Annotated in this window: 42 protein-coding genes (1 of these 42 cut by a window edge); 21 read left to right on the plus strand and 21 right to left on the minus strand. The window is 58.2% G+C overall.

Going from position 1 to position 50,632, the window contains the following annotated elements; all coding sequences use genetic code 11:
* Window positions 1-357, plus strand: the 3' end of a protein-coding gene (locus tag FHP24_RS17720) for an MATE family efflux transporter (protein ID WP_139677539.1). 1,041 nt of this gene lie to the left of the window's left edge; 357 of the gene's 1,398 nt are visible here — the last part of the coding sequence; the start codon falls outside the window, past its left edge; it ends in the stop codon at window positions 355-357.
* A 37-nt stretch (window positions 358-394) separates the two neighbouring features.
* Here the strand turns inward: FHP24_RS17720 and carA are convergent, their stop codons facing one another.
* Window positions 395-1,612, minus strand: a complete 1,218-nt coding sequence (carA, locus tag FHP24_RS17725) for a glutamine-hydrolyzing carbamoyl-phosphate synthase small subunit (protein WP_139677540.1) — start codon at window positions 1,610-1,612, stop codon at window positions 395-397.
* 301 nt (window positions 1,613-1,913) lie between these two features.
* On the opposite strand from carA, the gene FHP24_RS17730 reads away from it, so the two are divergent.
* From FHP24_RS17730 to FHP24_RS17745, 4 genes are all read left to right on the plus strand, one after another.
* Window positions 1,914-2,366, plus strand: coding sequence for a GatB/YqeY domain-containing protein (locus FHP24_RS17730; protein ID WP_139677541.1), 453 nt, complete (start codon window positions 1,914-1,916; stop codon window positions 2,364-2,366).
* Window positions 2,367-2,497: 131 nt separating this feature from the next.
* Entirely contained in the window at window positions 2,498-4,519 is a 2,022-nt protein-coding gene (gene dnaG, locus FHP24_RS17735) for a DNA primase (protein ID WP_139677614.1), read from the plus strand.
* 492 nt (window positions 4,520-5,011) lie between these two features.
* On the plus strand, window positions 5,012-7,072 hold the full coding sequence (gene rpoD, locus FHP24_RS17740; RefSeq protein ID WP_139677542.1) for an RNA polymerase sigma factor RpoD: 2,061 nt from the start codon (window positions 5,012-5,014) through the stop codon (window positions 7,070-7,072).
* A 123-nt stretch (window positions 7,073-7,195) separates the two neighbouring features.
* A complete protein-coding gene (locus tag FHP24_RS17745) occupies window positions 7,196-8,431 on the plus strand; it encodes a DUF930 domain-containing protein (RefSeq protein WP_139677543.1) in 1,236 nt (411 codons plus the stop codon).
* A gap of 19 nt (window positions 8,432-8,450) precedes the next feature.
* Here the strand turns inward: FHP24_RS17745 and FHP24_RS17750 are convergent, their stop codons facing one another.
* The 6 genes from FHP24_RS17750 to FHP24_RS17775 all read right to left on the minus strand — a co-directional run bounded on the left by FHP24_RS17750 (window position 8,451) and on the right by FHP24_RS17775 (window position 14,423).
* Window positions 8,451-9,179, minus strand: a complete 729-nt coding sequence (locus FHP24_RS17750; protein ID WP_139677544.1) for a GntR family transcriptional regulator — start codon at window positions 9,177-9,179, stop codon at window positions 8,451-8,453.
* Window positions 9,180-9,241: 62 nt separating this feature from the next.
* Window positions 9,242-10,057 (minus strand): ABC transporter permease, encoded by an 816-nt coding sequence (locus FHP24_RS17755; protein WP_139677545.1) that lies wholly within the window; start codon window positions 10,055-10,057, stop codon window positions 9,242-9,244.
* A 2-nt stretch (window positions 10,058-10,059) separates the two neighbouring features.
* Window positions 10,060-10,938: an ABC transporter permease gene (locus FHP24_RS17760; RefSeq protein WP_139677546.1), complete on the minus strand. Its 879-nt coding sequence runs from the start codon at window positions 10,936-10,938 to the stop codon at window positions 10,060-10,062.
* On the minus strand, window positions 10,935-12,092 hold the full coding sequence (locus FHP24_RS17765) for an ABC transporter ATP-binding protein (RefSeq protein ID WP_139677547.1): 1,158 nt from the start codon (window positions 12,090-12,092) through the stop codon (window positions 10,935-10,937). The genes FHP24_RS17760 and FHP24_RS17765 overlap by 4 nt, the downstream gene beginning before the upstream one ends.
* Entirely contained in the window at window positions 12,092-13,189 is a 1,098-nt protein-coding gene (locus FHP24_RS17770; protein ID WP_139677548.1) for an extracellular solute-binding protein, read from the minus strand. The genes FHP24_RS17765 and FHP24_RS17770 overlap by 1 nt, the downstream gene beginning before the upstream one ends.
* A gap of 40 nt (window positions 13,190-13,229) precedes the next feature.
* Window positions 13,230-14,423, minus strand: coding sequence for a M24 family metallopeptidase (locus tag FHP24_RS17775; protein ID WP_139677549.1), 1,194 nt, complete (start codon window positions 14,421-14,423; stop codon window positions 13,230-13,232).
* A gap of 585 nt (window positions 14,424-15,008) precedes the next feature.
* Here FHP24_RS17775 and paoA point away from each other — a divergent pair.
* Genes paoA through FHP24_RS17795 form a run of 4 tightly spaced genes read left to right on the plus strand, consistent with a single transcriptional unit; the run spans window position 15,009 to window position 19,782 of the window.
* Window positions 15,009-15,659 carry an aldehyde dehydrogenase iron-sulfur subunit PaoA gene (gene paoA / locus FHP24_RS17780; RefSeq protein ID WP_180356045.1) on the plus strand — a complete coding sequence of 217 codons (651 nt, stop codon included), beginning with the start codon at window positions 15,009-15,011 and terminating at the stop codon, window positions 15,657-15,659.
* Complete coding sequence (locus FHP24_RS17785) at window positions 15,656-16,606, plus strand: FAD binding domain-containing protein (RefSeq protein ID WP_139677551.1); 951 nt, start codon at window positions 15,656-15,658, stop codon at window positions 16,604-16,606. The genes paoA and FHP24_RS17785 overlap by 4 nt, the downstream gene beginning before the upstream one ends.
* A gap of 3 nt (window positions 16,607-16,609) precedes the next feature.
* A complete protein-coding gene (gene paoC / locus FHP24_RS17790) occupies window positions 16,610-18,808 on the plus strand; it encodes an aldehyde oxidoreductase molybdenum-binding subunit PaoC (RefSeq protein WP_139677552.1) in 2,199 nt (732 codons plus the stop codon).
* Window positions 18,809-18,858: 50 nt separating this feature from the next.
* A complete protein-coding gene (locus FHP24_RS17795; protein ID WP_139677553.1) occupies window positions 18,859-19,782 on the plus strand; it encodes an XdhC family protein in 924 nt (307 codons plus the stop codon).
* Between the two features lie 452 nt (window positions 19,783-20,234).
* Here FHP24_RS17795 and FHP24_RS17800 read toward each other — a convergent pair whose 3' ends face one another.
* The 7 genes from FHP24_RS17800 to FHP24_RS17830 all read right to left on the minus strand — a co-directional run bounded on the left by FHP24_RS17800 (window position 20,235) and on the right by FHP24_RS17830 (window position 31,894).
* Window positions 20,235-21,782, minus strand: a complete 1,548-nt coding sequence (locus FHP24_RS17800; protein WP_139677554.1) for a response regulator — start codon at window positions 21,780-21,782, stop codon at window positions 20,235-20,237.
* A 1-nt stretch (window position 21,783) separates the two neighbouring features.
* Window positions 21,784-22,353 (minus strand): chemotaxis protein CheB, encoded by a 570-nt coding sequence (locus FHP24_RS17805; RefSeq protein WP_139677555.1) that lies wholly within the window; start codon window positions 22,351-22,353, stop codon window positions 21,784-21,786.
* Entirely contained in the window at window positions 22,350-23,183 is an 834-nt protein-coding gene (locus FHP24_RS17810; RefSeq protein WP_246091799.1) for a CheR family methyltransferase, read from the minus strand. Before FHP24_RS17810 ends, FHP24_RS17805 begins: the two co-directional genes overlap by 4 nt.
* On the minus strand, window positions 23,180-26,614 hold the full coding sequence (locus FHP24_RS17815) for a response regulator (RefSeq protein ID WP_139677557.1): 3,435 nt from the start codon (window positions 26,612-26,614) through the stop codon (window positions 23,180-23,182). The genes FHP24_RS17810 and FHP24_RS17815 overlap by 4 nt, the downstream gene beginning before the upstream one ends.
* Window positions 26,615-27,027: 413 nt before the next feature.
* Window positions 27,028-28,251: a trehalase-like domain-containing protein gene (locus FHP24_RS29340; protein WP_394344633.1), complete on the minus strand. Its 1,224-nt coding sequence runs from the start codon at window positions 28,249-28,251 to the stop codon at window positions 27,028-27,030.
* Window positions 28,252-28,463: 212 nt separating this feature from the next.
* Entirely contained in the window at window positions 28,464-30,740 is a 2,277-nt protein-coding gene (locus tag FHP24_RS17825) for an FdhF/YdeP family oxidoreductase (RefSeq protein WP_139677558.1), read from the minus strand.
* A gap of 77 nt (window positions 30,741-30,817) precedes the next feature.
* Complete coding sequence (locus tag FHP24_RS17830) at window positions 30,818-31,894, minus strand: catalase family protein (RefSeq protein WP_139677559.1); 1,077 nt, start codon at window positions 31,892-31,894, stop codon at window positions 30,818-30,820.
* Window positions 31,895-32,190: 296 nt separating this feature from the next.
* Here FHP24_RS17830 and FHP24_RS17835 point away from each other — a divergent pair, with 296 nt between their 5' ends.
* Window positions 32,191-32,331, plus strand: coding sequence for a CsbD family protein (locus FHP24_RS17835; protein ID WP_139677560.1), 141 nt, complete (start codon window positions 32,191-32,193; stop codon window positions 32,329-32,331).
* Between the two features lie 201 nt (window positions 32,332-32,532).
* Here FHP24_RS17835 and FHP24_RS17840 read toward each other — a convergent pair whose 3' ends face one another.
* From FHP24_RS17840 to FHP24_RS17850, 3 genes are all read right to left on the minus strand, one after another.
* On the minus strand, window positions 32,533-33,027 hold the full coding sequence (locus tag FHP24_RS17840; protein ID WP_139677561.1) for a YciE/YciF ferroxidase family protein: 495 nt from the start codon (window positions 33,025-33,027) through the stop codon (window positions 32,533-32,535).
* A gap of 91 nt (window positions 33,028-33,118) precedes the next feature.
* A complete protein-coding gene (locus FHP24_RS17845; protein WP_139677615.1) occupies window positions 33,119-33,721 on the minus strand; it encodes a hypothetical protein in 603 nt (200 codons plus the stop codon).
* Window positions 33,722-33,749: 28 nt separating this feature from the next.
* On the minus strand, window positions 33,750-34,070 hold the full coding sequence (locus FHP24_RS17850) for a PepSY domain-containing protein (RefSeq protein WP_139677562.1): 321 nt from the start codon (window positions 34,068-34,070) through the stop codon (window positions 33,750-33,752).
* Between the two features lie 220 nt (window positions 34,071-34,290).
* Here FHP24_RS17850 and FHP24_RS17855 point away from each other — a divergent pair, with 220 nt between their 5' ends.
* Window positions 34,291-35,973, plus strand: coding sequence for an FAD/NAD(P)-binding protein (locus FHP24_RS17855; protein WP_139677563.1), 1,683 nt, complete (start codon window positions 34,291-34,293; stop codon window positions 35,971-35,973).
* Here FHP24_RS17855 and FHP24_RS17860 read toward each other — a convergent pair.
* Window positions 35,958-36,707 (minus strand): MOSC domain-containing protein, encoded by a 750-nt coding sequence (locus tag FHP24_RS17860; protein WP_180356040.1) that lies wholly within the window; start codon window positions 36,705-36,707, stop codon window positions 35,958-35,960. The two genes, FHP24_RS17855 and FHP24_RS17860, sit on opposite strands and share 16 nt — an antisense overlap.
* Window positions 36,708-36,882: 175 nt before the next feature.
* Here FHP24_RS17860 and FHP24_RS17865 point away from each other — a divergent pair, with 175 nt between their 5' ends.
* Both FHP24_RS17865 and FHP24_RS17870 read left to right on the plus strand, forming a co-directional pair.
* Complete coding sequence (locus FHP24_RS17865; protein ID WP_139677565.1) at window positions 36,883-37,281, plus strand: NUDIX hydrolase; 399 nt, start codon at window positions 36,883-36,885, stop codon at window positions 37,279-37,281.
* Between the two features lie 153 nt (window positions 37,282-37,434).
* The gene (locus FHP24_RS17870; RefSeq protein ID WP_139677566.1) at window positions 37,435-37,839 is read left to right on the plus strand and encodes a host attachment family protein; all 405 of its coding nucleotides are present in this window, start codon (window positions 37,435-37,437) and stop codon (window positions 37,837-37,839) included.
* A gap of 121 nt (window positions 37,840-37,960) precedes the next feature.
* On the opposite strand, the gene FHP24_RS17875 is transcribed toward FHP24_RS17870, so the two are convergent.
* Complete coding sequence (locus FHP24_RS17875; RefSeq protein ID WP_139677567.1) at window positions 37,961-38,272, minus strand: hypothetical protein; 312 nt, start codon at window positions 38,270-38,272, stop codon at window positions 37,961-37,963.
* A 64-nt stretch (window positions 38,273-38,336) separates the two neighbouring features.
* Window positions 38,337-38,741: a hypothetical protein gene (locus tag FHP24_RS17880; protein WP_139677568.1), complete on the minus strand. Its 405-nt coding sequence runs from the start codon at window positions 38,739-38,741 to the stop codon at window positions 38,337-38,339.
* A 642-nt stretch (window positions 38,742-39,383) separates the two neighbouring features.
* Here FHP24_RS17880 and FHP24_RS17885 point away from each other — a divergent pair.
* The 3 genes from FHP24_RS17885 (at window position 39,384) to FHP24_RS17895 (ending at window position 42,461) form a co-directional block, all read left to right on the plus strand.
* Window positions 39,384-40,265, plus strand: coding sequence for a TIGR02587 family membrane protein (locus FHP24_RS17885; RefSeq protein WP_139677569.1), 882 nt, complete (start codon window positions 39,384-39,386; stop codon window positions 40,263-40,265).
* 10 nt (window positions 40,266-40,275) lie between these two features.
* Window positions 40,276-40,677, plus strand: a complete 402-nt coding sequence (locus FHP24_RS17890; RefSeq protein ID WP_139677570.1) for a TIGR02588 family protein — start codon at window positions 40,276-40,278, stop codon at window positions 40,675-40,677.
* 122 nt (window positions 40,678-40,799) lie between these two features.
* Window positions 40,800-42,461: an alpha-amylase family protein gene (locus FHP24_RS17895; RefSeq protein ID WP_139677571.1), complete on the plus strand. Its 1,662-nt coding sequence runs from the start codon at window positions 40,800-40,802 to the stop codon at window positions 42,459-42,461.
* 27 nt (window positions 42,462-42,488) lie between these two features.
* Here the strand turns inward: FHP24_RS17895 and FHP24_RS17900 are convergent, their stop codons facing one another.
* Window positions 42,489-44,192, minus strand: coding sequence for an alpha-glucosidase (locus tag FHP24_RS17900; RefSeq protein WP_139677572.1), 1,704 nt, complete (start codon window positions 44,190-44,192; stop codon window positions 42,489-42,491).
* A gap of 997 nt (window positions 44,193-45,189) precedes the next feature.
* On the opposite strand from FHP24_RS17900, the gene coxB reads away from it, so the two are divergent.
* From coxB to FHP24_RS17925, 5 genes are all read left to right on the plus strand, one after another.
* Window positions 45,190-46,185, plus strand: coding sequence for a cytochrome c oxidase subunit II (gene coxB, locus FHP24_RS17905; protein ID WP_281287453.1), 996 nt, complete (start codon window positions 45,190-45,192; stop codon window positions 46,183-46,185).
* A complete protein-coding gene (gene ctaD / locus FHP24_RS17910; RefSeq protein WP_139677617.1) occupies window positions 46,185-48,698 on the plus strand; it encodes a cytochrome c oxidase subunit I in 2,514 nt (837 codons plus the stop codon). Before coxB ends, ctaD begins: the two co-directional genes overlap by 1 nt.
* Window positions 48,695-49,078: a hypothetical protein gene (locus tag FHP24_RS17915; protein WP_139677573.1), complete on the plus strand. Its 384-nt coding sequence runs from the start codon at window positions 48,695-48,697 to the stop codon at window positions 49,076-49,078. Before ctaD ends, FHP24_RS17915 begins: the two co-directional genes overlap by 4 nt.
* Window positions 49,075-49,719, plus strand: a complete 645-nt coding sequence (locus tag FHP24_RS17920) for a cytochrome c oxidase assembly protein (RefSeq protein WP_139677574.1) — start codon at window positions 49,075-49,077, stop codon at window positions 49,717-49,719. The genes FHP24_RS17915 and FHP24_RS17920 overlap by 4 nt, the downstream gene beginning before the upstream one ends.
* Window positions 49,716-50,632 (plus strand): c-type cytochrome (locus FHP24_RS17925; RefSeq protein ID WP_139677575.1); only part of this gene is annotated, 917 nt, incomplete at its 3' end. The genes FHP24_RS17920 and FHP24_RS17925, both read left to right, overlap by 4 nt.

Raw genomic sequence — 50,632 nt, forward strand, 5'->3', positions numbered from 1 at the left:
TTCCCGTATTTCTGGGGCAGTCTCTTCCTGGATACCGCGCAACCCGATGCCGCAGCAGTACTTGCGCTTGCCGTGCCGCTGATCGTGATCGCGGGGGCATTCCAGCTGGTCGATGGCCTTCAGGCCGTGGGTGCTGGACTGCTGCGCGGGCTGAAGGATACCAGGGTGCCGATGATCCTGGCGCTGATCGCCTATTGGCCGATCGGTTTTACCTGCGCCTATGTTTTCGCCTTCCCGCTTGGTTTCGGCGGAAAGGGGGTCTGGTTCGGTTTCGTACTGGGGCTTGCCGCTGCCGCTGTCTTCCTCTGCATCCGTTTCTGGATACTGGTGAAGAGCCAAAAAGAAATGGCCCGCTGAAAAGCGGGCCATCGTTAAAAAGCTTAAACTCTGACGATCAGCGTTCGGCGAGAGCCGGTTCGCCCTTCTTTTCGCGCACCAGATTGATGAAGCGGCGGAAAAGATAATGGCTGTCCTGCGGGCCGGGCGATGCTTCCGGATGATGCTGGACGGAGAAGACCGGCTTGCCTGCAAGGCGAAGGCCGCAATTGGTGCCATCGAACAGCGAGATGTGAGTCTCTTCAACGCCTTGCGGCAGCGACTTCGAGTCGACTGCGAAGCCGTGGTTCATCGAAACGATTTCCACCTTGCCGGTCGTGTGATCCTTGACCGGGTGGTTGGCACCATGATGGCCCTGATGCATCTTTTCGGTCTTTGCGCCGAGCGCCAGGCCGAGCATCTGGTGGCCGAGGCAGATGCCGAAGGTCGGGATGTCGGTCTTGACGATCTCCTGGATGACCGGAACGGCATATTCGCCAGTGGCAGCCGGGTCGCCCGGGCCGTTCGAAAGGAAGATGCCGTCCGGCTTGAGGGCCAGAATGTCTTCTGCAGACGTCTGTGCCGGGACGATCGTCACCTTGCAGTCAAGGCCGGTGAAGAGGCGAAGGATGTTGCGTTTGACCCCGTAATCGACGCAGACGACGTGATACTTGGCGTCCTCAGGCGAGAGTTGGCTGGCCTCTTCGTTCCAGACCCAAGGCTTTTCCGTCCACTGCGAAGACTGGCCGGATGTTGCTTCCTTGGCGAGGTCGAGGCCTTCGAGGCCGCTCCAGGCTTTCGCTTCGGCCTTCAGCGCCTCGATATCGAAGACGCCGTTCGGGTCGTGGGCGATGACGGCATTCGGCGCGCCGTGTTGACGGATCCAGGCGGTCAGCGCGCGGGTGTCGACGCCCGACAGACCGACGATGCCGCGGGTTTTCAGCCAATCGTCGAGATGCTTGGCTGCACGGTAGTTGGATGGTTCTGTGATATCGGCCTTGAAGATTACACCGACTGCGCCGCGGCGGGCCGCAGGCGTCAGGTCTTCGATATCTTCGTCATTGGTGCCGACATTGCCGATATGAGGAAAGGTGAATGTGACGATCTGGCCCAGATAGGACGGGTCGGTGAGGATTTCCTCGTAGCCGGTCAGCGCCGTGTTGAAGACGACTTCTGCCGGAACCTTGCCGGTCGCGCCGATGCCGGTGCCTTCGATGACGGTGCCATCGGCTAAAACGAGCAGGGCGGTGGGCTTCTTCGGGGTCCAAGCGGGCGTCTGGGGGGCGGTGCCGGTCATGTCTATCCTTCTGACCCATCGTTCCCGTCTCGGCGAAGACAGGCTGCAGGGGTTCATGTTTTCGCAGAAAAGGGCGCAAGCGTATTCGCCAGCGGCTTTTCAATCCAAATGTCGTGCAGGTGCGGGAAAATAAACAAAGCGCGGGGCGGGGTCAATCTCATCCGTTAAAGAATCACTCTCAATCCGCTTGCTGTCATGGGAAAAGATTGATCGGCCCGGCGAGGTGATCTATCACCGCCGTCAAATGCCTTGATGAGGCGCCTGCGGGGTTTCATTTCCCGCCAAGACGGAGATTTCCAAGATGATGCGCGAAAAGCTCACAGAATCCATGAAGGAAGCGATGAAGGCCAAGGACAGCCGCCGGCTTTCCACCGTCCGTCTCATCCAGAGCGCGGTCAAGGATCGCGATATCGCCAACCGTGGTGTCGGCAAGGAAGCTGCGAGCGAGGACGAGATCCTGCAGATCCTGCAGAAGATGGTGAAGCAGCGCGAAGAGTCTGCCAAGATTTACCAGGATGCCGGCCGCGCAGAGCTTGCCACCCAGGAGCGTGAAGAGATCGACATCCTGAAGACCTTCATGCCGGAGCAGCTTTCCGACGAGAAGGTGGACGAGATCGTTGCCGCGGTAGTGGCCGAAACGGGTGCCGCCGGCATGAAGGACATGGGCAAGGTCATGGCAGCCTTACGCGAGCGTTATGCCGGCCAGATGGATTTCGCCAAGGCTTCCGGCGTCATCAAAGCGAAGCTGAGCTGAGGCCAACATTTGCCTGATTGAACAACGCGGCGCCTGAGGGCGCCGTATTTCGTTCGTATTGGGGCTGTGAATAGCGGGTAGGAAACATCTTGCCCGTGGCGCGGCCGCCGACTTCCACCTATATGAGTACCATGCGCTTTTCCAACACGTTCCTCGACGAGATACGCGACCGCGTGCTGATCTCCACTGTGATCGGCAGACGGGTGACGTGGGATCGTCGCAAGACAAACGTGTCGCGTGGCGATTATTGGGCCTGCTGCCCATTCCATGGTGAAAAGAGCCCCAGCTTCCATTGCGAGGACCGCAAGGGCCGTTACCATTGTTTTGGCTGCGGCGTTTCGGGCGATCATTTCCGTTTTTTGACCGATCTCGAAGGCCTGAATTTTCCCGAAGCCGTGCAGCAGATCGCCGATCTGGCGGGCATCGCCATGCCGCAGCCCGATCCGCAGATGGAAAAGCGCGAGAAGGAGCGCACGTCGCTTCAGGACGTCATGGAGATGGCAACGCAGTATTTTCAGGACCAGCTGCAAAGCGCCAATGGCGCCAAGGCACGGGCCTATCTGCGCGACCGCGGCCTGACCGGACGAACGATCGAAACCTTCCGACTGGGATATGCGCCCGAAAGCCGAAATGCGCTGAAAGAGTATCTGGCCGGCAAGAATGTGCCGCGCGAGCAGATCGAGGCCTGTGGTCTCGTGCGCCACGGGCCGGATATTCCTGTCTCATACGATTATTTTCGCGACCGCATCATGTTCCCGATCCTATCGTCACGCGACAAGGTGATCGCATTTGGCGGCCGTGCCATGGCGCCGGATGCTATGGCGAAATACATGAACTCGCCGGATACCGAACTCTTCCACAAGGGGCAGGTACTTTACAATTTTTCCCGTGCAAGACGGGCTGCACAGGCGGCTGGCGACAAACGCCAGAGCGGCACGCTGATTGCCGTCGAAGGTTATATGGATGTGATCGCGCTCTATCAGGCGGGTGTCGAGAATGCTGTCGCGCCGCTTGGTACAGCGCTGACGGACAACCAGCTCGATCTTCTCTGGAAGGTGACGCCGCAGCCGGTGCTCTGCTTCGATGGCGACGGTGCGGGCATCCGTGCCGCCAATCGCGCAGCCGACCTTGCGCTGCCGGCCATCAAGCCCGGTCGGTCGGTGAGTTTCGCGCTTCTGCCGGATGGCAAGGATCCGGACGATCTGGTGAAGAACGAGGGCCGCGCACCGTTCGATCGCGTCCTGTCCGAGGCACGGCCGCTGGTCGACATGGTCTGGCAGCGGGAGACGGCTGGCTCGGTATTCGATACGCCGGAACGAAGGGCCGAGCTTGATGCGCGGCTGAAGCAGATCGTCTCGGTGATTGCCGACGAAAGCGTGCGCTATCATTACCAGCAGGATATCCGCAATCGCCTGGGAGCATTCTTCAATCAGGCGAGCGGGGGAGGCGGAGATCGTCGCCAGAACTTCCAGCGCAACAACAACAATGCAGGAGCTGGACGCAAGGGTGGCCGCGGCGGACCACAGCAGGGTGGATCGACAGTGGCAGGCGCCATGGTCGAAAGCGGTACGGCAGGAAGTGCCAGGCTGAACCAGATGCTGAAGCTTTCGTCGCAGTCGCGGCCGGCGTTGCGCGAAACGGTTCTGGCGCTCACAATCGCAAATCACCCGCAATTGCTGCTCGACGAGTATGACGAGATTTCGTCGGTCGATTTCGAGAACAAGGAGCTGCAGCGGTTCTGGTCTTCACTGCTTTCGATTGTTGGCGGGCTTGGGGTGAAGTTATCCGTCGAGGCGGTTCGCGATGGTCTCGTTGCGGACGGCTTTGCCGATCTTCTTTCGTCCATGACCCAGCAGGTTCGAAATGCCCGGCTCTGGACCGCGACTGAAGAGGCCGATCCGCAGGATGCCTTGCAGGCCTATCGGCAGACGCGCGCGCTGCATTCGCGCAACAAGGAGCTTCGCTGGCAGAAGATGGAATTGCAGCGCGAGATCGCAGAGCTTGAGGGCGGTGAAGACGAGCGCGGCGAAATTCTCCTCAGGGCGCTTCTGGAGATCCAGAACGAAATTACCCGGCTCGAGGCGCAGGAGGCGATTATCGATGGTTTTGGCGTCCTCTCGGGGCGGGTGAAAGGTGCCGCAGTCAGCCATTGACGAGAACTGCGCAGGTTCTTTCCTGTTGCCGCATGTGAAAAATCAGGAAAACCGTTCACGTTTTGCGGTATAGCCCAGTTTTTCGATCCTGATCCGTTTCGCGCGCTTGCGTTTTGGTTAACTCTTGTCTTATGGGAAAGCCTGCCTACATATTCGACGAAACTGGTGAACATGCCTGCCAAGGGCAGGTGTAACGCGTCTTTTTCCAATTTTCCGGTGTAAACATCGGGGAAAAGCTTGACGGATCGTTAATTTGTGGGAATCACCATTTCAAGACAAGTTAGGCGGATTGGTTCAGGTGTGTCGGCGGGAACGGCAATCCAGGTCGTATGTTCTGTTCAGGACAGTCGTCTGTGGTAATTCGGAATTAAAGGTCATTCCGTTACGAGTGGGCAAGTGATTCGCGGTTAGGGTATGAAGCCTTAAACCGCCGGCCATAAGCGCGGCCCATCTGGTGCGGCGCAATGGCGTTCAGGGAAAGTGACGAAATACATGGCAACAAAAGTCAAAGAAAACGAAGAAGCCGAGAACGAACGCGAAGCCTCGCACGACGGTCCGCTTCTCGATCTTTCTGATGACGCGGTCAAGAAGATGATCAAGGCCGCGAAAAAACGCGGCTATGTGACCATGGACGAGCTGAATTCGGTTCTGCCTTCCGAAGAAGTGACCTCGGAGCAGATCGAAGACACGATGGCGATGCTGTCCGACATGGGCATCAACGTGGTCGAGGACGAGGAAGCCGAAGAAGGCTCCAGCCGCGACGACGATGACAGCGCCGAGAGCGACGAAAACGAAAGCGAAAGCGGCGAACTGACGACGTCTGCCGGCACAGCCGTCGCGACCGCCAAGAAGAAAGAGCCGACCGACCGTACGGACGACCCGGTGCGCATGTATCTGCGCGAAATGGGGTCGGTCGAACTTCTGTCGCGCGAAGGCGAAATCGCGATCGCGAAGCGCATCGAGGCCGGCCGCGAGACGATGATCGGTGGCCTCTGCGAGAGCCCGCTGACATTCCAGGCTTTGATTATCTGGCGCGACGAGCTCAACGAGGGCACGACGCTGCTGCGCGAGATCATCGATCTCGAAACCACCTATTCCGGTCCAGAAGCCAAGGCTGCGCCGCAGTTCCAGAGCCCGGAAAAGATTGAGGCCGACCGCAAGGCTGCCGAAGAAAAGGAAAAGAGCCGCAAGGCTCGCATGACCGCTGCCAATGACGACGACATCACGTCGGTCGGCGGCGAGATTCCGCTCGAGGAGGAAGAAGAGGACGACGACGAGTCGAGCCTTTCTCTCGCCGCGATGGAAGCCGAACTGCGTCCGCAGGTCATGGAAACCCTCGACCTGATCGCCGATACCTACAAGAAGCTGCGTAAGCTGCAGGACCAGCAGGTGGAAGCTCGCCTTTCCTGTTCCGGCACGCTGTCTTCCGGACAGGAAAAGCGTTACAAGGAACTGAAGGACGAGCTGGTCACGGCGGTGAAGTCGTTGTCGCTCAACCAGAACCGCGTCGATTCCCTGGTCGAGCAGCTCTACGACATTTCCAAACGTCTGATGCAGAACGAAGGTCGCCTGTTGCGCCTCGCCGAATCCTATGGTGTGAAGCGTGACAGCTTCCTCGAACAGTATCAGGGTGCCGAGCTCGACCCGAACTGGATGGAATCGGTCAGCAACCTCGCAGCCAAGGGCTGGAGGGAATTTGCCAAGGCGGAAAACCGCACGATCACGGATATCCGTCAGGAAATCCAGAATCTTGCGACCGAAACCGGCATTTCCGTCGCCGAATTCCGTCGTATCGTATCGATGGTGCAGAAGGGCGAGCGCGAAGCACGTATCGCCAAGAAGGAAATGGTCGAGGCAAACCTTCGTCTCGTCATCTCCATCGCCAAGAAGTACACGAACCGCGGCCTGCAGTTCCTCGACCTCATTCAGGAAGGCAATATCGGCCTGATGAAGGCGGTCGACAAGTTCGAGTATCGTCGAGGTTACAAGTTCTCGACCTATGCGACATGGTGGATCCGGCAGGCGATCACCCGTTCGATCGCCGACCAGGCCCGCACGATCCGTATTCCGGTGCATATGATCGAGACGATCAACAAGATCGTCCGCACATCGCGCCAGATGCTGCACGAGATCGGCCGCGAACCGACGCCGGAAGAACTGGCCGAAAAGCTCGCCATGCCGCTCGAAAAGGTCCGTAAGGTCCTGAAGATCGCCAAGGAGCCGATTTCGCTCGAAACCCCGGTGGGTGACGAAGAGGATTCGCATCTCGGTGACTTCATCGAGGACAAGAACGCGCTTCTGCCGATCGACGCCGCCATCCAGGCGAACCTGCGCGAAACGACGACACGTGTTCTGGCATCGCTGACCCCGCGCGAAGAGCGCGTGCTGCGTATGCGTTTCGGCATCGGCATGAACACGGACCACACGCTCGAAGAAGTCGGCCAGCAGTTCTCGGTGACGCGCGAACGTATTCGCCAGATTGAGGCCAAGGCGCTGCGCAAGTTGAAACATCCGAGCAGGAGCCGCAAGCTGCGCTCGTTCCTCGACAGCTAAGGTCGGGCAAGCCCTTCAATTTCGCGAGATCAGGCCCGGCAGGCGAAAGTCTGCCGGGTTTTTGTTGTTTGCCATGCGGGCAGGGACTTCATCCCGCCGTTCTTTCATCCTACATCGGATACCATGCAGGAAGCATCACCGAAGCCGCGTCACAAGCTCTATGGAGGCATAGCTGTCTCCGTTGCTCTGCATGTCATCATTGCGGTGGCGCTTTTTGTTCGCCTGCCTGCTGCCCAGCCGGTGCCGCCGGAGGAGGAAAGCGTTTCCGTCGAGATCGTACCGCCGCCGGAAGAACAAAAGCCCGAAGAAAAAGCTTCGGAACAGGAGCAGGCTCTAAACCTCACCATGCCGGAAACCAAGCCGGAAGAGCAGGAGCCGCCGCCCGAACCGCCTCCGCAGCCTGCCGAAGAGGCGGCAGCGGCACAACCTCCGCCGCCACTGCCTCCTGCGCCCGAGGAAAAGCCGGCGGAGGAGATTCCTCCGGCTGCCGAGCAGCCTCCTCCACCGGAGGAGCAGGCCGCCGAACAGCAGGTGCCGCCGCCACCCGAGACACAGCAGCAACCACCGGACCAGCCTGCAGAAAACAGCCAGGAACAGGCGGCCAACGGCCAGCCCTTACCCGTGCTTCGTCCGGTCTTCGAGTTCGGCGAGGAGAGCAAGGGCTCGGGTGTTTCGACTGATGGCGATGCGTCCGAGGAAGGGCAGCCAAGGGACGCCGATGAGACAAACCCTTCCGAAGCTGCCCAAGCGTCCGAAGCGACAAGCGCGGATGCCACGGACGAAGCCCTGCCGAGCGAGGAGGCCAATACACAGCCTGCCGCACCGGCGCTGCCTCAGGATGTCGCTCCCCCCCTACTGGAGACAGCCAATGCCGATCCCCTCGCCACCAGCGAGAACGGCACGATCGACGGTATCCAGGCCGACATCGCGGCGGAGCCGAACGCTGATCCTGTGAAGGACAAAAAGCCGGACGAGCAGAAACAGGCTGGGGGAAAGCCTTTGAAGGAGGCCAAGCGACTGTTTTCCCAAGCCGACACATCCGATGCCGTCGCCACGACCGCGATGGGTAGCATGTCGCGCGGTGCTCGTGCCGGCGATCTCTGCACGACGGAATTGAGGGAACAGCTGCGACACGGATCGCCGGCTTACCAGCCAGAAATCCTGCCGTCCTATTCATTGTCGGAAGGAAACGTTCTCGACATCCGCAGCGCCGGTTTCCGTGCGAATGCGCAGTGGTATGAGGTGCGGTTCCGCTGCGAGATCGACCAGAATGCGACGAAAGTGGTGTCCTTCGGGCTTGATGTCGGGGATGCGGTGCCGCGCAGCCAATGGAAAGCTCGGCGTTTTCCGGAATTCTGACGGTAGACGCCTGTCTGTTCTATTCAGCGCCAGCCGCATCCAGCATCTGGACCAGTTCGCGGATCACATCCAGCGCTTCGTTGAGGACGACGAGCATTTCGTCTGACTCCATCGTTTCGAGATTTTCGATCGCTTCGGAAAGCTTTGCCACGATATCCGTGCTGATAGTCGATGCTGTTGTGCCTGCCGCCATGCGGAACTCCCATACGTTTGTCTTGCCTGCGGCGACGGTGTCATGGCCGGTGGGGAAGTCAATGTTTTCGGCTGCCGACCTCAACGATCGAATTAGCGAGGCCATCTGTTTATTGCCAGCCGCCAGCATTATCGTCGCGTGCAGCTTTTCGTCGACAGCGCGAACGCTCTCCCGTTCGGTGGGCATGCCCGACATCTTACCTTCAAGGATGGCAGCGACAGCTCTCTCGATATCTGCAAGTTTATGGTCTTCGATTTGTCCCGCAGCCAGGCGCACCGCCTCCGGCTCCAACAGGTCTCTGACCGCCAGATTTTCGACGAAGTCGACGATGTCCATGCTGCGGACGCGCAGACCCCGGCCTTCGTTCCTGATGAGAAGGCCTTCCCCCTCCAGCATGAGCAGCGCATCACGCAGCGGCGTGCGCGACATGTTCAAGTGTTCGGAAAGCTTGCGCTCCTGTATCACCGTGTCCGAGGCAAGCCGCCGGGAGACGATCGGCTCAAGCACCTGGTCGTAGGCCTGGACCGCCAATCGCTTGCCAGGTGTGCTCAGCATTGCAAATCTTCTTCTGGCCTGACGGCGGCAACCGCCGGCCGCTTTGCGCGCCGGCCCTTTCCTTAGCTCTGGGAAGTCGCCGGTACCATTCGTTTCATGGCCCAGTTGTAGAGACCGCCGATGATCATGCCCGCACAAACGATGGCCATGAGCAGCACGCTGACGACGGCGACAGCCGGTGTCAGTTCGTAGGTGACGGCTTGATAGATCCGCACCGGCAGGGTCTGGAGGCTGGGCGTTGTCAGAAAGATCGCGATCAGCACTTCGTCGAAGGCAATCAGGAAGCTTAGGCCAAATGCGGAGAGGATACCATGTAGCGCCATTGGCAAGACCACCGTCAAAAACACCTGCCGATCCCGGGCGCCCAGACTGACGGCAGCCCGCAGCAAGGTTTCGTCGATGCCACGCAAGCTTGCCGCAATCACCAGTGCGGCGACAGGCAATCCCAACAGTGATTGGCCAATCGAGATCGCCACCCAACCACCGTCGAGCCCAAGCGATGTCGACAGCAGATAGGTCGCCAGCGCGACGACAACCGCAGGCACCATCATCGGAGAAAGAATGAGGATCTGGAGAAGTGGCTGCAGCCTGGATTTGGAGCGGACCATAGCGGCCGCGCCGAGGTATCCCATGGACGTTGAAATGATGCTTGCGGCGGTGGCGGTAAGCATGCTCCAGCCAAATGCGCTGCGCCACTCTGGCGACCCGAGCACCTCGTCGTACCACCGCAGCGACCATTGTTGTGGGATCGCGGCAATTGTCGTGGAGGATCCTAGCGACATCGGGATGAGGACGAGGAGCGGAAAGATCAGCAGAAAGAGGACGACGACGAGATAGGCAGACTGCGCGGCTCGTCCCAAGTCTTTACGTTCACTCATGGTCAACCTGCCCTCATCAGTCGTGCAATCCCAAGCCAGCGCGCAGCAACCGCATAAGCGACACCGACGATGACGAGCATGATGATGGACAGTCCGGCGGCCTGGCTCAGGTTGAACATGATCACAACCTGCTGCTCGACGAGCTGGGCGATCATCACCTGTGCCGGCCCACCCATCAGGGCTGGCGTGACGAAGTAACCGAACGCCAGGATCGTGGTGATCACCAGTCCCGCAGCCACACCCGGGGCTGTCAGCGGCAGATAGACGGTGAAGAAGATCGTCACCCTGCCTGCACCGAGACTTCTGGCCGCATCGATAAGCCTTGCATCGACACGCTTCATGCTGCCGACCAGTGACAGGAGCATGTAGGGCAATAGAACGTAGGTCATGCCGATGATAACGCCCGTTTGGTTGAACAACAGCTTCCACGGAGCTCCAGGTACGCCGATTGAAACGAGAAACTGATTGAGCATGCCGTTGCGCCCGAGCAGCACGATAAACACGAAGGTTCTGACCAGGCTGCTGGTCAGAAACGGGAAGAGGATGATGATGTTTCCGAGTGTCGCCTTCCATCCTTCCAGACGCGCAAGGCAGGCGGCCGCCGGATAGGCGATGACCAGACACGTGAAGGCGACAGTTACCGAGGTCACCGCTGTCTGCAGAAGGATCGACTGAATGCCCGCATTTGTCAGAAGTTTATAAAGAGGCTGCAGCGATAGGCTGCCCTCCGCATCGATCACGCTCAGGACGAGGATCTCGACAAGGGGATAGAGGAAGAACACCGACAGAAAAGCCAGCAGAATGGCAAGCCCGACGAATTGTCGCCCTTGGCTCATGAAGCCTGATGCGGCCGGCTGGCCGGTCCTGGACGCCACGCTCACGATGCCGTCTCCGTGGTGATCAGATGGAGGTCACGTGGATCCCAAGAGACATTGACCTGCCTTCCTGGAGAAAGGGCCGTCGTTCCGGCGCCAGCGACCTGCTGGACATCGAGGGCGCATCCGAGATCAGGGACATGGACGCGGTAACGCATGCTCTGTCCCATGAAGACCGCCTCTTCGAGTACCGCACCCATTGTCGTCAGATCTTGAGCGGGGCTGTGCGGTGTCGTCAGCTCGGTTGCTGCGGAGATCCGCGCATGCTCGGGCCGCAGAAGCGCCATGCACCTGCCGTGGCACGGTGATCCCGAAGGCCAGGCTGCCGGGATCACCTTGCCCGAAGCCGCCACCGTCATGCAGCCAGCGCTCTCGTCAAATTGGCCGGCGATGAGATTGGAATCGCCGAGAAAGCGCGCGGCAAAAATCGAGGTTGGTCGCCGGTAGATTTCTTCCGGAGAGGCATATTGCTCGATCCGGCCATCCTGCATCAGCGCAACGCGGTCGGACAGAAGCATCGCCTCGTTCTGGTCATGGGTAACGTAGATGACTGTCGCACCGATCTCTCGTTGCAGCTGCCTGATCTCCCATTTAAGCTCCTGTTTAAGCCGCACATCGAGGGCTCCCATCGGCTCGTCCATCAGAAGCACCGACGGTTCAAAGACAAGCGCGCGGGCGAGCGCGACGCGCTGTTGCTGTCCGCCTGATAGCCGGGCAGGTTTGCGGTCGGCCAGCCCCTCGAGCCGGACGAGGCGCAGGGCGCGATCGACACGATCCTTGATATGAGCTTTCGACATGCCCCGGACGCGAAGCGGGTAGGCGATGTTGCCAGCGACCGTCATGTGCGGAAAGAGGGCATAGTTCTGGAAGACGATGCCCATGTCCCGATCCCGTCCGGGTGGAAGATTGGTTACATCCCTGTCGCCAACGGTGATCTTCCCGCTATCTGGAATGATAAAGCCGGCAACTGCCATCAGTGTCGATGTCTTGCCCGAACCGGATGGTCCTAGCAGGGTGACAAACTCACCCGCCTTAATGTCCATCGTGACGCCGGCAAGCACAGGTGTCCCGCCCAGCGTCTTGTGAATGCCGCTCAGCTGCACCGCAGCCGAGCGGGTTGAGCGACCGAGCGGTTCGCCCGTCGAAGGCTGAAACGCCATCAGTTTGCCGCCCACTCGTTCCAAGCGTTTGTAACGGCCGCGGTGTTCTCGCCCCACCATGCCGTATTCTGCACGAAACCCTTGTCTGACCATTTCGGGTTGGTCGGAAGCTTCATGGCGACGTCGTCGGAAATCGAGGCAAAGGCGTTTTTGTTGACAGGCCCATAAGGGATCAGAGTAGCGAAGCGCGCCTGCGCTTCCGACGACAGCGCATAGTCGATGAACTTGTGTGCGTTCTCGAGATTGGCAGCTCCCTTCAAAATGGAGTAGCCGCTTGGAACCTTCATATGCTCGTTCCAGTCGAAGGCGTAATCGCCGCCTTCGTCGATCATCGGCTGGATGCGGCCATTGGCGATTGGCTCGAGATCGACTTCCCCGGTCGAGAGCAGGCTCGCCGAAATCGCGTCGGTGCCGTAAAACGTGTGGACGTCCGCTCGGATCTTACCATACGAAGCAAGTGCTCTTTTGATATCCACCGGATACAGATCGCTTTTCCCAACGCCGTCTGCAAGAAGCGCGAATTCCAGGTCTGGCATGTTGAGTTGCAGACCGCACAAGGCTCTCACGGCCGGGAATTTCTTGATATCCCAGAATTCTGCCCAGCTCGTCGGTCCGCCATTCGGAAAAACAGATTTGCGATATCCAAGTACGCGTGCATAGACCATCCGGCGGACGATCTTTTCCTGGGCGGCATCCTTGCCGATATCGTCGATCTTAAACAGTTTGAACCGGTCGTACTCAACTGTAGCTAAGGCATCGGCGGCAGCCAGGGTCTGCAGAAGACCTTCCGAAGTATCGACAAGGTCGACCAGCGGACGCCCGGCTTTCGCGGAGGCAATGAGCGGCGCCATATCGGCCGGCGTCTTTTCGACTCGAATACCGGTCGCCTCGGTGAATGGAGCGAAGATCGCTTTCTCCATCGCCTCACCGTAGGTGCCGCCGGAAGTTGTCCTGACGACGATCTTCTGGTCGGCTGCCGAAGCCGCGCGCGTATGCGTCAGGATCGCGGCAGTCGGAAACGCGATAGCACTCGCCTTGAGAAGGCTACGACGGGTTGGATTGAGGAGAGTGGTGGAGCTTAGAATCTTGCTGGCCATGCTGCTGTTCCCTTTTATTGTCAGACATGATGAATTGGTTTTACGTAATGGGTTCGTAGATGCCGCCTCGGGTCAGCCGCTTTACGCCGTCATCGAAGATAGCGACGGTGCAGCCGACACCGACCGAGCGGTTGTCGTCGAAATGGCCAACGATAACGACGTGGAAAGCCATGCCGACCTCGAGCGGGTCCTCGATCAGAGAGTTAAGGCCGATTTGCCATTGCGCGCCCCACGAGGGTGGAAAGCCTATGCCGAGCGAGTAGCCCGATCGACGTGCGAGTTTGCACGGCAGGTCATATCGCGAAAGCACGGATTGGGTGGCTTCGTTGATGACCTTCATCGGTCGACCGGGCGCGATTGCCGCAATTGCAGCCGTGTGCGCTTCGGTCATTGCAAGCGCAGCAGATCTCAGCCTCGCAAGCGGCTCACCGATGAAGACTGTTCGCACCGATGGCGCATGGTAGCGCGCCTTGACACCTGTGAGCTCCATCGTGACGTGATCGTCTTCCTGGATGACCTCACCATCCCAGGCTGCGTGCACCAACCCGGTGCGCCGACCGACCATGATATTCGGCCAGCTGCCAGGGTATTCGGAACCAGCTCCGACCATTTCAGCAAAGGCAATTTTCGCAAGGTCGTTTTCCGAAGCTCCAGCAGCGACTGCCGCACAGGTTCGGTCCGACATCGCATCACCGATGACGCCGGCGTCCTGGAGGACTTGGAGCTCTTTCGAGGATTTGATCATTCGAACACGGTCGATCATCGTCGATGCGTCGAGCCAGGTCATCTTGCGGCAGCCATTCATGATGGCGGCAGCACGCTCGGCCGGCATCGTCCAGCTGGCAAGCTCGATCCCGATGGTTTGTGCTTCGCCGATTGAACTTTCGATGAAGGTGCACGCGGCAGCGATTGGATCCTCGTCGTCCTGGTAGAGCGCGTAGGTTTCAATATGGCCTAGCTCAAGCGCAAGTGCTGCATTGGCGGTCTCCATCTGGCGCGTAAAAAGCACCGGCGGAGCGTCCGTTCGGATCAACAGAAACTGGAATGTAAAGACGGCCTTCGTCTGATAGCCGCAGACGTAAAAGTAGTTTTCCGGCGCGGAGACGAGCATCGCGTCGAGGCGGCGTCTTCGCATTTCTTCTCGCACGTTCTCGAGGCGCGCGGAGAATTCCGAGCGTCCGAAGAGGACATTCATGTCGATCAAGTTTTCCCCCCTGAAATTAAGATAGCCCATAGCAAAAGCACGCAGGCTCAGTGGTAGGCCACTGCAACGTTGATGGCGTGATAGTAATATCGGATCTTTGAATTCCGTTGGTATACCAACAGCGAACCATTGGAATGTCAACAGGTTTTCTTGGGTTTATTCAGCGGCTCAGGTGATGTCCGCTGTTATTGCGGTGATGAAGTCAGACGGTAGAGCGTACCAAGGAGTCGCGAACGACCAATTCAGCGTTAACGGCTGCCGAGTCTTGCAGCGAATTGCCTCGGTCTGGCAGCTGGTCGACGGGTCGGATTGGTTCGAGTGCTCATTAAGAGATTGCTGTTGCTCGGCGAACGTATCCAGCGCTGAACGTATGGCCGCAGCTACATACCGCCGACATCACCACCGCTTTTCAGGTTCCAGTTATGACAGCTGCGCCTTCGACTGTGGAACAAGTTGCGCCCCACAGCTTTAATTGCTTGGGCTGCAAGACCTAATCGCATTCATGCGCTGCGCTAATAGGTGCATGCGGATTTGAAGGGGTAATCCCGCTTAGCCGCGGCCCTATTTGAAAAGCGACGTTGAGGTTTTCCGCCTTCACGTGCCGGAGCCATTAGCCTGGAGGTTGAGATGCCATCACCAATCCAATTGGAACTTTCCCGACGAGAACTGCTTGTGTCGTCAGCCGCAACAGTAGCGGTCGCTGGAGCCGCGACGGGTGTCCGTGCGGAAGACACGAGGGGAAAAACCTTGCAAGAAACAACAAACGTCGCCTTTGAGGTCAATGGGGAATCCCAGAGCCTGACATTGGATAACCGAACTACATTGCTCGACGCCTTGCGTGAGCACCTCCATTTGACAGGAACGAAGAAGGGCTGTGATCACGGCCAGTGTGGCGCCTGTACGGTAATCGTAGACGGTCGCCGCATCAATTCCTGTCTGTCACTCGCTGTCATGCATGAGGGCGACAAGATCACAACCATCGAAGGCCTCGGCCGGCCCGGCAATCTGCACCCGATGCAGGCCGCATTCGTCAAGCACGATGGATTTCAGTGCGGCTACTGTACACCGGGACAGATCTGTTCCTCCCTGGCGGTACTCGAGGAGATCAAGGCAAACATCCCGAGCCACGTCACCGGAAACCTTACCGAAAAAGTAGCCATCACGTCGCCCGAGATACGCGAGCGCATGAGCGGCAACATCTGTCGATGCGGTGCATACGCTAACATTCTCGATGCAATCCATGAAGTTGCGGGAGTGCCGGCATGAGAGCGTTTACCTATGAGCGAGCCTCGTCGGTCGAGGCGGCGGCAGTGGCGGCGGCGCAAAATGCTGATGCAAAGTTCATCGCCGGCGGTACAAATCTCCTTGATCTGATGAAGCTTGAGATCGAGAAGCCGTCTCATCTCATCGATGTAAATGGCATTGACCTCGACACGATCGAGAGAACGCAAGATGGCGGCTTGCGTATCGGCGCGCTGGTACGTAATACCGATCTTGCAGCGGATGTGACCGTCCGCCGCGACTATGGGCTCCTATCCCGCGCGCTTGTGGCAGGCGCATCCGGGCAGCTGCGCAACAAGGCGACGACGGCTGGCAATCTGCTTCAGCGTACGCGCTGTCCCTACTTCTACGATCCAAACCAGCCCTGCAACAAGCGGAACCCAGGCAGCGGCTGTTCTGCCATTGGCGGAGTTACCCGCCATCTTGGTGTGGTCGGTGTGAGCGAAGCTTGTCTTGCCACCCACCCGAGCGACATGGCCGTGGCGATGCGGGCACTGGACGCGGTCGTGGAGACCGTCAAGCCCAACGGAGAGAAGCGTTCCATTCCGATGGCAGACTTCCACCGCCTGCCAGGCGATACCCCGCATATCGAGACGGCGCTGGAGCACGGCGAGTTCATCACTAACGTCGTCCTGCCTTCGCCCATAGGCGGCAAGCAAATCTACCGCAAAGTCCGTGACCGTGCTTCCTATGCGTTCGCGCTGGTATCTGTTGCAGCTGTCATTCATTCCGATGGTAGCGGCAAGGTCGCTGTCGGCGGCGTCGCGCACAAGCCGTGGCGTATCGAAGCTGCGGAGGCCGAGCTACCCAACGGCGCTCGCGCCATGGCTTCAGCGTTGCTGGCCGATGCCCGCCCCACCGAAGAGAACAAGTTCAAGATCAGCCTCACCGAGCGCACACTTGCCGCCGTTCTGTCAGAGGCGAAAGGATAAGTCATGCAGTTCGAAAATCCAGCAACGACCAATCCGATCGATCAGCTCAAGGTTATTGGCAAGCCCATTCACAGGATCGACGGCGAGTTGAAGACCACGGGTCGCGCCATGTACGCCTATGAGTGGCACGATCCCAACCTGCGCTATGCGTACGGTTATCCGGTCGGCTCCGCGATCGCGAAAGGCCAGGTCACATCGATTGATAGTGCTGCCGCGAAGAAGGCGCCCGGCATTCTCGGCGTTGTCACCACGCTCGATGTGGGCGATCTGCAAAAGGGCAAGCTAAACACCGCCAAGCTTTTCGGCGGAAGTGAGATCCAGCACTACCATCAGGCAGTCGCCGTCGTGGTGGCAGAGACATTTGAGCAGGCGCGTGCTGCGGCCGCACTGATCATGGTTGACTATGCGCCCGAAAAGGGTGCGTTCGATCTCAGAGTCGAGATGGCCAATGCCAAGACCCCGGATCCTTCGAGCGAGCCGGACAGTTCGGCCGGCGATTTCCATAAGGCCTTCTCCGCCGCTGCGGTCACGCTCGATGCCGAATACACAACCCCGGATCAGTCGCATGCGATGATGGAGCCGCATGCCTCGATCGCCGCTTGGAACGGCGACGAGGTCACGGTTTGGACGTCCAGCCAGATGATCGACTGGTGGCGTTCCGACTTTGCCATCACACTGGGCATGGACAAGGAAAAAGTGCACCTGATGTCGCCATTCATCGGCGGCGGCTTCGGCGGCAAACTGTTTCTTCGAGCCGATCCGGTTCTGGCAGCATTTGCTGCCAAGGCCGTCGGACGGCCAGTCAAGGTCGCGCTTCCGCGTCCGATGATCTCGAACAACACCACCCACCGTCCGGCGACGATTCAGCGTATCCGCATTGGTGCCGAACGCGACGGAAAGATCACCGCCATCGCGCACGAAAGCTGGTCTGGCGATCTGCCAGGTGGCGGGCCGGAGACGGCGGTGATGCAGACGCGTCTGCTCTATGCCGGTGAAAACCGGATGACCGCCATGAAGCTAGCAACACTTGATCTGCCGGAAGGCAATGCCATGCGTGCGCCAGGCGAGGCTCCCGGATTGATGGCGCTCGAAATCGCTGTCGATGAGATGGCGGAAAAGCTCGGAATGGATCCGGTCGAGTTTCGCATCAAGAACGATACCCAGGTTGATCCGGAAAATCCGGATCGTCCGTTCTCTCATCGCGATCTGATAGGCTGTCTGAGACGTGGTGCCGAAAAGTTCGGTTGGGACCAGCGGACAAATCCTGCGACACGGCGCGAGGGAAACTGGATGATTGGCATGGGTGTCGCCGCTGCGTTCCGCAACAACCTTGTCATGCCGTCCGGTGCGCGGGTCAAGCTTGATCAGGATGGTATCGTCACCGTCGAGACCGACATGACGGATATCGGGACAGGCAGCTACACAATCATCGCTCAAACAGCCGCCGAGATGATGGGAGTTGGTGTCGATAAGGTCGCTGTCCAGCTTGGTGACTCCAGATTTCCGGTGTCGGCAGGATCCGGCGGTCAGTTCGGTGCCAATTCTGCAACCTCCGGCGTTTACGCCGCCTGCGTCAAGCTTCGCGAGGCAATCGCCAGCAAGCTTGGGTTCAATTCGGCTGATGTCAAGTTTGAGAATGGTGAGGTCAAGTCCGGCAACCGGGTTGTTCGACTGGACGAAGCCGCAGGTGAAGAAGGCCTTGTCGGCGAAGATACAATCGAGTGGGGCGACCTGACCAAGACCCACCAGCAGTCTACCTTTGGCGGACATTTCGTCGAGGTCGGCGTTGATGTCGCCACGGGTGAAACCCGCATTCGCCGCATGCTGGCGGTCTGTGCGGCAGGCCGCATCCTCAATCCGATCACCGCCCGCAGCCAGGTCATAGGTGCGATGACCATGGGCGCCGGTGGTGCCCTGTTTGAAGAGCTTGCGGTCGATACACGGCATGGTTTCTTCGTCAATCACGATCTCGCCGGCTATGAGGTGCCCGTCCATGCGGATATTCCGCACCAGGAGGTCATCTTCATGGACGAAATTGACCCATACTCGTCACCAATGAAGGCAAAGGGAGTGGGCGAACTCGGCTTATGCGGTGTCTCCGCCGCCATCGCCAACGCAACCTACAACGCAACCGGCATCCGTGTTCGAAATTACCCGATCACGCTCGATAAGCTGATCGGTGAATTGCCGAACGTTGCCTGATCACAGGCGGTGGCCGCATATGGACACCGCTCTGCATAAGAGGACAAGACTTGGACGACACCCTGATAACCTTGACGCCGAGCCCCGTCCGGGCCAGTTCCGTCGACAATCAAGCTGATATTCTCGGTTTTGCTATCGAGGCTGCGCAGAATGGTGGATCGGCTCTTGCAACACTGGTCGAGATACGAGGCGGGGCTGCGCGTGCTCTTGGAGCCCATGTCGCCGTTGCATCCGACGGCCGGTATTGCGGCTATGTCTCAGGCGGCTGCGTTGAATCGGCCGTAGCAACAGAGGCTCTAGAGGCGATTGTTGGACATCGTGATCGCATCGTCAAATTCGGCGAAGGTTCGCCGTTCTTCGATATCGCGCTACCCTGTGGCGGCGGCATCACGATCGCTATTCATGTCTTGCGCGATACCGATGTGCTGAAGGATGCTTTGGGTGATTTGGCGGGCCGTAAGTCGTTGGCCTTGAGTTACAGGCCGGAGACGGAGAGCGTTGTGCGCTTAGACCAGGTCCCCGTTCGATCTGGGTGGCGCGACAAGGATTTTGTCTGTGTTTATCGGCCCGTCACTCGCGTTGTGATCTCCGGCCAAACAGGGGAAGCGGAGGCTGTCCGCCGCCTGGCGGAAGCGTCAGGTTATGCCGTGACACTTGTGGGCTCGCGCTCCTTATCGCAGTCGACCGTTATCGACGCATTTACGGCGGTGGTATTGCTGCATCACGACCTTAATCTTGAGGAAGATCTGTTGAGGAGGGCACTTTCATCTCCGGCCTTCTATATCGGCGCTCTTGGAAGCACGCGGACGCACTGTCGACGCATTGATCGCCTTAAATCGATTGGCATGCCTGCAGAAGCTTTTGATCGGATCAAGGCACCGATTGGATTGTTTGGCCCAACGAGGGACTCGACGTCACTTGCCCTCTCGATTCTCGCTGATGTCGCGGCTGCTCGGTCGGAGACTTATGCATGACGATGACGCTATTGGAGAGGTCACAGACCCACTAAACTTCTAAAGCAGTCTCAGAGGCTCACGCGCCGATGATCGACAAGTTCGGTCGATCAGTCATCTGTCTGCGCGTCTCGGTCACTGACTGCTACCCCCCTCTATATACGCTGATATGCATGGCCGGCTGAGTTAGGAAAAAATTCGTCATGCGCGTGCCCTGCTTATAGGTCCGAAGCACTCAAGGTTAATCCTGCTTAAATGCTACCAGCCCAAGATTGAGACTTCGCAGGGCCACCTTGACCTCGGGCCAAAGATGATTTCGCGAAGGCGCTTGGTTTCCTTTCGGGGCACAAGCTGTCCACCACTTTAAAAACCCAACTATCTGCATTCGAGTTAAGCACGACGCCACATGAGGTGGTGAGAGTTCACATCCGCTCAAGACCTGGAACTCCCGAAATATCGCGCTCGCCGGTGGATTAGGTCGAAAGCGTCGAGAATACCTTTTGCAGCTGTTCTAGCGGGATTGGTTTTGTCAGATGAAAGCTGAAGCCTGCCTCGGTCGCCAGCTCTTTGTCTCGATCCTGACCCCAGCCGGTCTGGGCAATGATCGGCGTATCCTGGAATTCAGCTTCGCCGCGAAACGCCTTGCAGACCTCGTAGCCATTCATGCCGGGCAGACCGATATCGAGGAGAATGACATCTGGATGGTAATGCCTGGCGGCGTCTAGCGCCTCACGCCCATCATGAACAGCCTCGAATTCGTGGCCGATATCCTCCAGCATCATTCCGAGGGTATCAGCGATGATGGGGTTGTCATCGACGACCAGAACTTTGAGCGGCCGGAAGGAAGGAGCGGGCACGACCGATTGGTCCGGACCATGCGTCCGCGCCGGTGCGGGCACAAGGGGAAGCTTGATCGTGAACCGACTGCCGGCCCCAGGCCCGGCACTGAAAGCGTCCACAGACCCGCCATGCATTTCGACAAGCTGCCGGACAAGGGCGAGACCGATACCGAGACCGCCTTGTGAACGTTGCAGGTGATCGTCGATCTGAGTGAAGAGCTGAAAGACGCTTGCCTGCATATTGTCGGGTATGCCGACACCCGTGTCGGTCACGGATATGACAGCGCGGTTGGCGTCAACGCGCACGCCAAGTGTGATCTGCCCACCCGCTGGCGTGTATTTCGCGGCGTTGTTCAGGAGGTTCGACACCGCTTGCGACAAGCGGATCTCGTCACCGTCGACCCAGAGCGAAGTTTCCGTCATGTCGATCGTCAGCCGGTGCCCTGCGCCGTCTATGAGCGGGCGGCTGGCTTCGGTTGCCGATCTAACGATTTCATCGATCCGCACGGGTTCCTTTCTCAGCTCGATCTTACCCTGACTGACGCGCGAGACATCGAGCAAGTCATCGATCAGCCGCACGAGATGAACCAGTTGCCGATCCATCATATTGCGGATGTCGCCAGCTTTCTCCCCATGCGGGTTGCGCTGAAGGAGATCGAGGCCATTGCGCAAAGGCGCCAGGGGCGTGCGCAGTTCGTGGGCGAGCGTCGCCAGGAATTCGTCTTTACGGCGATCTGCGTCCTTCAGTGCTTGAGCATGGATCTGCAGTTGATCGCGTTGTGCGGCAATCTGCTGACGTTGGCGGTAAAGCTCGAAAAACACTTCCGCCTTGCTGCGCAAGACGTCCGGCTCGATCGGTTTCTGAATGAAATCGACGGCACCTGCTTCGTATCCCTGAAAGCGCCAACGGCTGTCGCTGGTATTGCCGGCTGTCACAAAGATGATCGGGACGCGTCGCGTGCGTTCGTTGCCGCGCATCAGCTCGGCGAGCTCGAACCCGTTCAGGCCTGGCATCTGGACGTCGATCAGTGCAAGGGCGACGTCGTGCTCCAGAAGCAGTTCCAGTGCGTGATCGCCCGAGCGTGCCTTCAAAAGGTTTAACCCTTCTCGGCGCAGCAGGGCTTCGAGAGAGATGAGATTTTCCTCGAGATCGTCGACCAAAAGAAACGATACCTGGCTCATTTCAGCCGATCCTCCTTAGATATTCGGCTATGCCATCAAGCGACAAAACCTTGGCATCGGGGCAACGCTTCAAACCCGCTTCGGGCATTGCGGCCGCAAAAGCAGTCTCGGGATCCTGTACGATCACCTGTCCGCCCGCTTGGGCGATGGCTGACACACCCTTGGCGCCATCCTGGTTGGCGCCAGTCAGCAAGATGGCTGTGACATCCGAACCATAAATGTCGGCCGCGCTCTCGAACAGGACGTCGATCGAAGGCCGGGAATACAGAACCGGCTCCTCGGAGGTCAGCCCTAGGCTCCCGGTGCTTTCGACAAGCAGATGATAGTCCGGCGGCGCGAAATAGGCGGTTGCCGGCTGGAGCGGCTCCTTATCCTCCACCTCGATCACCTGGATCCGGCATTTGGCCTGGAACAGTTCAGCAAGCACGCTCCGCTTGTCCGGCGGGATATGGACAACGACGATGATCGGTGCGTGAAAGTCAGCCGGCAACGACGGCAGGATAACGGAGAGCGCCTCCAATGCCCCGGCGGAAGCTCCTATCACGATCGCCTGTGGTCTGGCAGCGGTCACAGGCCGACCCTTTGATAGATTTTCTCCTCGCGGACGAATTCCTTGAACGCATCTGCGTGCGCGGAAAAGCGAAGGCTTTCCTTCGCGCCGATACCCAGAAAGGCCTTGCGAGCCAGAGAGTCCTTGAACAGTCCGACGGCGCGGTCTTGCAGGGGCCGATCGAAATAGATCATCACGTTGCGGCAGGAGATCAGGTGCATCTCACCAAAGACCGCGTCAGTTACCAAGCTGTGGTCGGAAAAAACCACACGCTCGCGCAGTGACCGGTCGAATGAAACCCGGCCGTAGCCGGTGTTGTAGTAATCGGAAAGCGACGATTTGCCTCCGGACTTCCGATGATTGTCTGTAAACAACTGGACCCGGTCGAGGTCGTAGACGCCGGCTTCGGCGGCCTGCAATGCATCCTGGTTGATGTCGGTAGCGTAGAAAATCGTTCGATCCTCCAGCCCTTCCTCGCGAAACAGGATCGCCATTGAATAAACTTCCTCGCCACAACTGCAGCCGGCGATCCAGATCTTCAGCGACGAGTAGGTCTTCAAGTGCGGAACGACTTTTTCGCGGATTGCGCGAAAATAGCTGGGATCGCGAAACATCTCGCTCACCTGGACCGTGAGATAGCCGAGCAGCCTGGGCAGCATAGTCTCGTCGTGCAGAACCTTCTCCTGCAGTGCGGAGATGGTGGCAAATCCCATCTGCTCGCGAGCTTGCCGCAGACGCCGTTTGATCGACCCCATGGCGTAGTTGCGGAAATCGTAGTGATAGCGGACGTAGAGCGCCTCCAGCAGAAGCCGGATCTCGATGTCCTCGACTTTCTCGAATGTTTCGATCACCGGGGCATCCAAACACGTACGAGCGACAACAGTTTTTCGACGTCGAGGGGCTTGGCCATATAATCGTTGGCCCCGGCTTCGATGCAGCGCTGCTGGTCGTCGGGCATGGCCTTGGCCGTCAGCGTGATGATCGGCAGTTTCTTCCAGTCGGGGTTTTTCCGGATCGTGCGTGTTGCGGTAAGTCCATCCATGACGGGCATCATAACGTCCATCAGCACGAGGTCGATCGCTTTCGTTGCATCGCCTTGGCTTTGGCCGAGCTTGTCAAGCGCTTCCTGGCCGTTGCGGGCGATATCGATGACGGCTCCGCGAGGTTCGAGGATATTGGTCAGCGCGTAGACGTTGCGAACGTCGTCTTCGACAATCAGGATCCGGCGATCCTCCAGCAACGCATCCCGGTTGCGCGCCTTGCGGATCATCTTCTGTTGCTCATCCGGTAGGTCCGAGACCACCTGATGCAGGAACAGCGACACTTCGTCGAGCAGTCGTTCAGGCGACTTGGCGCCCTTGATGATGATGGACTTCGAATAGCGCCGCAGACGCTGCTCCTCGTCCGCCGACAGAACCCGGCCCGTATATATGATTACCGGCGGGAAGGAATGGCTGTCGTCGCCGCTGATGGTCTCCAGAAGCGAGTAGCCGGACGCGTCGGGAAGGGTGAGGTCGAGGACCATACAGTCGAATGTCTGCTCTTTGAGAAGCATCAGGCATTCAGCCGCCGTGCCGGCACTGACCGTTTCGACGTCATGTGAGGTAAGCAGTTTCATGACAGCTTCCCGCTGGACCTCGTTGTCCTCGACGATCAGAACGCGACGGACACCCTGCGAGAGAGTCGCTTCCAGCTTGTGAAGTACCTCGACAAGTTGTTCACGCTGTACCGGCTTCATCATATAGCCCACAGCGCCCAGTGAAAGCGCAGTCTCCGCGTAGTCGTCGGCCGACACGATGTGGATCGGGATATGGCGCGTGCGGACGTCGGTCTTCATGCGATCGAGCACCGACAGGCCAGATTGATCGGGCAATCCGATATCGAGCACGATCGCGCTCGGCATATGCTGCTTGGCAAGCTCCAATGCGTCATGAGCCGTTCCTGCAACGAGCGCTCGAAAACCCATTTCGCGCGCAAGGTCACGAAGGATAGCAGAAAACGTTTCATCGTCCTCGATGACCAGCAACGTGCGCTTGCCGTCAGCTGGAGCCGAGCGATCGTCTTCGACGATCCGACGATGTTCGGGCTGAAGCGCCCGCACCTCTTCGACAACGGGCCGCGGGATCGCCACCGGGTCCACGGTACGAATGTCACGGGAAACGACGCGCGACGGATCGTACGAGACGGGGACGACAACTGTGAACGTGCTGCCGTGGTTGTGCCGACTGGTCAGGTGGATTGCACCGCCGAGGAGGCGAATGAGCTCCTTCGAGATCGACAGGCCAAGGCCCGTTCCGCCAAAGCGGCGGCTGATCGTACCATCGGCCTGATGGAATGCTTCGAAGATGCTGCGCTGCTGATCCTCCGCGATGCCAATGCCGGTATCGGTTACCGCCAGAGCCAGTTGACCATCCGCGGCACTACGAAGCGTCAGCGTAACCTGGCCCTTCTCGGTAAACTTGAAGGCATTCGAAAGAAGATTTTTGAGCACCTGCTCGAGACGTTGTGGATCTGTCTCGATGACGGCAGGCGCCTCGGGCGCGATATCGACGTCAAAGCCAAGGCCTCTCGACTTCGAGACGGGATCGAAGAGCTGCCTGAGACCGCTCACCAATCGGTCGAGAGCGACCGGCTCTGGCCGGATATCGACATGGCCTGCTTCGATCTTCGAGAGATCGAGAATGTCGTTGATCAGATTGAGAAGGTCATTGCCGGAAGACTGGATCGTTTGTGCGTATTTGACCTGCTCGGCCGTGAGATTCTCGTCTGAGTTATCCGCAAGAAGCTTGGCCAGGATGAGGGAAGAGTTGAGCGGTGTGCGCAACTCGTGCGACATGTTGGCAAGGAAGTCCGACTTGTACTGGCTTGCCTGTTCGAGTTCGCGGGCCTTCAGCTGCACAGATGCGTTGACCTTCTCAAGGTCGTCGCGCTGGCCCTCGAGCTGCTGGGCCTGCTCTTCCAGCTGGGAGTTCGTCTGTTCGAGCTCGACCTGCTGCTGCTCGAGACGTGCCTGCGATTCCTTGAGCGCCCGTCCTTGCTCTTCGAGCTCCTCGTTGGAAACGCGCAATTCTTCGCCCTGGACTTGAAGCTCCTCGGCCTGCCGTTGAGTCTCGCGGAGAAAGTTCTGGAGGTCACTACGATATTTCGCTGAACGAACGGCAGTTGCGATCGAGGCTGACGCCTGATCGAGGAGGCTTAGAACAGAGCTGTCGACGGGACGCAGGAAACCGAGTTCGATGACGGAATTCACCGCACCATCGACGCTTCCAGGGGAGATCATCAAATGGCGTGGCTTGTCGCGTCCAAGCGCTGAGCCAAAAGCCAGATACCCGTCTGGCACGCCCTCGATCAGGATAGGTTTCGCGCCGGTCACCGCCTGTCCAAGCAGACCTTCCTTCGCCTTAAAGCGTTCCGGCACATTGGCACCTTCCGGCACTCCGTAGGTCGCGGCGCGTAGAAAGTCGTCCTCATCCTTGACGAAAATCGCTCCGGCGACGGCGCCGGTGTAACGAGCGAGGAATTGCAGGATGCTGTCGCCGAGCTCTTCTGTGCGTCGATCACCGGTAACCGCGGCGTTCAATCCCACTTCTCCCGACTGAAGCCAATCCTGGCGCCGCCTTGAAAGTGTCGCCTGACGCATCAGCACCCCGATCGCGACGGTCAGCAGGATACCCAATAGACCAGCAAGGATACTGGTGGCGAATGCGGTCGTGTAAGCGCTGTCCATTTCCGCAAGGCGCTGCGTGCGCAGCCTCGTCTCTTCCTGCCGCATTGCGGCCAGCTGCGACCGAATAGCATCCATCTCGACCTTGCCGCGATCGGAATTGACGACGGCAAGTGCCGCCTCGGCACTTTGGCTTCGCCGCAGCTCGATCGTCTCACGGAGCTCGGACAGTTTTCCCTCGACCCGAGATTTGAGGTTGGCGAGGCGTTGCTGCTGGGACGCGTTGTCGCTGATCATGCCGGCGATCGTCTCGAGCCGTCTCGGGATAGCGTTGATTGCCGTGTTGTACGGCTCGAGATAGCGGTCGCTGTTCGTCAGCAGAAAGCCACGCTGGCCTGTTTCCGCATCCTGAATGTTCGACAGGAGGTCGGAGAGTGCAACTATTACCTCATGGCTGTGGACGACACGCTCGTTATTGGAACGCAGTGTCTGGACATTGTACCAGGCGATGGCTGCGCTGATGACAAAGAATGCCAAGGCTCCGAGAAGACTGAAGGCGACCCAAGGGTCTAGGCCGATGGTTCGCCGGGTCGGTGTGGGTGCGGGAAAAGTCGTCATGAATATCTCGGATGATGGGCGAATGATTTGACCACTGGACGCGTAAGCGTTGCGTCAGCAGTATGCAATGACGGCCTTTCACGTTGGCGATCGACGGACAAGGTCGACCCCAAAAGCGTTGTGCGAGAGGGTTTCGGGCGCGGATTGAAAGGTCAGGACGTGGCGAGCGACATAAGGCCTCAGAGCCGCCTAACGCTGGAATACGGAAAATCTTCCCGTAGCCCGGGCTAGCCTGCAACATTCACAACGCCATTCGCTCTAGTTAAGACTTTATCAGGCGCCGTAACGCGCAATTACGCTAAGGGTTCCTTTGCAAGGGGAATATTCTTCAGCGGGACGCAATCAAGCTCGCGAAACAGCGGTGACACCTTTGGAAGACCTCAATTCCTCAAGAACGCTGGGTATTTCGTGGCTTAGAAATGGCCGTTCGTAAGTGCGTATCCGTTCAAGACCCTAGAGTGCCAACAGTGGCGCCCTACGGAAGCGCCACCAGATGAGTTTGCCTTTCGGCCCGCTTCGGCGGGAAGCAGGGCCTTGTCTCCAGATGCTTCGGTGAGCGGACGATCAGGCGGCGGTTCGGGTCGCTGCGGCACGAAGTGCGGGCAGCATGTCTTCCGGTTCCGGACGGCGGGTACAGTCGGGTTTACCTCGGCATAGAGGATCGCGCCATCCTGGCCGACGACGTAGCGGGCCGGCATCGGCAGGGTCCAGCTCGGATCACCGTTGAACGCGGGCAGATCGTTCTTCAGCGACTTATAGAGCTCGATCAGATAGCCGGCGACGCGGGGCCAGGCGTAGCGGTAGTCGTAATTTTTTCGGCCACCGATCTTTTCGGGCGGTGACGTTGTCGCAGCCGCGGCGATAGCGCCAGAAGGCGAGTAGAGCAGCAATTCCAAGACAAGGGCGCTGCGCACGAACGCATTTCGGTCCGGTCCGTCATAATCGCTGCTGCGCGCCCAGGTCCGCCATTCCGCGTCGGAAATGTCGATGCGATTGTCGATTTCTTCGATCATTGGAACAACGAGTGGCTCATCCTGCCCCGCAACGAGTGCGAGCACCTCTCGCTCACCCGCCGCGACGGAGAACGTCCCTTGGGTGCCTTCGTCCGAGTATGTGCAGCCCGTACCGACCCTATGAAGAAGTAGGCCCAGGACATTACCGATGTGGAAGACCGACTTGTTGCCGATCAAGGAAGAGTACGAGCTGACCGTATTTCCGCGACGGCTCAATACCATCTCGAACACGAGGCGCACAGTACCCGTTCGCCCCTCGATCCGGCGTGCCAGCTCCGACCAGGGGAGGCGTCCCGCGGTCCCGCTGTTCATCGACTCTGTCAGGACCGCCTCATTACGGTTCGTCGTGAAGACCGTCTCAAGGACATTGCTCGAATGTCGATAATGCCGGGTGACCGTGAAAGGCCGATCAGGCTGAATGACGAAGTAGCCGCCGTCCCGCAGATCGAGCAGGCGATCGAACAGTGGTGCCGAATCCATATTGGGAGCGCACCACCAGTCGAGCGAACCATCCGCACCCGATAGAGCCACTGATCGTCCTTCGCCGATCGCGCCATAATCCTCAAGACGCAGATAGCCTCCTTGCCGGGAGCTCAGGCGATTGGAGAAATCATTATCGGGCACACTCGCCGGTATCGAGGAGGGCGACGGTTCGTCGATGCTAGGAAATGTGACTGTTTTCTAAATATTATGGCTGCTGATCGGCAAGTTTTGCCGCGGGCGGGAGGCAGTTGAGCGCATCTGTGAGCAGAAAGTTCATCTACATTTCCAGAGCCAATCCCTGGTTCGGACACCACGATTCTAACTCGCAATTGGCTTCGCTACTTGCGTGATTTTCAGACTTCGATCCGAACTGGAATGGCTTTCGAAGCCGGCGTTTTGGACAGCTCGTCGTGGTGGTCGATGGCGTTCAGCACATTGGCTTCGGGATAATAGGCACAAATCGTCCCGTTCGGCAGGTTGTGCGCCCTGACGGTCAAACCGCCAAGCTCTCGGCGCAACCCATCGCCGAAATCGCTGACCAGCTTCACCACCTGCCCTTCGACCAAGCCGTTAGCGTCGATGTCGGACTTGCTCATCAGCACGACATCCCGTGTTCCCTCGATGCCGCGGAAGCGATCCGAATAGCCGTAGATCGTCGTGTTGAACTGGTCGTTGGAGCGCATGGTGATCAGCCGGAACCGACCGTCGGCGTCCGCGAACGACAAGGCGTTCAGTTGCTTCGGCGTGGTGAAGACCGCCTTCTTCTCTTCGGTATTCCACAAGCGCTCATGGGCATCGTTGCCGCGGTAGAAGCCGCCCGGCTGGAACAGACGGTCGTTATAGTGTTTGAAATCCTTGGGGTAGGTGAACTCGATCAGTTGGCGCACCAGACTGTAGTCACCCTCCCATTCATCCCATTTCAGCTTCGGGTTGTGCTCAAGGGTGGCTTTGGCGATCCCGGTCACGATCGCCAGCTCGCTTTTGAGATGTTTGGATGCGGGCGTGCGTTTCCCAATCGACCCCGAAATATGGGAAAAGCTGTCCTCAGTGGAGACGGCTTGACTTCCCGTTGCCTGGGTGTCGTCCTCAGTCCGGGACAGGCAAGGGAGGATATAGGCATTCTTCGCCGGAAAGAGGTGGCTGCGGTTGAGCTTCGTGGAGACGACCACCGTCAGTTCCTGTGCTGCCCAGGCCCGCTCCATTTCCTTCTGCTCCGGAACAGCACGAACAAGATTGCCGCCGAGCGAAATGAATGCCTTGATCTCGCCGGCCATCAAGCCCTTCACCGCATCCACGATCGTCGTTCCGTCCTTCATCGGCGGGTCGAAGTCGAACAGTTGCTTCAGCTTGTCCATCGGGATGAGCTTCGTCTTCTCGGCTATTCCAACTGTCCGCTGACCCTGGACATTCGAGTGCCCTCTGACCGGACAGCAGCCGGCACCCTCCCGGCCGATATTGCCGCGCAGAAGCAAAAGATTCACCACCATGGCGACATTAAGCGCGCCCTGGCTATGTTGCGTCAGGCCCATGCCATAGACGCCGATGACCCGTTCCGACGCGATATAGATCTCACCGGCGCGGCGGATGGCAGGCTCAGTCAGACCGCTCTCGCGTTCGATCTCTGCCCAGCTAGTCTGCCGGACCAGCGAGATGAATGTCTCTAAGCCAGTCGTGTGCTCATTAATGAAGTCAACGTCGATGACGCGCGCGGCGCCCGCGGCGACCGCCTTGTCGTCAGCTTCGACGACGACCTTACAGAGGCCGAGGATGCCAGCGATGTCGCCGCCGGCTTGCACCTGAAGATATTCGTCGGAGATCTGCGTCTCGTGACCCGTCAGCATGTCGACCGGGCTCTGCGGATTGACGAATGAGACAAGCCCTTGCTCGACGACCGGATTGAAGGTGACGATCCGCGCACCGCGCTTCTTGGCCTCCTGGAGCGGATGGAGGAAGCGTGGGCTATTCGAGCCGGGGTTCTGACCAAAGAAGAAGAAGGCATCGGCCTTTTCCAGGTCGTCCCAGACGATCGTGCCGACAGGTGAACCGATGACCTTGTTAAGGCCGACCGAGGTCGTCTCGTGGCACATGTTGGAGCTTTGCGGCAGGTTGTTGTTGCCGTAGACCCGCGCGAGTAGCGCGTAGAGGTAGGACGCTTCGAGCCCGGCATGTCCGGATGAATAGAAGACCACGCTCTCTCGCGGCAGCACCTTCAACGTAACGCCGATCTTTTCGAAGGCCTCTTCCCAGGTGACCTCGACATATCGATCGGTTCCGGCATCATAGCGCAAGGGGTGGGTCAGCCGCCCGGTCTGCTCGAGATCGTAATCCTTCCATGTCCGGAGTTCCTCGACAGAATGATCGTGGAAGAAATCGGGTGTGCACCGGGCGCTGGTCAAATCGGAAAGTGTTGCCTTTGCCCCGTTCTCGCAGAACTCGAAGGGGTGATAGTTTACCGGTTTCGGCCACGCGCAGGCGACGCACATGAAGCCGCCGGGCTTGTTTTGCCGTGCCAGCGTTTCCACCACGGCCGCAGGTGGCCTGGTATCGCCGTAGATGCGCGCAATCGATTTGACCGAGCCCCAGCCGCCGGAGGGGCCCTCGGATTCCGGATTGGGGATCGTGTCTGCCATCGGTGTATTCCAGTCGGGAGGATGGTGGGTGGCGGGCTCCGCTCAAGCGAGCAGAACCCGTCGGTCGGCCTATGCCACTACTGGCGCGGCTCGTGGAACGGACAGCCGTTGAACTTCGCCCGGAATTGCGCGGAGTGTAGATAGGTGTCCTTGCGGGCGCGGTTGATGCTGCCGAGCGGCTGGTGATCCGTAAGCCCGGTCCAGACGCTGAACCGCATCTCCTCGTCGACCTTCTGAACCTTGGCATCGCTCCAGCTATCCTGCGGCCCGGCAGTCACCGTCGCAACGGTGACGAAAGGTGCCTCGTCTTCCTTCCACTCGACCGTCGGGTCCTCGATCGGCTGGGCCTCGATGTCACGACAGAGCTGGACCTGGAATTCCCACGCGCCAACCGTTTCCTGCATCTCGGCCTGGACGGTTTCGCGGATCGCATCCGCCCGAACGCTGGCATCGATCTCCGTTCCGGTGCGCTTGGTGAGATCGGAAGACACCGGCTTCAGTCGAAATTTCGCGACATAATCCCCGTATCGAAACGGGGTGACGCTGAAATAGGTCTCTCCGAGCGGATCGACATTCGGCGCGCCACCAAGCGATTGCACGGTCGGACTGGCGACGCCGACAGCTTCAAGGCCCTTGTTGACCGTCTGAAGCACGCTCGACATCACGGTCTTGGTTCCTTCCATCCTGTCCGTCGTTTTTGCCAGCAGCTTGAGGCTGGACAGAAACTTCTCCGGATTGGGTGCCTGGAAGACGGGACCATTGACCATCACGAAGTCTTGGTTGTGACCATCTGCATCCGGCAGCCGAGGACCGTCGACGCCGACGACCTTCAACGCGAGACCGCGGGGAAGGGCGATGGCATCAGGAAGAATGTCACCGGCATTGGTGGAAAGCCGCATATAGACCGGATGTTCGCCCGGCTTGGCAAACAGGCCTTGCGCCAATTCCGGCGGCAAGCGGCTCTTGATCGTCAGCTTTCCCTCAATGATCCCGTGCGCCTTTGCGTGGACCGATCGCACCGCATGGCCATAATCTTCGGCGGTTTTCTCGAGGATGATATCGAACTGCTCGTTGAGGCCCGAAACGGTCTCGTGCTCGTCTGGCTTGACGCTTTCGAGTTCTGGTGAATATCGGACGGGTGCGGATTGGGTCATGTCGGCTCCTTTGACGGACCTGAAAACTGCAGGTGATTGCGGTTGGTAAGGTCCAGAACGACAAAAGGTTTCAAAGAAAAATCGAGCGAGTGAAAAGAAATACTCAATCCGTTTTCGCGTGGCACGCACACGAATGTGGACCCGCAAAAGTTTCAAGAAAATAAGATACTTGCGGAAAAAATCGTTTGCAGGACATCAAAACTCGATTTTCCGATTCGGCTTCAGTGAAGCCGGAAGGCTCCCGCATCTGTCGGATACACGACCAAGCGATCCCGCTTCGCATGAGAGTATTCATCATGGGTAGCACAGCGGACAAGGTGTCCGGCAAAGCCAACGCACTCGCCGGTAAGGCAAAGCAGAGCGTCGGCAAAGCGACCGGTAGCCACGAGACGCAGGCAAAGGGTGCGGTCCAGGAAGCTAAGGGTGATGCCCGGTAGGCAATAGGCCACATCAAGGACACAGTGAAGAGTGCCGTCGGCAAGTCCGGACCTTGATTGACTTATCATAAACCCGCCGCGCGTTTGCGGCGGATTTTCTATTTGCTCAGGCTGGAGATTTTCCATGCTCTGGATGAGCAGATACGATTGAATATATTCCTTGTCTGAGCGGACGCGTAATCAGTGAAACATCCTGCAAACTTACTCGGCCTTCTGGTTTACGACCGACGTCGCAATGGATGTAAGAGCAATATCGGTTGCCTGCTCTTCATCGAGGGTTGTCTGAAGCAGCGTTACTGCATCCCTCAAACCGAGCTCAATTGCCCAAGTCCTAAGAGTACCGTATCGAGACATTTCGTAGTGCTCGACGGCCTGGGCTGCAGCAAGAAGACCGGCGTCGAGGGCAGGAGAGCCCTCATACTCCTTCATAATCTCGTCGCCCTCATCAGTAATCCCGAGGATAGCGTCGCAGGTCTTTTTCTCGGGCTTGGCGCCGATGATTTTGAACACTTCCTCCAACCGCTCGACATGCACTTTGGTCTCAGCCAGATGCTTGACGAAGGCGGCCTTGAGCTCCTTGCTCTTGGCTGCCGTTTCCATTTTCGAGAGGGTGTCGACGATCTTACCTTCCGCGAAATAGACGTCCTTCAGCGTGTCGTGAAACAGCTCGTCGAGCTTCTTGATGTCTTTGGCCATGGTGAGGTTTCCTCCAAATGGCCAGCGTCCGGTGGCCGCGGTAGGTGGGCAAGGAGACGCGCGTCCTGAGCAGGACGCACGGGCAGGTAGCTTAGAGGCCAGGGCGGCGATAGCGATCGCGTTCCTGTTCAACCTGTTCGGGAGCGTAGGGATCCAGCGTGTCGTCGAACCTGGTCCAACCCTGTTCGTTGTAAGCGACGCGTCGTTCGGCAGGGTCAACCCAGCTCGAACGCTTGAGGATAGCTTCGGCTTCCGCTGCCAGCGTGTCATCGACTTTAGCGGTGACGAGGGTTCCGCCACGGCGAATACCTTCGGCGTAGACGTGGGCATCGTCTTCAGAAACACCCGAGTTGGTCATGGCACTGATCAGGCCGCCAGCGGCGCCCCCTGCGACGGCCCCGGCGACAGCACCAGCGGCAGTTGCCGCCAGCCAGCCGGCTGCAACAACAGGACCAACACCTGGAATGGCCATCAGCCCAAGGCCGGTCAGAAGGCCGCCAGCACCACCGACGACAGCGCCGATGCCAGCACCCTTACCGGCGTCTTCACCTGCATTGGATTGCTCGCCGTGACGTTTGTCGGCATTGTTCGAGACGAGGCTGATGTCTATCGACGGGACACCCGCAGATTCAAGCGCACTGACTGCTGCGCTGGCGTCGGTGTAATCGTCGAATAGTCCTGTAACGGTTTTCAGAGTCGTATACTCCTTGAAGGGTGAGACATTATTTGGCGACGACGCTGCCCTGGTAGTCGAGGGCAATCATGACGGGCTTGCCGTCCTTCATGCTGGATGCCATCCAGATGCCCTTGTCATCCTTCTTTAAATCCTTGACCCCGGTAAAACCGGCCTTCTCGATCCGATCCTTGGCCTGGCTCTCCGTGAAGCTATTGGCTCCTTCGGCGGGTGCAGTCGGATTTTTTGTATCGGGCGTCGCCACCGCGGGAGTAATGCCGTCGGCAGTCGGTGGTGGAGCCGTTGTCTGGGCCAGCGCCGGTAGCGCGGACGCGCCGATCAGCGCCGCGGCGAAGATGATCTTTTTCATTTGGGATTTCCTCCGTTCGGATCCTTATTCACAGATCCGTGAGAGCCTAACCCGCGTAACCACTAATCGTTCCGTCTGCGACCCGGCGATCGCCGGCTGTGTACGATTGGCGACAGAGACGCTGCGACTGGATCAAACGGGTTCGCCATTCGTTATCTGCGACCCGCATCGGTGGCGCTCGGATCAACCGAGGCCAATTTTCTCAAGGATCTCTATCCGAATGGACACAAAGGTCGCCATCATCGGCACTGGCCCCACGGGAATTTACACTTTGAAGGGGGTGGTGGCGTCAAAAGTCCCGTTGGCGATCACAATTTTCGAGGCGGAATCGGATCCCGGCAAAGGCACGCCATACCATCCAGACATCAATGATCGGGCAATGCTCTCGAACATCGCGAGCATCGAGCTTCCGCCGATTTGCGAAACCCTCGTTGAATGGCTGCGTCGCCAAAGCGACACGGAACTGCAGCGGCTTGGGATCGAGCGCACCGCCATTCAGGAGCGGGAGTTCTATCCTCGGGTCGTTCTCGGCGAATATCTTCAGTCTCAGTTTCTGCAGTTGGTCCGACTAGGGCAGTCACGCGGACACGTCATCAACATCAAGGCGCGACACCGGGTTACCGACATTGCGTTGCGCCAGGACGATATCCAGATCTCCGTTCAGCGTCCCGATGACACAAGCTCGACGTTTGGCTTTGACCACGTCGTCATGGCGACCGGACATGACTGGCCGCAAAACATCGAGGAGAAGCCTGGTTATTACATCTCGCCTTGGCCGGCGCCCGAGTTGAAGCGAATCACGAACCGTTCGGTCGGGATTTTGGGCACGTCTCTCAGTGGCATCGACGCCTTGATCACTGTGGCGACGGCCAACGGCGCATTTTATCACGATGCCACCGGACAGATCGAGTACCAGCCGAAGCCAGATAGCGACGACTTTCATGTGACGATGATGTCGCGCAAGGGCATTCTTCCGGAAGCCGATTTCTACTGCGAGATCCCCTACATTGCGCCCATCTTCTGCACGACCGAAGCCATCGACGGTCTGTTGGCGACCGGCCGGCATGACCTACTGGACGACGTGTTCGAACTGTTCAGGCAGGAACTCGCCGCCAGCGACCCTGACTATGCGGCGTCGATCGGTCTGTCTGCGCTGACCGTTGAGACGCTGGCCCCTGCATATTTTGCAGCGCGCGAACACTCAGGTCCATTCATCTGGGCGGCGCGTAACCTGGCAGAGGCCGAGCAGAACAAGGCGACCCACTATACTGTCCGATGGCGCTATGCGATCTTGAGGATGCATGAGGTTATTGCCCGGGTCATACCACAGTTGGACGACGAGGACCTCAAACGCTTCCACAAGCATTTCAAGACGGTTTTCGTCGACGACTATGCGACCGTTCCGCATGAATCAATCAAACGTCTGCTGGCTCTGCATCGAGCAGGCAAGCTGGATGTCATGGCGTTAGGCAATGATTACCGGATCGATACGGATAGTGTTGAGCGGGGCGCGGCTGTCGCGGTAGAAGGCAAGACCCTTGCTTATGCGGCATTCATCGATGCGACAGGGCAGCATTCGATGTCGGCTGACGACATCCCCTTTCCGTCACTTCAGGAGCAGGGCGTCGTTCGGAAGGCGCAAACCGTAGAAGCCCAGGCCGTCTTCGACGAGGGCTCGCCAGATGTGGCGGTTCAGACTGGAGGAATAGAACTCGACGCAGCATTCAGGCCGGTCTTCCAGCACAACCTGTCGAACAAGCTCTATTGTGCGGCCATTTCGTTCCTGCTGCATAAACTCCCTTTCGTTCAAGGCATCACCAGCGCTGAAGAAATCAGTGCAATCGTTTCGAAAGCCATCGTTGATGACGTGACAGCCAAAAACAGGCTTCAACTCGTAAAATAGACTCGATCACCAATTCGAACCACGCCGGGCATCTCGATGTCGCCGTAGACACCGAGATTGCGTCGGTTGTGGCGAAGAATGCCGCGGAGAACCTCGGGCCGTTCCTCAATGCCCGGTTGGGCGATCAGTGTCATGCCGCAGCGCTTTGTCTCTTCGATGACACGTGAACAGACGCTGCCGATTTGTAGCTTATGTCCGAGCCATTTCTTCTCGGGGAAGGCTTCGCCGAAAGTCTCTATGAGGATGTTTGGACGGAACCGCCGGGGATCCACCGAGATTTCCCCCGTCATCTGTTCAAGTGTTCTGATCGAAGCAGTCGTGACAATATGGAGCGGGCTTGCAACATATCGCGGCGAAACTTTTGGCTCTGATCCTGCAGAATGATCGCCGTAACGGCCGATGCCAACCTCGAAACCGAAATGCTCTGTCAGTCTCTCGGTGACACTGATGTCCGAGATGCTGATCCAATCCACTTCTGGGAAGCGGAGATCTACCTGTCCGCTGCTGCCGATGCGCGCCGAAAGAAAAAGAGCAGGACGCCAGCGGGTCTCTTTTTCTGGAGCCGCCACTTGGCCGCTATCTGCATCGAACAGACCGTAGAGACGATCACCCGTCACCCCGTATTGGTCAATTTCAGCAATCTCGAGGCGCTCGCCTCCGATCGAGCTGACGGGATAGCGCCAGAGTTCGGTGACCCTGCCGGCCGCCCCGTTGTCTTCAATTCCAGCGATCATGAAACTAGCCTGGTCTGTTGTGAATGGAGCGCTGGCCTGAGGCGATCTGACAGTATTCCCTTTGAGCACATGCGTTTTCCACATTTAGCGTTCGTGGTAGGAACCCTCTCGTCGAAAGAAGGTTGCCTTACCTAGCGCCGCAAATTTGCGCGCTGGCTAAGGGAGAGAACACCCCATGAAGACAATTGTCTGCGCCGCATTCGTCGAGGGTGAAAAGATCCTGCTCGTCAGGCGTGCGCCCCATCGAAAATGGTCGCCACACCTGTGGGATCTTGTCGGGGGCCATGTCGAACAAGGCGAGGAGTTCGATGTCGCACTCGTGCGCGAGTGTCAGGAAGAAGTCGGCTTGACGCCACTTGCCTTCAGCCTGGAGGCAACAATTTTCGAAGATTCAGACGACCAACGGAAGCGGCCATTTTACATCTACGCGATACACAAATGGGAAGGGCAAATGGCTCAACTTCTGGGAACCGAGCATTCCGAACTGGGCTGGTTCACTGTCCAAGACATCGGCGATATCGATCTCGCGCTGCCAGGATATCGCGTCGTTATTGCGGAGATCCTCGCATCGTGACTTCATCGCTAAGGGAAACTTTGCAGACTTGGAAGCTCGGCGGATGTCCGAGCACAAGGAACTGATTGTCTGTGCCAGGGTTACTGTAGCCCTGAAACAAGCACTGCTTCATCCAAAAGGTTGAAACTATGCTGCCGAAGATGGAGATCCCCCATGCAGCTTCCCCAACACACAGTAATTGCGGTCGCCGATGGCGAAAAACTTGCACTCTTTGAGAACGAGGGCGATGCGGCCAACGTCAAGCTCAAGGCCATGCCGTCAGCAGAGGTGGACAGCTCGAAAATCGCATCCGGCGCTCGCCACCCGAGCAGCGCGGCAAACCCTGACGATAGCCAGCAGGACGAGGATGGGTTCAGCAATGGCGTCGCGGGCCTGCTAAACGCCCAAGTGCTCGACGGCAAAATCAAGAGCCTTGTCATCGTCGCAGCTCCACGCACGCTCGGCGAGATGCGCAAAAGCTACCACAAGTCTCTTTCGGATGTGCTCATTGGCGAACTCGATAAGGACCTTACGGGGCATACGATACCCGAGATCGAGAAAGCCCTCGCCGCGGCTTAGGTCGATGGCATGTCAAAACAAAGCGGCCGGTCAGCAATGACCGGCCGCTTTGGCGTTTCGGACCCATGGTGCGTGACAACCCGGCGGTCACGTGAAGGAGCAAGCCGATTTTTTAACACGGCTACCGCTCGGGCGAGGGCTCGGCTGCCTCGGATCCTGGTGAGGATTCCTTAGTCAACGGCTTGGCCTGGCCGCTTTCGGCTATCGGCTTGCCAGCTTTGTCTTTCGGGGCGAGGTCCCGTTCCACGGTCTCCAGAGAACCCTCGGCCGGGTCCTGCTCTGGGTGATAGTCGGAACCAGCTGAGGCTTTATCACCCATCGCTCTTTCGATGCCTCGTTCTGCCTGCTTCTCAAGTACCTCACGCGCGCGGTCGGCTGTCTCGGAATCTGTCCTTGAGGCATCAGTTCCAAGATCTTTTTGGTCGCCAGTCATAATCGTTCTCCTCGGTTTTGAATTAACGGTTGCTGATGGAAGGAAGATGAAGGATGACCTCGCGCTAGGTTTTTTCATCCAATGGCTCAACCTGGGCCTGCCAAAACGCCGCTGCTTCCTCAGGCTCGTCCTCCCAGGTCAGGGAGGTAACGATGTTGTCGTCGACCTTCGCAAGACGCCGTCCGCCCAGGCGCATGTATTCCATCGCCGTTTTGTGCGAGGACGTTTCCGCCACCTTTTCGCTGAGCTGATGCTCGACTTCATCACGGGATTGACCAAGAACTTGCAGGAGCGCTGCGTGCTCCGGTTTCCCTGCTTTTTCCCTCAGGAAATCTGCGAGTGGCGTTCTAGTCTCATGCCCTCCGGACGATTCGTTCCCCACATGGAGGACAACTGCCTCGCCGCCACTCATGTCCAAGAACCAACGATCGCCGTTGGTGCTCACCGAAAATTCTTCGATTTCGCTCACGGGGTATTTTCCTTTTTGCTGCAGCTGGCAGAACCGGTGTCGTCCCTAACTGCTCAAATGCGATAAGGTTTGCGGAGGCGTCGATTAAAGTGGTCGAATAGCCACCTGGCTGTTCGAAGGTCTCCAGATCACTCGTTGTCTGAACGTCTTGCGTCGGCATCGGCACATGCGGCGATGAATTGCGGCCGAGAAATCTCCGGGTGAACCCGATTTGTGAGAGGGTTTTGACGTAGATCGACCGCGCGCCAGTATATCGGACCAGACCTATGGGTTAGGCTCTTCATGTGTCGCAGCGCGTCTGCGGGTCTGGAAATTGCTTTGGTTAGAAGCGGCCCATCTCCCACGTAGACCGGTGACTGCCAACGGGCAGTGAACTCTCCGACGAGCTCCAGATTCGTGACCGGCTCTCTCATCACACCAAGCGCACCTTGAACGTCGCTGCGCAGCGCTCCAATATCGCTCGTTATGAACAGCACGGCGACATCGGCCTCAGCAATCGCCCGGTTTGCGAGTGGCACAGGCAAGGATTTTGCGGATCGGAACATTCATCACGAATGTGTGCTTCAAATGCGGGAGGAACGTTTGCTCAGGGTCAATCGTTGGGGCGGACCGGTGATGGCAACCGCGTGCTTGGAGGGATAGGTGGAAAGCCGGATTGGAAGGGAGGCACCCGAAGGCTCTCGAAAATTTCTGGTCGGAATTGGCCGTGGGGCAGCTGGTGCCCTGCTTTTTGGCCTTCCAATGCTCATGACGATGGAGCTGTGGCAGCTCGGTTTTTATATGGAGCGCTCCCGGCTCCTCCTGCTCGTTCTCGTCAATATCCCACTTTTGATCGCGCTTGCGCATCGTGTCGGATTCGAAAAGACCTACACGCTTGCGCAGGCCTGCCGAGACGCCGCAATCGCCTATGGTCTTGGGATTGTGATGAGTGCGCTCATTCTCGTCCTCCTTGGTGACATCAAAACGTCCATGCCGATGTCAGAGATTATCGGTAAGATCTCCATTCAGGCTGTGGCGGCGAGCATCGGCGCTCTTCTTGGACGGTCACAACTCGCAGACCACACAGGTTCAGGTGGAGATCAGGATGATGATGGCGGAAAGGGTGAGGACGCCGTTCGCGATAGGATGTCGGGCAACTATGGTCACGAACTTTTCCTAATGGCTGTCGGTGCGCTTTTCCTCAACCTCAACATCGCTCCAACCGAAGAGATCATTCTAATATCCTACAAAATGACTGCCTGGCACGCGCTTTTTGCGATCGTGGCGTCAATCGCGATTATGCATGCATTTGTATACGCGGTAGCCTTCAAAGGGACCCACCAGATGTCGGCGGCCGCTCCTAGGTGGCATGTCCTCGTTCGATTTACCTTACCCGGTTATGTCGTCGCCATGGCGGTCAGTTTTTTCGTTCTGTGGCTATTCGGCCGCCTCGACGGCAAAGCTGTCAGCCAGATGGTGATGTCCTCCATCGTTTTGAGTTTTCCTGGAGCAATAGGGGCCGCGGCAGCGCGGCTCATACTTTAAAGGAAGCATTATGCCATCGCCCTCAAGCATTGAAGACCGGGAAGCGCATTGGGTCGAATGGGCGACAGGCTGCGTTTCAGCCCTACTCGTGCTTTCGATGATCGGGTTCATTTTCTTCGAAGCGGTCACGGACGGCCACAAACCGCCTGACCTTGGCATTGTTATCACGAGCAGGAATCCGGTTGCAGGTGGTTATCGGGTGACGTTTGACATTGCAAACAGATCGACTGCGACGGCCGCTGGCGTGGTGGTTCGGGGCGAGATCCTCAACGGCGGGAATCCATTGGAAACCACGGATGTCACCTTCGATTATGTTCCCGCGGAATCCAAATCCACCGGAGTAATTCTTTTTTCGCAGGATCCCGGTGACCGCGGCATACGGATTCGCGCCACCGCTTACACCGATCCTTAGACTTTCCGAGGCTTCGATGATCGATGTATCTCACACCTATCACTACATGGAGTCGGCCTGAAGGGAACTTTTCGCCTAATATTGCGCTTTGTCCTCCTCGCAGACAGTGAGCGGAGGCCATCTTGATCAACGACCTGTGGTATAAGAATGCCGTCGTCTATTGCCTATCCGTCGAGACCTTCATGGATTCGAACGGTGACGGCGTCGGAGATTTCCAAGGATTGCAACGTCGTCTCGACTATCTGGCGGGGCTTGGTGTCAACGCAATATGGCTGATGCCGTTTCAGACCTCGCCTGGCCGCGACGACGGCTATGATGTCTGCGACTACTATAACGTCGACCCCCGCTACGGGACGCTCGGCGATTTCGTCGAATTCACCCATGGCGCCAAACAGCGCGGCATCCGTGTCCTCATAGACCTGGTGGTCAACCATACGTCCGACCAGCATCCTTGGTTCCAGCAGGCTCGCTCAGATAGAAAATCCCAATACCGCGACTGGTATGTCTGGTCGAAGAAAAAGCCTGCGAACGCGGACGAGGGGATGGTCTTTCCTGGGGTCCAAAAGACGACCTGGACGCGAGACAAGTCGTCGGGAGACTATTACTTCCATCGCTTCTATGACTTCCAGCCAGACCTGAATACGGCCAACCCTCATGTCCAGGCGGAAATCTTGAAAATCATGGGCTTCTGGCTGCAGCTCGGCGTGTCTGGTTTCCGAATGGATGCGGTACCTTTCGTGATCGCCGAAAAGGGCGCTGATGTGAAGGTGCCAAAGCAACAGTTCGACATGCTCCGCATGTTCCGCGAGTTCCTCCAATGGCGGCAGGGTGACAGTATCATCCTGGCGGAGGCGAATGTCGTACCAAAAGAGAACCTGCAATATTTCGGTGACGATGGCGATCGCATGCAGATGATGTTCAACTTCCATGTCAATCAGGCATTGTTCTATGCGCTCGCGAGCGCTGATACGCGCCCGCTTGCCAAGGCAATGTATGATACGCAGGAGCGACCGCATACCGGGCAATGGGGGATTTTCCTGCGCAATCACGACGAGCTCGACCTTGGCCGGCTGAATGACAAGCAGCGCCAGCAGGTGTTTTCCGCCCTCGGTCCGGATAAGGATATGCAACTCTACAATCGCGGAATCCGGCGTCGCTTGGCGCCCATGCTTGGAGGGGACGAACGACGGATGAAGCTTGCCTACAGCCTCATGTATTCGCTGCCAGGCACACCCGTCCTGCGGTACGGGGACGAGATCGGGATGGGTGATGATCTTTCATTGCCGGAACGCAATTGCGCGCGCACACCGATGCAGTGGTCTGACGAACCTCAAGGAGGGTTCACCAAGGGCGAAAAACCTGTCCTTCCGGTCATCAAGGAAGGTCCCTACGGTTTCGAGCACCTCAATGTCGCCTTCCAGCGTCGCGATCCTCAATCGATGCTGAACTGGACCGAGCGGATGATCCGCATGCGCAAGGAGGCACCGGAAATCGGCTGGGGAACCTTCGAGTTGCTGGATTGCGGCGACGCCGGAGTCTTGGCGATGCGATATGATTGGCGGAACAATGCTGTCATCATCATCCATAACTTTCATGACAAGCCGGTCGAGATCACCTTCGACACCGGCATTGGTGCCGACGGCAATATCCTGATCGATATCTCTGACGGAAGCGACAGCCGTGCGGAAGACGATGGCAACCATCACATGGTGATAGAGCCCTACGGCTATCGTTGGTATCGCGCCGGCGGCTTGGACTATTTACTGAAGCGCAGCGACGTCTAGGTCGACGCTATTGCTGTTTTGAGCAAGCTATTTGAGGGCGGACATGTTGCTCAGTATAGCAAACGCTTCGAATGGCTTCAGTGTGATGGTCGCCGAGACTTCATTCATAGCCCCGTAATTGGAGACGAGGCAGACGCCCTTGCCGACCAATTCAGAAGGCATGCTGATGATCAGTTCGTCCGACTTGAAACTGGCGACGACTGTGAGGCGATCAGTACCGAGCGTGCGTGTGTAGACATACACATACGGGTGCTGATCGAGCCATGATTGATAGTCGCCATAGATGATTACGGGATGGGATTTGCGCAGGCCAATCAGCGATCGATAGTGATGCCATATGGACGCATCTTCAGCTATTGCCGCTTCGGCATTGATAGCCAGATAGTTTGGATTGACTTCAATCCAGGGCGTGCCGGTCGAAAATCCCGCATTCGGCGACCTCGCCCATTGCATCGGAGTGCGGGCGTTGTCACGACCGCTCTCATTCGCCCCGCGAATGAATTCCTCTGGCGATAGTCCGGCCTCGAGATGCAGACGATGCATGTTGAGCGTCTCAACATCTCTGTACTGCTCGATCGAGGTGAACGGCATGTTTGTCATGCCGATCTCTTCCCCTTGAAAAATGTAGGGCGTCCCTTTTAGCATATGCAGGACGATCGCCAGCATCTTCGCAGACTCGACGCGATAACCCTCGGAATTGCCATAACGGGAGACGGCGCGTGGAAGATCATGATTGCCCCAAAACAGCGAGTTCCAGCCATCATGGGCCAAGGCAAGCTGCCATTTTCCAAAGATGCTTTTTAGCTGGACCAGATCGAACGGCTTCGGCCGCCATTTCCCGTAGGTCTCGTCCCATTGTCTGATGACGTGCTCGAATTGGAAGACCATCGACAATTCGTGGCGAGCTTTGCCAGAATAAACCAGCGCGGATGCAGGCGTCGCACTCCATGCCTCTCCGACCGTGACGACGTCGTGTCTGCCGAATGTCGCCTTGTTCATCTCTTGGATGAAATCGTGCAAATGCGGGCCGTCGGTTATAATGTCTTTCTCGACCTGCTTGCCGATATGATCGATTACATCCATCCGGAAACCGACGATACCGCGCGCCAGCCACCAGTTCATCATCTCGTAGATCTCGCTTCGCACCGCAGGGTTTTCCCAGTTGAGATCTGGCTGCCGCGTGGAGAAAAGATGCAGGTAATATTGGTTGGTTTCCTCATTTAGGGTCCACGCGGACCCTCCGAAGGAGGACTGCATGGCGTTTGGAGGGCCGCCGTCAGGCGCGGGCTCCCGCCATATGTAGAAATCCCGCCGTCTGTTCTTTCGATTTCTACGGGATTCAACGAACCATGGATGCGCGTCGGAAGTGTGGTTAACGACAAGGTCAAGCATGATGCCGATACCTTTGTCAGCGGCTTCGGCAACGAGCTGATCGAAGTCGTCGAGAGTTCCAAACTCCGGCGCGATATCCTGATAGTCGGATATGTCGTAACCATTGTCGTCCATCGGTGATCGATAGATCGGCGATAGCCAGATTACGTCGACGCCAAGCTGTTTCAGGTAATCGAGTTTGGAAATGATCCCTTGGAGGTCGCCTATCCCATCTCCGTTCGAATCCAGGAAGCTGCGCGGATAAATTTGATAGACAACTGCCGAGTGCCACCATCTGATGGACGACGAAGCTCGAGAGTCCGTTGGATCTAAAGGCACAAAGTTTCCGGGCTTATTCATCGGACATTCCTGCCTAGCTTCGATCACGGCTCGACGCCGAATTGCCAAATGTGTTGAGACGCCAGGAGAGATCGACCCTCACGGTGTGCTGACATTGCCGGAGGGGACATTGGTTTGAGATGCACCGCCCGTTCCACCCTCGGCGTGCGGCGTCCGATCGACGGCTCTGGTGCCTGTTGTTGGGTCACTTGTGCTCGAGGCAGATTGCGGGCTGTTGCCGCCTGCAGGTGGCGTTGCGGTTTGTTCAGCAGGGGCGTCGGTTGCTTCTCCCCAAAATTCCGCTCCGGCCCATGCTACAGCCGAAAGGCACAGGCCTGCGCAGAGTACGATCAGGACAGGTTTTCCCGTCTGGCCCTGGCGCGCTTTCGTCGCACTTTTTACTATGTTGCGATTGCTCATGATCTTTCCTCCCACGATGCAAAAGGAAACCTCGAGAATAAAAGATTGTTCCGCCTGCGCGACCCGCATTGTGCAGCGTCCCTCGTATGACTGATTTCAACCGTTCAAACCGCCCGATTAGGCAGCAGCGGCTTTCTCCATCTTCAGAACCTTGCAGGAATTCGGCAGGTCGGGCGAAAACCAAAGGGTGATTTGGAAAATGTACGACGAAAACGAGGAAAGCTTAAATTAGGCTCAGGCCGACCCATGCATACCTCGCAGGTGCAGAGCGCAGGATCACAGCGATCGACATTCGCGACTTGCCATTCCGACCATCGAAACTTGCTGTTTTAGCGCTAAGGCGATGGTGGAATATAAGAATGGCGACGCTGCAAAAAAAACAGCTCCTGATAGCTGGTTGTGGCACTGTGGCGGCATAAATATACTTTTTTGGCAATAATTACACGTAGGGAGAGTAAATCCGTCCGGGAACCAAAAGGAAAAGCGCGCGTTGGCGGGGCAGCGGCGTGATGCAGTTTGATGGTGTCGTCATTGCATGAGTGGGGACGTTCAATCGATGATGGCTGATGGGAGCAGCGACGTGTGCCGGCCAAGGGATTTGATCCTTTGGACCTCAAGATCCCGATTTGGTTCATCGTCTATCCTTTTCTCTGCCCTATCCCTCAGCGGCTGTTCCGGCCCTCACTCGGCGCTCGATCCGGCAGGACCGGAGGCGTCCCATGTAGCCCACCTCTTCTTTGTCATGCTGATCGCTGGCATCATCATCTGGAGCGCGGTCGTCGCGGCCCTTATCTATGCATCCCGCAAGAAGCGCGTCTATTCCGAGCAAAGTGCGGGACGCGTCATCCTCTGGTGCGGCGCGATCCTGCCGGCCATCATCCTCTGCGCGCTCCTGTCCTACGGCGTGTGGCTGATGCCGGCGGTCCGCCCGTGGCTGCCGGATGACCAGCAGGTGCACCGTATCGAAGTCACCGGCGAACAGTTCTGGTGGCGGGTGCGCTATCTTGATGAGGCCGGGGAAGTGATGTTCGAGACGGCCAACGAGGTGCGGATTCCGGTGGGGCAGCCGGCGCATTTCTTGCTCAAGGCGGTAGATGTCATTCATTCCTTCTGGGTCCCGTCGCTTGGCGGCAAGATGGACATGATCCCCGGCCGAACCAACCCGCTGACCTTGATGGCCGACAGGGAAGGGATCTATCGCGGTGTCTGCGCCGAATTCTGCGGACAATCTCACGCGCTGATGGCGTTTACCGTGAGGGCGGTTGCGCCCGACGAGCATGAGGCATGGCTCGTTGAGCGTCAGGTTCCGGGTCCACGAGATGCCGAAGGGCTTGCGGTTTTTCTTAAAAATGGCTGCGGGGCGTGCCATGCGATATCCGGCACTGCCGCTGCGGGCCGCATTGGGCCCGAACTGACGGCATTCGGCGAGCGAGGCACGCTGGCCGCTGGAACATTGCCGCATACGCAAGAGGATATCGCCCGCTTCATCTCCTATCCGGAAAGGACAAAGCCCGGTGTGAAGATGCCGCATTTCGGCATGCTTCCCGAAGACGACATCAAGACAATCGCGGCCTTCCTGAAGGAGCTCAAGTGATGGTGGAGCTCGGCAATTTTTCGCCCGAGGAACGGGCGGCGCAGGAAGAGCGGCTGCGTTCGGTGTGGAAGACGCCGGGCGGCTGGCGTTACTGGACCTCGGTTAACAATAGCGAGATCGGCCTCTGGTACGGCGTTACCGCATTTGCCTTCATGCTGTTTGCAGGTTTGCTCGGGCTGCTGATGCGTGCGCAGCTTGCAACACCCAACAATGATCTGATCTCCGCCGATCTCTACAACCAGGCTTTCACCCTGCATGGCACGGTGATGATGTTCCTGTTTGCCGTACCGATCTTCGAGGCTGTGGCGATTTTTCTTCTTCCCTCGATGCTGGGCGCGCGCGAGCTACCGTTTCCGCGGCTTTCGGCCTTCGGATTCTGGAGTTTTCTGCTCGGCGGCATCTTTGTCTGCGGTTCGATCTTCTTCGATTCTGCTCCGAATGCCGGCTGGTTCATGTATCCCCCACTTGCCACCGACAAGGAATATGCCGGCATCGGTGCCGACATCTGGCTGCTCGGCCTGTCCTTCATCGAGGTTGCGTCGATTGCCGCCGCCGTCGAGATCATCGTCGGCATCATGAAATGCCGCGCTCCCGGCATGCGTATCAACATGATGCCGATGTTTGCGTGGTATCTCCTGATCGTCGCCGGCATGATCCTCTTCGCCTTCCCGCCACTGATCGCCGGCGACATCCTGTTCGAGATGGAGCGAATGTTCGACTGGCCGTTCTTCGATGTGTCGCGCGGCGGTGATCCGCTGCTTTGGCAGCACCTGTTCTGGATCTTTGGTCACCCGGAAGTCTACATCGTCTTCCTGCCGGCCATCGCGCTGATGGCGATGATCGTGCCGACCTTTTCGCAGCGCCCGATCGTCGGTTATTCCTGGATCGTACTTGCCGCCGTCGGCACAGGCTTCCTCAGTTTCGGGCTGTGGGTGCATCACATGTTCACCACCGGCCTGCCGCAGATCTCGCTCGCCTTCTTTTCCGCAGCCTCTGAGGCTGTCGCGATCCCCACCGGTGTTCAGATTTTCGTTTTCATCGCCACCATGCTGGCTGGCCGGGTGATCTTTTCGGTGCCTATGCTGTTTGGCGCCGGCGGCCTGGCGATCTTCACCATCGGGGGACTGACTGGCGTGATGGTAGCGCTCGCGCCCTTCGACTGGCAGGCGCATGATACCTATTTCATCGTCGCCCACCTGCATTACGTGCTGATCGGCGGCATGTTCTTCCCGATCGTTGCCGGCATCTATTATTATTTCCCCTTCGTGACGGGAAAGAAGCTGTCGGCTGCATGGGGGAAACTTGCCTTCTGGCTCATGTTCGTCGGCTTCAATCTCGGCTTTTTCCCCATGCACCTTTCCGGTCTTCGTGGGATGCCGCGGCGGGTGTTCACCTACCCGGAGGAATTTGGCTGGAACCTGTTTAATCTTGTCTCCACGGTTGGCGCCTTCATCTTCGCGGCCGGTGTCGCGACCTTCGTCATCGACATCCTGCGGCCTAAGCCTAAAACTTCCGGGCGCAATCTCAACCCGTGGAGTGCGGGCACACTCGAATGGACCAATGACCCGCAAGAGAGTTGGGGCATGCGGTCTGTACCAATCATCACAAGCCGCTACCCGCTCTGGGAACAGCCTGATCTCCAGGCCAATATCGAGGCGGGGCGCTACTATCTTCCCGACGCCAAATCGGGCAAACGCGAGACGCTTGTCACGTCGGTGCTCGATGCCGAGCCAATCCAATGCTTGCGTGTCGGCGGCGTCTCTTATGTGCCGATGATTTCGGCGCTGGCGCTCGGGGGAGTGTTCATCGCACTCACCTTTCACTGGTGGATCCCCACGATCATCTGCGCGATCATCACCTTGATCGCCATCGTTTGGTGGCTTTGGACGGGTACCGCGCAGATACCGGAGGCGGAAAAGGTTGATGTTGGTCTCGGGCAAGAGCTGCCTGTCTATGTTTCCGGTCCGGCTTCGGTCGGTTGGTGGGCGATGTTCATCACCATGGTCGGCGATGGGACAGCCTTTGCCAGTCTGATCTTTGGTTATTTCTTCTACTGGACGGTGCATGACGATTTTACCACAGGAGCGCCTGGTCCGGGCGCGCTCTGGCCCATGGTGGCGCTCTCACTTTTCATCATCGCATGGCTTTTAACGATAGTGGCACGCCACTTGAACGCGAGGGGGCACCCAGGCTGCCGGCTCGCACTTGCCGCCGGTATTTTTGCCACCGTTGCCGCCTGTCTGGCCGGGTTGGCGGGTCCGTATTTCCATGGCATGGACCCAACCTCCAACGTCTATCCGGCAACGGTATGGGTCATTGTCATCTGGACAGTGGTCCACGGTGCGGTGGGAATTGTGATGCAGGCCTATTGTCTGGCTCGCAACTTTGCCGGGCGGATGACGACGGAGTATGATCAGGATATCCGCAACGTCACGCTCTACTGGCACTTTATGGCATTTACTGCCGTCATTACCTTCGCGGTGCTCGGCCTGTTTCCGATGGTGAGCGCATGAAAAGCGTCATTCCTAGGGAGGTGGAGAGCCTCTGGACCCTGTTTACCGCGCCGACCGTCTGGGCGATCCATTTTCTCGGTTGTTATGCCGCGGTGGCGGTTTACTGCGCCAAAGCGGCCTCGCTCGATTTCGGCTTCGCTGTGGTGCGGCTGGCGCTTGGCGGCTTGACGGTTCTGGCGCTCATGGCGATCGTACTCTCTGCTTATCTTGCCTGGCGCCAATGGGGTTTCGGTTCCGGTGATCCGCCGCATGACGAGCCGACTCGAAGAGATCGCACCCTTTTCCAGGGATTTGCGACCTTGCTTCTGTCCGGCCTTAGCTTCGTGGCCGTCGTCTATGCGGCAATCCCGCTGATTTTTATCGCGGAGTGCCAACGATGAAGGTGGCTTCGCTTGCAGCCGGTGTGATCCTGCTCATGGTGCTCTGGGGCGCTCTGCTTCCCTTTGCCGACCGCACTTCCTTCACCATCCATATGATTGCCCATATGGGCGTTGTTGCTGGTGCAGCACCGTTGATTGCGATCGGTCTTTCGGGAACCCGTCTCGATCTCCCGGCGCGTTTGCCGTGGTTCTCCCCCATCGTTGCTTCGCTCGCCGAGTTGCTGGCCGTCTGGACCTGGCATATTCCGGCTCTCCGGGCGCTATCAGAAAGCACCGTTGCGATAGCGTCAATCGAACAGCTTATCTTTCTCGTTGCAGGGCTGGCTCTCTGGCTCTCCTGTCTCGGCGGGCTGGGCGCGGGCCGCGATGGGCGCCGGATGGCCGGTGCGGTTGGGTTACTTTTCACCTCCATGCATATGACGCTGCTTGGGGCGTTGCTCGCACTATCGCCGCGACCGCTTTACGGGAATGGCGAGGTCACCTGTTTTGGCCTCTCGCTCAGCCCCATCGGCGATCAGCAGGCGGGAGGCGTCATCATGCTGCTCGTCGGGGCCGCTGTCTATCTCGCTGGCGGCGTGTCGCTTCTGGCGACAACATTGAATTCCAACGGTCTCGAGACATCCGGGAGGAGGGGCTGGTGATCATTCGCTGGAAGCACCTGTTCGTGCTCGCCGTCATCGCACCTTTCCTCGGGCTGGCAGTGGGCTGGTCGGGATTAATGAGTGTGCGGGCCTCCACCGGTCATTGGGCGGTCACCGATTGGTTCCTGCATTGGGTGATGCGCAATTCCGTCTCCGTCCGTGCGGTCGCGGCAGGAGATGTGCCGGCGCTTGACGACCAGGGACTTATACCCGGCGCTGCAGGGCATTTCGAAACCGGCTGTGCCATCTGTCACGGTTCGCCTGCACAGCCGCGCCCGGATTCGGTTCTTGCCATGTTGCCCCCCCCGCCCGATCTGAAAACCGTCGTGCCGCAATGGTCAGACGCGGAACTGTTCGAGATCGTCAAGCATGGCGTTCGCTTCACCGGCATGCCGGCATGGCCCGTGCAGTCGCGCGATGATGAGGTGTGGTCAATGGTCGCCTTTTTGCGCAAACTGCCGGAGATGGACACCAATGCTTATAAACAGGCATCCGGCCTACACGGGGTCGGCCAGGCCGGTGAGGTTTCGCCTCTGCCCGTCACTTGCCAAAGCTGCCATGCCGAAAGCAAGCTTAATGACGGCAGTCACATTCCAAGGCTTGCCGGCCAATCAGAAGCGTATCTCCTCAACGCTCTGAAGGCGTATGCGGACAAGCAGCGCCCGAGCGGGATCATGCAGGTGGCCGTCGGCACAATGCCGGCAGAAAGCCTGCCGGAACTTGCCGCCTATTATGCCAATCAACCAACGGCTCCTCGTCAGGCGACACAGCCCATTTCGGGTCTCGTCGAAAAGGGCCGTGTGCTGGCAGAACAGGGCCGCACTACTGACAAGGTCCCGGCCTGCCTGACCTGTCACGACAAGGCCAACACCAATCCCGCCTATCCGAAGCTCTCGGGTCAGAATTCAGCCTA

This window comes from Aliirhizobium smilacinae (assembly GCF_006335145.1).
In the GTDB taxonomy this organism is placed as follows: Bacteria; Pseudomonadota; Alphaproteobacteria; order Rhizobiales; family Rhizobiaceae; genus Neorhizobium; species Neorhizobium smilacinae.

Coding starts and splice junctions, on each gene's coding strand:
- carA (WP_139677540.1), bottom strand. CDS start 1,612: ATGACCGGCACCGCCCCCCAGACGCCCGCTTGGACCCCGAAGAAGCCC.
- FHP24_RS17730 (WP_139677541.1), top strand. CDS start 1,914: ATGATGCGCGAAAAGCTCACAGAATCCATGAAGGAAGCGATGAAGGCC.
- dnaG (WP_139677614.1), top strand. CDS start 2,498: ATGCGCTTTTCCAACACGTTCCTCGACGAGATACGCGACCGCGTGCTG.
- rpoD (WP_139677542.1), top strand. CDS start 5,012: ATGGCAACAAAAGTCAAAGAAAACGAAGAAGCCGAGAACGAACGCGAA.
- FHP24_RS17745 (WP_139677543.1), top strand. CDS start 7,196: ATGCAGGAAGCATCACCGAAGCCGCGTCACAAGCTCTATGGAGGCATA.
- FHP24_RS17750 (WP_139677544.1), bottom strand. CDS start 9,179: ATGCTGAGCACACCTGGCAAGCGATTGGCGGTCCAGGCCTACGACCAG.
- FHP24_RS17755 (WP_139677545.1), bottom strand. CDS start 10,057: ATGAGTGAACGTAAAGACTTGGGACGAGCCGCGCAGTCTGCCTATCTC.
- FHP24_RS17765 (WP_139677547.1), bottom strand. CDS start 12,092: ATGGCGTTTCAGCCTTCGACGGGCGAACCGCTCGGTCGCTCAACCCGC.
- FHP24_RS17770 (WP_139677548.1), bottom strand. CDS start 13,189: ATGGCCAGCAAGATTCTAAGCTCCACCACTCTCCTCAATCCAACCCGT.
- FHP24_RS17775 (WP_139677549.1), bottom strand. CDS start 14,423: ATGGGCTATCTTAATTTCAGGGGGGAAAACTTGATCGACATGAATGTC.
- FHP24_RS17785 (WP_139677551.1), top strand. CDS start 15,656: ATGAGAGCGTTTACCTATGAGCGAGCCTCGTCGGTCGAGGCGGCGGCA.
- paoC (WP_139677552.1), top strand. CDS start 16,610: ATGCAGTTCGAAAATCCAGCAACGACCAATCCGATCGATCAGCTCAAG.
- FHP24_RS17800 (WP_139677554.1), bottom strand. CDS start 21,782: ATGAGCCAGGTATCGTTTCTTTTGGTCGACGATCTCGAGGAAAATCTC.
- FHP24_RS17815 (WP_139677557.1), bottom strand. CDS start 26,614: ATGACGACTTTTCCCGCACCCACACCGACCCGGCGAACCATCGGCCTA.
- FHP24_RS17825 (WP_139677558.1), bottom strand. CDS start 30,740: ATGGCAGACACGATCCCCAATCCGGAATCCGAGGGCCCCTCCGGCGGC.
- FHP24_RS17830 (WP_139677559.1), bottom strand. CDS start 31,894: ATGACCCAATCCGCACCCGTCCGATATTCACCAGAACTCGAAAGCGTC.
- FHP24_RS17835 (WP_139677560.1), top strand. CDS start 32,191: ATGGGTAGCACAGCGGACAAGGTGTCCGGCAAAGCCAACGCACTCGCC.
- FHP24_RS17840 (WP_139677561.1), bottom strand. CDS start 33,027: ATGGCCAAAGACATCAAGAAGCTCGACGAGCTGTTTCACGACACGCTG.
- FHP24_RS17850 (WP_139677562.1), bottom strand. CDS start 34,070: ATGAAAAAGATCATCTTCGCCGCGGCGCTGATCGGCGCGTCCGCGCTA.
- FHP24_RS17855 (WP_139677563.1), top strand. CDS start 34,291: ATGGACACAAAGGTCGCCATCATCGGCACTGGCCCCACGGGAATTTAC.
- FHP24_RS17860 (WP_180356040.1), bottom strand. CDS start 36,707: ATGATCGCTGGAATTGAAGACAACGGGGCGGCCGGCAGGGTCACCGAA.
- FHP24_RS17865 (WP_139677565.1), top strand. CDS start 36,883: ATGAAGACAATTGTCTGCGCCGCATTCGTCGAGGGTGAAAAGATCCTG.
- FHP24_RS17870 (WP_139677566.1), top strand. CDS start 37,435: ATGCAGCTTCCCCAACACACAGTAATTGCGGTCGCCGATGGCGAAAAA.
- FHP24_RS17875 (WP_139677567.1), bottom strand. CDS start 38,272: ATGACTGGCGACCAAAAAGATCTTGGAACTGATGCCTCAAGGACAGAT.
- FHP24_RS17890 (WP_139677570.1), top strand. CDS start 40,276: ATGCCATCGCCCTCAAGCATTGAAGACCGGGAAGCGCATTGGGTCGAA.
- FHP24_RS17900 (WP_139677572.1), bottom strand. CDS start 44,192: ATGAATAAGCCCGGAAACTTTGTGCCTTTAGATCCAACGGACTCTCGA.
- ctaD (WP_139677617.1), top strand. CDS start 46,185: ATGGTGGAGCTCGGCAATTTTTCGCCCGAGGAACGGGCGGCGCAGGAA.
- FHP24_RS17915 (WP_139677573.1), top strand. CDS start 48,695: ATGAAAAGCGTCATTCCTAGGGAGGTGGAGAGCCTCTGGACCCTGTTT.
- FHP24_RS17920 (WP_139677574.1), top strand. CDS start 49,075: ATGAAGGTGGCTTCGCTTGCAGCCGGTGTGATCCTGCTCATGGTGCTC.